Here is a 55,861-nt window from a genome sequence, read left to right as displayed (position 1 = left end):
GTGGCGCTGCAGCAGGCCTACGGCTCGCGCGGATTCAGTGTCGTCGGCGTGCCGTGCAACCAGTTCATGGGGCAGGAACCGGGCACCGCCGAGGAGATCCAGCAGTTCTGCTCGACCACCTACGGCGTGGATTTCCCGCTGCTGGCCAAGGTCGACGTCAACGGTGACGACCGCCATCCGCTGTATCGCGAACTCGTGCAGACCGCCGATGCCGAAGGCGACGCCGGCGATATTCAGTGGAATTTCGAGAAATTCCTCGTCGATCGCGACGGTAAGGTGGTCGGCCGTTTCCGCCCGCGCACCGAACCGCAGGATCCGAATGTGGTCGCCGCCATCGAAGCGGTATTGCCGTAATTTCCGGAATGCCCCGGGAATTGCGCGATCAGTCCCGCAGGACCTGCAGGGCCGATTTTTCCAGTCGATCGGCGATTTCGGCGTACGAGGCGTAACCCACGCCGGCGCGCACCAGGGCGCCGGCGTAAAGCAATTCCAGCGTTTCCACCACATCGGGATCGGCATCGGGGCCCAGGGCGTCCAGCAGGCGCCGCCGGATCTCGGTCCCGATGCGGGTGCGCAGATGGGCGACGTCGGGGTCGGTGCCCAGCAGTGCGCTGGTCACCGCGCCCGCCAGCGCGGGTTCGTCGGCGACCAGCATGGCGATCTGCCGCAACACCGCGACCACCCGGGTGATCCGGTCGATGCCGGCCTCGGGCTCCGGCGGCGCGTCGGCCGCCAGCCGCCGCCAGAAGACCTCGGCGACCAGGTGTTCCTTGGAGGAGAAATAGGTGTAGGCGGTGGCCGTACCCACTCCGGCGGCCGCGGCCACCATGCGCACGGTGAGGCCCGCGAAGCCTTCGCGCGACAGCACCTCCAGCGCGGCCTTGGTCAGCCGGTCGACGGTATCGGCCTGCTTCTCGGTGAGGCGGCGGCGAGTTGCCTCCATATTCACCGGTGTAGGCTCGGTGGAAATGGGATCGGACACGTGTCTGGATGCTACTGTAGTGAAGCTTCGAAAGCAACTCGCATACCCGTAGCCGGAGCGGATACAGTCGCAAATCACACAATATCGCATCCGCTCGCAAAGTATCGAGAGATGATTTCCGAAAGGTGTTCTTCTGATGACTCGTGCCGATTCGATAATTCCCGCGGAATCCGATATTTCCGCGGATACTCGGCGATTGTTCGAGCTGGCCGAGCAGGCGACGGGATTCATGCCGATCGAGGAGGGGCGCGCGCTCTACGAGGCCGCGCGGCGTTACGCGGGCGACGGAATAATCGTGGAAATCGGCACCTACTGCGGCAAGTCGGCGATATATCTCGGCGCGGCGGCCCGAGACACCGGCGCCACCGTCTACACCATCGACCATCATCACGGGTCCGAGGAACACCAGCCCGGCTGGGAGTATCACGACACCTCGCTGGTCGACCCCGAAACCGGCCGCTTCGACACCGTGACCACGTTCCGCCGCACCATGGTGCGCGCGGAATTGACCGATACCGTGATCGGCGTGGTGGGCCCCTCGGCAACCGTGGCGAAGCATTGGCGCAGCCCGATCCGGCTGCTGTTCATCGACGGCGGACATACCGAGGCAGCGGCCCAGCGCGACTACGACGGCTGGGCGCACTGGGTGGCGGCCGGTGGCGTGCTGGCCATCCACGACGTCTTCCCGGATCCGGCCGACGGCGGGCAGGCCCCGTACCACATCTATCGAAAGGCGTTGGACAGCGGCAATTTCCGCGAGGTCGCGGCCATCGGATCGCTGCGGTTGCTCGAGCGTGGCACGGGGTGCGGTGGTAAGGGCTGAAACGGCCGAAGCGGAAGCGATGAGGTCGCGGCCGGCTCAGCTGGGCGAGCGCACGCAGTCGCAGGTGAGGCCGGTCGCGATATCCGCACTGGGCGCCAGGTCGCGGAAGATGCCGTTGCCGCCGGTGGTGCGGGTCAGCGCGTCGGCGGCCAGCACCGCCGCCGCACCGGTCCAGGTGGTGCGCTCCTCCGGCCAGCGCTTACCGTCGGCGAAAACCAGTCCGGTCCAATAGGATCCGTCGTCCTCGCGCAGGTGCTGGATACTCGCCAGCAGGCGCAGCGCGCGATCGGAATCACCGAGGGTGTCCAGTGCCAGTGCCAGTTCACAGGTTTCGGCGCCGGTCACCCACGGCCGGTCGGAGACGCAGCGAATACCGATCTCGCCGACCACGAAATCGCTCCAGCGCGAGGCGATCCGGGCATGTCCGGCCTCTCCGCGCAGCGCCCCGCCCAGCACCGGGTAGTACCAGTCCATCGAATACCGGTCCTTCTCGGCGAAGGATTCCGGATGATGCCGCAGGGCGTGGCCGAGGCGCAGGGCCGCGACCTCCCATTCCGGCTGGGCGAGGCCGATCAGTTCCGCGATCGCCAGCCCGCAGCCGATGCTGTGGAACATACTCGAGCAGCCGGTCAGCAACGCCTCGGGCAGGATGCCCTGTTCGGTCTGCAGCCAATAGATTTCGCCGTTGCGGCCCTGCTGCAACGAGATGACGTAGTCGATCGCGGCGCGCACGGTCGGCCACATCGTGTCCACGAAGCGGCGGTCACCGGTGCAGCGGTAGTAGTGCCAGACGCCGGTGGCGATGTAGGCGCAGAAATTGGTGTCGGTGTCGGCGGTCTCGACGACGTCGCCGCGGAACTGCGACGGCCAGGAGCCGTCCGCGCGCTGGGTGTCCGCCGACCAGGCATAGGCGGCGCGCGCGGCATCGAGCAGCCCCGCCACCGTCAGCGCCATCGCCGACTCGACATGGTCCCAGGGATCGGTGTGCCCGCCCCGGAACCACGGGATGGCGCCGTCGCTGTGCTGTTGTGCGGCAATGGATTCCGCGGTGGCCAGGCATTGCCGGGCGGTGAGGACGCCGGGAATCGAGGGCAGCTCAGCGGCGCGCACCGGACACCGCCGGCTTGGTGAAGTACAGGGCGACGCTCTTGCCGATCACCGGGTCCAGGGCCGATTCGGCGACACGGGTCAGCCACGGCCGTTTCATCATGTCCCACACCAGCATCCGGTGATACAGCTGCACCGGCCGGGCGTCGGGCTTGTCCACCCCGACCAGGCATTTCAGCCACCAGTAGGGAGCGTGCAGCGCGTGTGCGTGTTCGCTGTGGATGAAGCGCATCCCGCGCGCGGTGACCTTGCCGCGCAGTTCGTCGGCGCGGTAGATGCGCACATGCCCACCCTCGTTGGCGTGGTATTCGTCCGAGAGCAGCCAGCAGATCCGCTCGGGCAGCCAGCGTGGCACCGTGATCGCCAGGGCCCCACCGGGTTTGAGGATGCGTACCAGTTCGGCGATGGCGCCGTCGTCGGCCGGAATGTGCTCGAGGATCTCCGAGGCGATGACGACGTCGAATTCGCCGTCCTCGAACGGCATGGCCAGCGCGTCGCCCTGGACCGTCTCGGCCTGCGCGTAGTCGGGAGCCTCGTCGGCCTCGGCCAGCGCACCGAACATGACCTTCACATCGGCGAGGTCGTCGGCGTTCTGATCGAAGGCGACGATATCGGCGCCGCGCCGATACGCCTCGAAGGAATGGCGACCCTGCCCACATCCCACATCGATGACTCGCAGGCCCGGACCGATCCCCAAGCGGTCGAAATCGACGGTCAGCATACGGTCGCCTCCTGTGTATCGGCGGTCAGATCGGTGCCCTGGCGGCGGGCGATGGCGCGTTCGTACACCGAAACGGTTTGGGCTGCCACGGCTTCCCAGCTGAAGACGGTGAGTGCGCGGTGGCGCCCGGCGGCGCCGAGGTCGTCGATGCGACGCGGATTGTCGAGCAGTTTCCCGAGGACGCCGGTCAGTTCGTCCACATTGCCCGGCTCGACCAGTTCGGCACAGTCGGCCGCCACCTCCGGCAGCGCGCCGGCCCGGCTGGCGACCAGGGCGGTGCCACTGGCCAGCGCCTCCACGGCGGGCAGCGAAAAGCCCTCGTACATGGACGGAATGCAGGAGATCTGCGCCGAGGCCAGCAGTTCGGCCAATGCCTCGTCGGACAGGCCGCTCGAGACCGTGACGATATCGGAGATGCCCAGTTCGGCGATCAGCTTCTCGGTGGGGCCGTTCGATTCCAGCTTGGCCACCAACTGCAATTCGACGTCGTGGGTGAGCCGCAGCCGGGCGAGCGCCTGCAGCAGGTGGGAGATGCCCTTGAGCGGTTTGTCGGCACTCGCCACGGCCACGATCCGGCCCGGCACGCGGCGCTCACGCGGCCGGAACAGTTCGGTGTCGACGCCGAGCGGGACCACCCGCAACTGGGAGGCGTCGACGCCGAAGTCGTCGGCGATATCCGCTGCCGAGGTCGAGGAGACGGTGATCAGATCCGGAATCAGCCGCGCGACGCGCTGCTGCATGCCGAGGAATCCGTACCAGCGGTGGACGAACGCCTTGCGCCGCCACGGCGCGGCCGCCAGATCGACGGCCCGGTCGCGGGTGATCGGGTGGTGGATGGTGGCCACCAGCGGCACCCGCCGGGCGATGTCGAGCAGTCCCGAACCCAGGCACTGGTTGTCGTGCACGACATCGAAATCCGCTGCGCGCGAACGCAACAGCCGCGCCGCGCGCAGGCTGAACGTGCGCGGCTCGGGGAATCCGGCGGTCCACATCGTGCCCAGTTCCAGCAGGTCGATACGGTCGCGGATCTCCCCGGGCCGCGGCGTGCGGAACGGATCGGAATCGCGGTACAGATCCAGGCTGGGCACCTCGGTCAGCTTCACCCGGGGATCGAGCAGTTCCGGGTACGGCTGACCGGAGAAGACCTCGACCTCATGGCCGAGTTCGGCCAGGCCGTGGCTCAACTTCCGGACATACACCCCCTGCCCGCCACAGTGGGTCTTGCTGCGGTAGGACAGCAGGGCGATACGCACGTCTTCGGCTCACTTCCTGTTCGGGCGCCAGGTCGCGTGGTGGTTCAGGCGCTCGCGCGCCGGGGTGTTCAGGCGCTCGCGCGCCGTGGTGTTCAGGCGCTCGCGCGCAGCGGCGCGAGCTTGCCGGCCAGGCGGTCGAGATAGGCCAGCACCTCGGCTTCGGACTTGTCCGGCAGTCCGTACAGTACGTCGGTCACCCCGGCGGCGCTCCATTCGGTGAGCCGCTGCGTGTCGGGTTTGCCGTCGAGTGCGACCACCCGCGGGGTGTCCTCGCGACCGGCTTCCTGCCACACCTTGGTCAGCAGTCGCAGGCGTTCCAGCAGCGTGTGGGTCTCGTACGGGGTGGTGATCCAGCCGTCGGCCGACCGCGCGATCCAGCGGAAACCCTGTTCGGTGCCCGCGGTGCCGATCAGCACCGGCACCTTGGGCTGCACCGGCTTCGGCCACGCCCAGCTGGGACCGAACTTCACGAAGTCGCCGTCGTAGCTCGCCTCCTCCTCGGTCCACAGCGCTCGCATCGCCTCGAGGTATTCGCGCAGCACCGTGCGGCGCTTGTTGCCCGGCACGCCGTGGTCGGCGAGTTCGTCGGTGTTCCAGCCGAATCCGGCGCCGACACTGACCCGGCCGCCGGACAGATGGTCCAGGGTGGCGATCGTCTTGGCCAGCGTGATGGGGTCGTGTTCGGTGGGAAGTGCCACGGCCGTGGACAATTCGATGCGTTCGGTGACCGCCGCCGCGGTGGCGAGCGCGACCCACGGGTCCAGGGTGCGCATGTACCGGTCGTCGGGCAGGCTCTCGTCGCCGGTCAGCGGATGCGCCGCCTCCCGTTTGATCGGGATGTGGGTGTGCTCCGGCACGAAGAACGACTCGAAGCCGCGCTCCTCGGCGGCCTTTGCCGCGACCGCCGGCCGGATGCCGCGGTCGCTGGTGAACAGGACGATGCCGAAACGCATGGTGTTCCTTTCGGTTCGGTCGGGCATCAGCTCGATGCCGGACCGTCGTTGGCGGCGGCGCGGCCCGCGCGGCGACCGTAGAAGCTGCCGTCGCCGAGGGAGGTGCCGCTGGCATAGCCACCCGCGCAGACGCCGGAAGTGCAGCGGCCCGCTGCGTACAGGCCGGGGATCGGCTCGCCCGTGACGTGGATGACCCGGGAGTCCAGATCGGTGCGCAGACCGCCGAGGGTGAATCCGGCGGTAAAGTTGCGCATATCGAACCCGGCCACCGGCGTGCCGATCGGCTTCACCCACTCCGGCTTCTTGCCGAGCAGCGGATCCGCGCCGGATTCGGCGTGCCGGTTGTAGACCTCGACGGTGGCCTGCAGCGAACCCGCGGGCAGGCCCATATCGCTTTCGAGTTCCTCGACCGTCTCCGCCGCCCAGGTGGGGGGCTGGCGGAAGAAGGGGGTGCTGGACTCGGTCTTCAGCGCCTCCTCGAGCGCGGCCTCGTCGATGATCAGGTAGGCCTGGTTGTCCTGCTGGATCAGCGTGGCCTGGCCGATCCGGCCCGGATAGGTGTCCTCGGCGATGTAGCGCTGCCCCCGGCCGTTGACCAGGATGCCGCGCACCATCATCTGCGGATCACCGAAGAAGGCGACCTCGGTGGCGTCCATATGCGCCAATTCGGCGCCGAGCGCCTGGGCGACCCGGATGCCGATGCCGTCGTGTTCCTCGATCGCGGCGGCGGGGCGGCCGATCAGTCGCGGCGCGTAGCCCTCGATCATCCGCTGCTCGTAGGCGAAGCTGCCGGTGGCCAGCACCACGCCGCGCCGGGCGCGAACTGTGATCTCCTTGCCGTAGCGCTTGGCCACCACGCCCACGACGCGATTGTCGTCCGCGACCACGAGCCGCTGGATCCGGATGTCGTATTCGGCTCGCACACCGAGGGATTCGGCGGTGTCGGTGAGCGGCTTCATCAGCATGTAGCCGCCGCCCTGCTCGCCGATGCGCTTGTTCTGCATCTGCGGCAGATGCCCGCGTGGGGCCGGGGTGGCGATGTCCTTGAACGGCGCGGCGTTCTCGCCGCCGGAATACATCAGGCCCTCGTCGTGCGGGGGTTCCCAGCCCGGCTCGCCCCAGAATTCCTCCTTGAACGGAACTCCCTGGGCGACAAGCCAGTTGAAGTGTTCGACGCTGCCCTGGCAGTAGTCGTGGATCTTGGCCTCGTCCACGCCGGGCCCGAGGGCGGCCAGCATGAACTTCTCCATGTTCTCCGGGGTGTCGTCGAAACCGAGCGCCTTCTGCAGCGGAGTGCCGCCACCCAGATAGATGAATCCACCCGACAGGGAGGCCGCACCGCCCCAGCCGCCGGTGCGCTCGAGCACCAGCACGTCGGCGCCGGCCCGGGCGGCCTCGATCGCCGCGGCGACGCCGGCGATGCCGTACCCCGCGATGACCACATCGGCCTCGTAGTCCCAGTCGGTGATATCGGCGGCGGGCTGTGGTCGCACACCCAGGGTGTCGGACATGGTGGGTTCGTTCCTCACTTCTCGGCGGACTTCTTTTCGGCAGCCTTCTTCTCGGCGGCCACGACTTTGCCGACGACGCTGTCGAGTTTGGTCCCGGCGGCCCAGCCGGTGTAGTGGCACAGGAAGATCGCGATTTCGCGCAGCTGTTCCTCGGTCAGTTCGCCGTTGCGCAGGGCCGCGCTGACCTGGATCTCGGTGACGTCGAGGTGTCCCTGCGCGGTCAGCGCGCCGAGCAGCAGCAGGCGACGATCACGCACGGACAGTTCCGGTCGGCTCCAGATATCGGCGAACAGATGATCCGCCGTCACGGCGAAATGTGCGCCGGGCCCGTCGGACATCTCCCAGCCGTAGACCTCGCCCATCTTGGCGACCCCGCGCGCGCGGCGCTGCTCGGGCGTGAGGCCGTCGGTTTCAGCGCTCATTGCTCTCCTCCGAAGTGTCGGTGCGCGCGGCCCGGGAAACATCGCCGGGCCCGACGCCGAGCCCGTCGCCGAGTCCGCTCAAAGCCATTCGGGCGAAGGGCAATTCGACGCCGAGCCGCTCGCCCAGGGCCAGGGCCAGCGACAGATCCTTCTCGCCGAGGTCGCGGGTGTGGGTGAAGATCGAATGCCAGAAGTCGTCCGCGGCGATCGGCGCGGTGGTGTCGCGCAGCATGATGGCGCCCGCGCCGCCGGTGATGGCATCGGAATGCCGGACCACCTTGCCGAGGTCGACGATGTTCAGCCCGGCCGCCTCGGCCAGTCGCTGGGCTTCCGCGGTGGCCGTGAACGAGACGAAATGCAGCAGATTGCGGGCCAGTTTCATCCGGGTACCGGCGCCGACCTCGCCCGCGTGCACCACCAGTTCGGCCCAGTAGCCGAACGGTTCGCGCACCTTCTCGAACGCGGCGTCGCTGCCGCCCACCATGACCGCGAGCGATCCCTTCTTCGCCCCCGCACCACCACCGCTGACCGGGGCGTCGACGAAGTCCACCTCGTGTTCGGCGCAGACGCCGCCGAGTTCGACCGCGGTCCGGTCGCTGATGGTCGAATGCACGGCGATCACCGTGCCGGGGCGCGCGGTGCTCAGCAGTCCGTCCGGACCGGTCACCACGGATCGGACCTGCGCGTCGTTGAGAACGACCACCGAGATCACCTCGGCGCGCTCGGCGACCTCGGCCGCCGTCTTCGCCGGCTCGGCGCCGCCGTCGACGAACGGCTGCACGGCCTCCGCCCGGGTGTCGCAGACGATGAGGCCGCCGGCGCGGTTCAGCAGCCGCTCGGCCATCGGCGCACCCATATTGCCGAGGCCGATGAAACCCGCGGCGCCGGTGCTGTCGTTCGTGGACCCGCTCATGGGTACCTTTCGGAGCTGTCTGGACACGTGTACGGAACTATAGGTTCGACTCTGATCTTGGCGCAAGAACTTGTTTCAATTCCGCGACTGTGCCGAGGGTACGGAATCGGCGCCGACCACGGCGTGGGCGGTCCACGGCACCCTGGTCGAACGTCCGCTTCTCGGTGGCAAAAGTGGTCGATCCATTGTCGGCCCCCGCTTGCGGTGGTACCGTCCAGACACATGTCCAGCGATGTGTCTTTCGCGCCTGTCCGCGAGGGATATCCCGGCCTGAACTCGTTCTCGAAAACGGGCTGACGGACCACGACGTTCGCGGTCGCCGCAGCCCGGTGACCGCCCGGATCAGGCCACGCCGGAGATCGGCGCCGGCCCTCGACACAGAATGTGAAGGAAGCTGCGATGTCCGGTTTTTCCCGGGACGAACTCGACGAGATGGTCCGCCGCTGGGTGGTCGAGAACGAACGCTGCGAGGCGGCGGGCGACTGGCGGCCGCTGGCCGACATGTACACCGAGGACGCCACCTACGGCTGGAACTACGGCCCGACCCAGGAATTCATGGCGGTGGGCCGCGAGGAGATCCGCGAACTCGCGCTGGGTCAGGAGATGGACGGGCTCGAGGGCTGGACCTACCCGTACCAGGAATTCGTCGTCGACGAGCGCAGCGGCAACGTGATCGGACTGTGGAAGCAGGTCAACGAGAACACCCGCCCCGACGGCCGCCACTACAGCCCGGAGGGCATCGGCGGCAGCTGGTTCCGCTACGGCGGCGACTTCCAATGGTCCTGGCAGCGTGACTTTTTCGACTTCGGCAACGTCTCCGCGCTGTTCGTGGAGATGATCACCGCGAACGCGCTCTCGGAGGGTATGCAGAAGCGGATCGCACGCTCGGGCGCCGGGCCGCTGCCGGGCTGGTACAAGATCGGCGAGTCGCCGGTCCCGCTGTGGTGAGCTCCATGAGCGCGAGTCGCTTCGCCGCGCTGAGCCGCGAGCAGCTGGCGGCCCTGGTGCCCGAACTGCTGCTGTGCGGGCATCTCATCGATCGCTCGGGGATGGCGCATTCGATCGGCGCCTTCGGGCGCGACGGGATGGCCGAGGTGGCGATCGAGGAATGGCAGCTGGCCAGCCCGATCTACACCCGCCGGATGCGCGCGGCGCTCGACATCCCCGGCGACGGCGTTGTCACGATATTCAAAGGGCTGCAACTGGATATCGGCGCGCCGCCGCAGTTCATGGACTTCCGGTTCCGCGTCGACGACGACCACAACGGTGAGTTCTGGCTCGACCACTGCGGTGCGCTCGCCGACGTCGAGCCGATGGGTGAGGCCTACGTGGTGGCCATGTGCCACACCATCGAGGACCCCACCTTCGACGCGACCGCGCTGGCCACCAATCCGCACGCGCAGGTGCGCCCGATCCACCGGCCGCCCCGGCAGCCGGCCGATCGAGTTCCGGTGTGCGCGTGGACGGTTCGCATCGATCCCGCCAACGAACCGCCCGCGGTTCCGCGCAATGCGGCACGCATGGCCGAATTCGCCGCTGCCGACATCGAATTGGCGCCGATCGAAGCAGGAGGGCCGGGCCGGTCGGACTACCGCGGGCCGCTGCTCAGCGATATCGACTTCGCGAGTTTCTCGCATTCGGCGCTGGTCCGGATGGCGGACGAGGTGTGCCTGCAGCAGCATCTGCTGAACCTCGGATTCCTGATCGCGGTCGGCGAGCGCGCGGACGCGGAGACCACCGCCGCGATCGCGCGCAAACAGTTCACCGGCATCGCCGGGCTCACCTCCGAACGGCTGCGGGCGCTCCTCGGTCTCGGCACCGGCTTCGACGATCTGGCTCAGGTCCTGCGGCTGCATCCGGCGTGGAATCCCCTGCCCTACGTCGATATGCAGGTCGACGCCTATCACGATTCGGCGATCCTGCGCATCGCGCGCGACAGCCCGGGGGTACGCGACGGCGGTTGGCCGGCTGCGGTCGACGCCGAACATCTGGAGCCGCTGGCGGCCATGGTGCGCGGGGTGAACCCGCGGTTCGACGTGCATGCCCGCGAGGGTGACGAGCGTGAACTCGTCGTCGAGATCACCGCCGCGTCGACACCTTTCCGCGAGTCGCCGGAGGTGGCGATCACTCGGTTCAGCACCGGGGCGGACTTCCACTTCAGCCCCCGGCAGTCGCTGCCGCTGACGGTCGTCTGACCGCCCCAGTCCCGAACCGCCGCAATCGACGAGAGATCTCAGATATGCCGAACAATTTCGCCGACCTGTTCGAGCACGCCGTGGACGCCATGCCGGATCGGGTGGCGCTGATTCAGGGCGAGCGACAGGTCACCTATCAGGACCTGGAACTCCGCGCCAACCAGCTCGCCCACCACCTGGCCGCGGTCGGGCTGGGGGAGGGCAGCCACATCGGCTTCCAGATGCACAACAGCATCGAGACGATGGAAACCCTGATCGCCGCCTTCAAGATCCGGGCGGTCCCGATCAACATCAACTACCGCTACGGCGCGGACGAACTGCGCTACGTCTACGACAACGCCGATCTCGAGGCGGTGGTGCACCACCGCTGCTACGCGCAGGTCGTCGATCAGGTGCGTCCGCAGGTGACCACGCTGCGCCACGCCTTCGTCGTCGACGACGATCAGGGCGGCGACGGCCTCCCCAGTGAATCCACCGCCTACGCCGAAGCCTTCGAAAGCAGCTCCAGCGCACGAGATTTCGGTGAGCGCAGCGCCGACGACCTGTTCATGATGTACACCGGCGGCACCACCGGCATGCCCAAGGGCGTGATGTGGCGCCAGGAGGACATGTGGCGGGTGCTCGGCGGCGGCATCGACTTCTACACCAATGTGCCGGTGGCCGACGAGTTCGAACAGTCCCGGGTCGGTTCGCAGAACGACCCGCTGCGCTGGCTGATCCTGCCGCCGCTGATCCATGCCGCGGCGCTGATGCCGACGTTCACGGCGTTGTGGTCGGGCAACACCGTCGTCTACGAACCGCGCTTCGACGCCGACCGGGTCTGGCAGGTGGTCGCGGGGCAGCGGGCGAATATCGTCGTCATCACCGGCGACGCCATGGCGCGGCCGCTGCTCAACTCCTATCGGCAGTCGCCGGTGGACGCCTCCTCGATGGTCGCCCTGGCCTCCGGTGCGGCGCTGCTGTCACAGCCGGTCAAGAACGAGATGCTGGAGCTGTTTCCACATGCGGTGATCACCGATTCGATCGGATCCTCGGAAACCGGATTCGGCGGTATCGGAGTGGCGCAGAAGGACGACGACCCGTCCCGCGGGCCGCGCGTGCAGACCGGGCGCGGTGCGGTCGTGGTGAACGAGGAGGGCCGGGAGGTGGCCCCTGGCGAAGAGGGCTGGATGGCCAAGAAGGGGTCGGTCCCGCTCGGCTATTACAAGGACCAGACCAAATCCGACAAGTTGTTCAAGACCGTCGACGGCGTCCGCATGGTCATCACCGACGACCGCGCGCGGGTGGAGGCCGACGGCACCATCACCCTGATCGGCCGCGGCAACATGGTGATCAACACCGGCGGCGAAAAGGTCTTCGTCGAGGAGGTGGAGGCCGTCGTCAAGGCCCACGAGGGCGTCTACGACGTGGTGGTCATCGGAGTTCCGCACGAGCGCTGGGGCCATCAGGTCGCGGCGGTGGTCTCGATCGCCGGCGCCGATCCGCTGGATTTCGCCGACCTCGAGGCGCATGTCCGCAAACACCTCGCCGGATACAAACTGCCCCGCAGCATCTGGGTGGTCGACGCGGTCGGGCGCACGCCCAGCGGCAAACCGGACTACCGGTGGGCGAAAGCCCACGCCGAATCCCACCCGCCGGCCTACACCGTCGGCTCCTGAAACCTGTCGCGCCCCTGCGCCGGACGTCGCTGACGCGGCGTTCGGCGCAGCCGTGTCCGGGCGATCTCGGTGAATGGGATTTCCGGGCCGAGAGGGCCTGCCGAATCAGACTGGAACGTGTTCTACTTGGAGGATGACAGCGGTGCATTCCGTACTCGGTGAAAAAGTCAGGATGCCGGTCGAGATTCGCGACGCGGACGCCTGTGCGGCGACATTTCTCGTCGACGCGGCAGCGGCCCGCGAGCTCGTGGCGCCGACCGGACTCGAGCCACTCACGGTCGCCGGACGCGGGGTGTGCTCGCTGGTCTTCGTGCGCTATGTGGACGGCGACCTCGGTCCCTATCACGAATTCGGCCTCACCCTCATGGTGCGCGGCCGGGACAAGGACCTCGGTGTCTACATCCCGTGGCTGCCGGTGAACCAGACCTTCACCTGCGCCGCCGGCCGCGAGATCTGGGGTTTCCCCAAGGAGATCGCCGATATCCGGATCACGCCGGTGCGTCGCGGCAAGCGCTGCGAGGTGCGCATCGACGATCGCCTGGTGGTGGCGATGGAGGTCGGTGGCGGTGTGCCGTCACCGGGCGGCATGGGCGGCGCGTCGATCGCGGCCTACACCCATATGGACGGCATCCTGCGCCGCACCCCGTGGGTGATGAACCCGTCGCAGGTGCGAATGGGGCTGGGCGGCACCAGGATCGAGCTCGGTGATCATCCCGTCGCCGAACAGATGCGCGCCCTGGGGTTGCCCAAGCGCGCACTCTTCAGCAGCCGGATCGGACTGCTGCGCATGACTTTCGAAGACGCGGTGGAGGTTCGATGAGCAAGACGGCAGTGGTGACCGGTGCGGCCAGCGGCATGGGGCGCATGGCGGCCCAGCGGCTGGCGGCCGGAGGCTATCGGGTGGCCGCACTCGACATCAACGAGACCGGCCTGGCCGAAACCGCGCGACGCTCGCCGAATATGAGCACCTACACCTGCGATGTCGCCGACGAGCAGGCGGTGCGGGCGGTGGTCGACAAGGTTCGCTCCGACCTCGGCCCGATCGAGCACGTGGTGCACGCGGCCGCGCTCTGCCGGGTGGGATCGGCGCTGACGCACGATGTTTCGGATATGCGCCGGGTGATGGACATCAACTACGGCGGGACGATCAATATCTGCCAGGCCATCGTGCCGGAGATGAAGCAGGCCGGTCGCGGAACCCTGGTGCTGTTCGCCTCGGTGGCGGGCTGGCTGCCCTCGCCCGGCCTGGCCGCCTACTCGGCCTCCAAATTCGCCGTCGTCTGCTACCACGAGGCGCTGGCCCAGGAGTTGAACGGGACCGGGGTGCGGGTGATCTCGATCTGCCCGCCGATCGTGGAAACCCCTCTGCTGGACGGCATTCGGGCCGCCAACGAGGCAGTGGTCGCAGGCCAGAAGGGCATCACCCCCGACCGGGTGCTCGATGCCGCGGAGCGCGCGGTAGCCGACCCCAAGGCGCCGCTGTTCATCTTCCCCGGCCCCGCCAAGCCGCTGTGGCTGGCACGACGTTTCGCCCCGAACTTCCTGCGCAAGCAGGTCACTCGGATGGTGAAGCCCGAACTGTGACGGTGCTGAACTGATCGTGCAAACCTCGGCGCGACAACGAGTTTTCTCGCAATCTCGTCGAGGTTTGCACGATGTGTTCAGCCGCCACGCACCCGGTGGTCAACCGGATGCGGGGTCAGCGGCCCTTGAACTCCGGCTTGCGGCGCTCGGCGAAGGCGCGCGGGCCTTCCTTGGCGTCGTCACTGCGGAAGACGGTGAGGCCGAGCTGCGAGTCGATCTTGAAGGCCTCGTTCTCGTGCATGCCCTCGGTGTCGCGCATGGTCTTCAGGATCGCCTGCACCGCCAGCGGGCCATTGGCATTGATCTTCTCGGCGAGTTCGAGCGCCTTGTCCAGCGCGGTCCCGTCCGGCACCACATGGCCGATCAGGCCGTACTCCTTGGCCTCCGCGGCGGTGATGTGCCGGCCGGTGAGCAGGATGTCGGCGGCGACGGTGTAGGGGATCTGCCGGGGCAGACGCACCGCCGAGCCGCCCATCGGGAACAGGCTCCAGCGTGCTTCGGACACACCGAATTTCGCGCTCTCGCCGGCCACCCGGATGTCGGTGCCCTGCAGGATCTCGGTTCCGCCGGCGATGGCCGCGCCCTCGACGGCGGCGATCAGCGGCTTGGTCAGGCGGCGGCCCTTGAGCAGGCCCGGAATGTTGGTCGGGTCGAACGCGCCGCCGGCGCTCATGTTCTTGGCCGGATCCTGTTTGGTCATCGCCTTGAGGTCGGCGCCCGCGCAGAACGCGCCGCCCGCGCCGGTGAGGATGCAGGAGCGGATCTCCGGGTCGTTGTCGACGGTGTCCCAGGCCTGCACCATCAGATCGAGCATCTCGGCCGACAGCGCATTGCGAACGGCCGGGCGGTTCATGGTGACGATCAGGGTGGCGCCGCGTCGCTCCAGCAGCGCATGGGGTTCCGTGTTGCTACCTGTTTCAGTTGCTGCCGTCGTCATCGCCGACCCACTTTCCTCATGGTATTACTCGCGTTTTGCGGACGAAGTTACCCCGCAACGTTGTACAGAACAATAACGTGTTCTAGTTTGGATCATGGTGACCGCCGTCACGGGCGGCAAGTTATGGAGATCGCTGATGGAGACAACCACGCACAGCGGCGCTGAGGCGACGTCGCACAGCAGCGCAGCGAGCACGCTGCCGCCGCGGATCACGACGACGCTGATCGACCGCCTCACCGGGCTGATCACCGCGGGCACCGCGGGGGAGAAGCGCGAACCCTACGACATGATCGAGGTGTACACCGGCGCGGTCGTCGGTGAGCTGCCGCAGTCCTCGCCCGAGGACGTCGCCGCGGCGGCCGACAAGGCGCGGGCGGCGCAGCGGGAATGGGCGAACTGGCCGGTCAAGCGCCGGTTGCAGGTCTTCGAGAAGGCCCATGAGCTGATTCTCTCCGAACTCGACACCATCGCGGACCTGATTCAGATCGGCTGCGGCAAGACCCGCCGGATGGCCATCGAGGAATCGTGCGATCCGGTGATGGTGATCAGCCACTACCTCAAACACGCCGAGCGGATCCTGAAACCGATCCGGCGCGGCGGCGCGATGCCCATCATCTCCACCTCCACCGAACAGCATCGGCCCAAGGGCGTCGTCGCGGTGATCGCGCCGTGGAACTTCCCCTTCGCGATCTCGATCTCCGATTCGATCCCGGCCCTCATCGCCGGCAACGGCGTGGTGATCAAGCCGGACAACAAGACCGCGCTGTGCACGCTCTACGGCGTCGAACTGCTGCGCAAGGCGGGGCTGCCGCGCGATCTGATCCAGGTCGTCTGCGGTACCGGACCCGACGTCGGCCCCACCCTGATCGACCACAGCGATTTCGTGATGTTCACCGGCTCCACCGCCACCGGCCGCACCATCGGCGAGCGCGCGGGCCGCAACCTGATCAGCTGCAGCCTCGAACTCGGCGGCAAGAATCCGATGATCGTGCTGGAGGACGCCAACCTCGACGAGGTCATCCCGGGTGCGATCTTCGCGGTGTACGGCAACTCCGGCCAGGCGTGTATGCATATCGAGCGCATCTACGTGCACGATCGCATCCACGACGAGTTCGTGCGTCGATTCGTCGCGGCGGCGGAGGAATTGGGATCGAAGGCGGGTGCCTCCTACACCGCCGACCCGGAATTCGGCTCGCTGGTCTCGGTCGATCACATGCGGCGGGTGGCCGCCCACGTCGACGACGCCGTCGCGAAGGGCGCGACCGTGCTGACCGGCGGCAAGGCCCGCCCCGATATCGGCCCGGCGTTCTACGAGCCGACGGTACTGACCGGTGTGACTCCCGAGATGGAGCACGCGACCGTCGAAACCTTCGGCCCGGTCGTCACCGTCTACCGCTACACCGACGAGAACGAGGCGGTCCGGCAGGCCAATGCCACCACCTACGGCCTCAACGCCAGCATCTGGAGTACGGATCTCGCTCGCGCCGAGAAGCTCGCCGACCGGCTCGAGGCGGGCAATGTCAACGTCAACGACGGGTTCGTCGCGACCTATTCGGCGAAGATGACGCCCTCGGGTGGCGTGAAGCAGTCCGGTGTCGGCACCCGGCACGGCGATGCGGGGCTGCTCAAGTACACCGATACGGTCAATGTCGGCGTGCAGAAGAAGCAGGTGCTCTCGGCGCGGGCGGGTATGCCGTTCGAGAAGCAGCTCAAGAGCACACTTCTGACCCTGCGTCTGAGCCGGCGGCTGCGCATTCGCTGACCGGCGCACCGGTACTCGAAGGGCCCGTTCGCCCCCCACGTCGAACGGGCCCTTCTCCTCCCCGCACCTCGTTGTGCCGGGCGTCTCGCGCCGATCGCGCGCTCCGGTCTACTTCACGCCGATCGGCTTGCCGAAGAACGAGGCGAAGGTCTCACCGAAGGTCGAGGCCAGCATCTGGAAACCGTTGGGGTCCAGCAACAACCATCCGGCATCGGCGGTGTGGCACCCGGGCTGGGCCAGCACGCCGTCGAGACGGTCGCGCAACCACAGCATCGCGGCACCGCCGCCGGAGATCTCGGTGGCCACGTGTTCGGCGAGGTGTTCCCGGGTGTATTGCACTGTGGCGGAGGGGTTTCGGCAGTAGGTGTCGACGAGGGTGTTCACCTGGCCCACCGGGATGATCTCGTCCGGATTGCCCTGCCAGATGTACATCGGCATATCCGGCACCGCTGTGCCCATCCGGGTCTCGTCGAGCACGGCGGCCACCGCGGGCTGCTGCATCGGATCGCCCGGAACACGCAGCATCCCTTTCAGATTCAGGAACGGCAGCAACGCGCTGACATATTGCACGCACAGTCCGCTCTGCAGCGTGGTCAGGCCCTTGCCCAGCGGGTCCATATGCTCGTCGACGAAGCGGGCGAATTCCGGATACTCGCGCGTCAGGCCCATCACCGCGGCCAGCACCAGGCCCGAGGTCGCCTGCCCGTTGGCCACGTTGAGCGTCGTGCCGAGATCTGCGGGCACACCGCCCTCGGCCGCGCCGACGATATTCAGATCCGGGGCGTAGCTGCTTTTCAGTTCGGCGGCGTGGCCGGTCGCGATCGCGCCACCGGAGTAGCCGTAGAGGCCGATCCTGGCCTGCGGGCTCAACCGCATCGGCTCGAAGTCGCGGGCCGCGCGAATGCCGTCGAGGGTGATCCTGCCGGCGAGCGGTCCCGCCGCGTAGGCGTTGTTCGGTCCCTCGTGATCGGGAATCACCACCGCCCAGCCCTGCTGCAACGCCCCCTGGGCGATGACGAATTCGGCCGGGGCGACGATCTGGCCCAGGAACGGACCGGCCGAGAAGTGCTGGATCGCGTAGGAGGGTGCGCAGTAACCGGCCAGGGAGTCCTCGGCGATCTGCATGGAGACCAGCTTGTCCGGCGCCGAACCGCGTGGTTTCAGAACTGTCGCCACCGCCGGAATCGGTTGGTCGCGGCTGTCGTTCGACCGGTAGGAGATCTGCCACGCGTCGACGTTGACCGGGATCAGCCCCAGATTGGCCACCCGCACCTGCCGCGCGGCGATGATCTCGCCGGGTTGTTTCGCCGCGACGATCTCCACTGCGGGGTGGTAGAAGCCCGGGTCCAGCTCGGGCGGTAGGGGGATAGGGGCCGCGGGTGCGACCGGCGCGGGTTCGGCGGTGGCGCCGGGCGGATGGGCCACCACCGCGGCCAGGACGGTCAACGCCGTCGCCGCGGCGAGTAGGCAGGTCGTCCGGCGGATGCGGCGCGTCCAGGGTTCGGTCACACTCGGCTCCTTCGCTAATGCGAGACTGCTCCGTCTCACATGTGCAGCGAACTATGACACAGGTGTGATCGCCGTCGCAAGAATTTCGGTCGTCGGCCGCCGGTCGGGCGCGGCTCGACGAGGTGCGGTTCGCCGGTCAGGCCGATTCTTCGGTCGGCGCGGGCGTCCAGCGCTCGTCCACCTTCGCCAGCCGCCAGTAGGCGATCGCGACAATCCAGGCGAGAACGAACAATCCGACGATCGCGAATCCCGCGTTGTTGAGGTCGATCCCGGCGATCCACTCCGCCACCGGACCGCCGAAGCCGGTGTCGTCGTGCAGCACCTTGATCAGCTCGATCGAGCCGATGAACAGTGCCACCGCGATCGACAGACCGGTGATGGCCAGGTTGTAGAAGATCTTGCGCACCGGATCGGAGAACGCCCAGTCGTAGGCGACGTTCATGAACAGGCCGTCGATCGTGTCCATCACGCTCATCCCGGCCGCGAACAGCAGCGGCAGCACCACGATCGCGTACCAGGGCAGTCCGGCCGCCGCGCCGGAACCGGCGAGCGCGAGCAGGGCCACCTCGGTCGCGGTGTCGAAACCCAGGCCGAACAGCACACCGACCGGATAGACGTGCACCGGCCGTCCCACCATCCGCATCACCGGCGCCAGCAGGCGTGCCAGGAATCCGCGCGAATCGAGCGCCGCCTCCAGCTCCGCGCGATCGTAGTGCCCGCTGTCGCGCAGCCGGCGGAACACGCGCCAGATACCGAGCAGTGCAACCACATTGAGCAAACCGATCAGATACAGGAACGAGCCGGAGGCCACGGTGGAGACGGTGCCGAGTGTCTTGCGGGTCGGCGAGTCCTCGTCGACCAGCGTGCCGACCACGTGCGCACCGGCCACCACCAGCGCGGCGAGGACGAACACGATCGTGGAATGCCCCATCGCGAACCAGAATCCGACCGACTTGGGGCGTTTGCCGTCGCTCATCAGCTTGCGCGTGGTGTTGTCGATGGCGGCGATGTGGTCGGCGTCGAAGGCATGGCGCAGCCCGAAGGTGTAGGCGGTGATGCCCAGCCCGATACCGAACACCTCGGTGCCGATGCGATAACCGTGCGGAGCGATCGCGCCGAACAACAGGCCGAATCCGATCAGATGCATCAGCGCGACCACACCGAGCAGCACCCCGGCCTCCAGCCAGTCGCGCCGGGACCAGTCCCGCAGGACATCGCGAAGTAGACGGCGACGAGAGGACATGGGCCCCAACCCTTCTGGGGAACCCGCGTCCCCGTCCGTGCGCAGCGACGAAAGGGGTCTGGCTGACAGCATCGGCTGAACACAGTGGCGCGACCGCACCGGATTGGCACCGGTTTCCCGTTCCCATCGCGAGAACTCTGCGGACTATACCAACGAACGGCGCCCGTGCGGCCACGGTCATCACAGGTCGCGACTATGGTGCGAGCGGATTTCCGAGCGATGAAATGTCGGGTATGCGCCCATAGGCCCAGGAAATAGGGGAGACTCGGCGTAACACAGTTTGTAGTGCGACGGCTGTGTGCCGGGTACCAGTTCCACAGGGTCAGCGTTTCAGCAATGCCGTTTCAGCAATGCCAGGGGAGCCTTCATGTCGCAGTCTTCTGCCGCGTACCCGAGTGTGGTGCCGGTCGGGGTGGATACCGCTCGTGCCAGCATCGCGCGCGTCTACGATGCCGCCCTGAACGGCAAGGACAACTTCGAAGTCGACCGTGACGTGCTCGCGCAGGTGCGTGCCGTGGCCCCGCAGGTGAACGAGCTGGCCTGGGCCAACCGTGACTTCCTGATCAGAGCGTGCCGGTTCCTGGCCGCGCAGGCCGGGATCGACCAGTATCTCGACCTGGGTTCGGGACTGCCGACGGCGGAGAACACCCATCAGGTGGTGCAGCGGATCCGGCCCGAGGCCCGGGTGGTCTACGTCGACAACGATCCGATGGTGCTGGCGTACGCACGGGCACTGCTCGAGGCGAATGCGCAGACCAGCATCGTCGCCTGCGACATCTTCCGCCCGCACGAGGTCCTCACCGACCCGACCGTGCGCGACGACCTCGACTTCTCCCGGCCGCTGGCGCTCTTCCAGATCGGGACCCTGCAGCACTATCTCGATGACGACGCCCCGGCCCTGATGCAGACCTATATCGACGCGCTGCCCTCCGGTTCGTATGTGGCGATCGCGCATTTCTACGATCCGGAGGACTCCGGCCCGAGTGAACTGGCCCGCAAGATGGAGGACAGGTTCGTCCACAGTCCGATGGGCAGCGGGCGATTCCGCACCCGCGACGAGATTCAGGCCCTGTTCGGCGGGCTGGAGATGGTCGAACCGGGGCTCGTGCTGTGCGACGACTGGTGGCCGGACGGCCCGCGACTCACACCGTTGTCGGACGTGCGCCGGTGCATTCTGGGGGGAGTCGGTCGCAAGCCCTGAGTCAGTACGCTCCCGCGGGTGCGCCCGGGGCGATGCCGTGATGCAGTTCGGCGACGTCCGGATGGGCCCGGATGCGTGATTTCCAGGCGTTGCGGCCGTAGGTGTCGAAAATCGGATTGTCCGGATCGGCGGTGATTCCGCGTGCGGCCGCGGCCAATTCGGGCGGCAGCGGTAGCAGCGGTATGCGGGCGTCCAGCGCCGGATTCAGGAAATACGGGACGGAGATGCGGTCGGTGCCCGGTTCCGGGGCCAGTACGCGGTGCCGGGTGGCACGCAGATAGCCGCCGCTGGCCACCTCGAGCAATTCGCCGATATTCACGATGAAGGCGCCCGGAAGCGGCGGCGCGTCCACCCACTCCCCGGACGACAGTTCCACCTGCAGACCGTGCGAATCCGGTTCCACCAGCAGGAGCGTGAGCACGCCGGAATCCTTGTGCGCGCCCACGCCCTGCGGATTGTCGGGGTTACCGGGATAGCGGACCACCTTGATCAGGGTGGCCGGGCGGTCCGCGAACGCGGGATCGAAGAAGTTCTCCGCGGCACCCAGTGCCGCGGCCCAGTGCCGCAGCAGGGCACGCCCGACCCGAGCCAGAGATTCGTCCCAATCACGCAGTGCCGGACGAAGTTCCGGGAGCGCGGTCGGCCAGAGGTTGGGGCCCTGCAGTCGCCAGTACCCCTCCGCACCGGCGATCGCCTCGGCCTCCGGCCCGATATCGATCTGCTCGCGCCAGTCGACCCGGCCGTTGGTCAGTTCGCCGCCGAGTCGCGAATAGCCGCGGAACTGCGGGCTGCGCAACTGACTGATCTCCTGCTTGGCCGCCTCCGGCAGCGCGAAGAAGCGCCGGGCCAAGGCGAGCAGTTCGGTGCCGCGCTCGGGTGCGACGCCGTGACCGACCAGATAGAAGAACCCGAATTCGTGTGTGGCCGCGCGTAATTCGCTGCGGAACCGCAGTGGATCGGAATCCGCGGTCGTCAGATCGAGTACCGGGAGTACGCGGTCGGTCATCGCACATCCTTATCCTCGGTCGCGGGCATTGATCCCCAGATCTACCGCATTCGCGCAGGTGTCCGAAAGGGTTCTACTCGGCCGGAATGCAATCGCTCCAACCGAATCGTCGTGATTCAAAGGGGAGGCTTCGCAATTCACACCCCCTAGGCTCGGCCGGGCCGACGCGCACCACCGTGCCGTCGTGCGCAGTGTCGAGAGGAATTACCTGATGTCCGGACGTATCCGCACCGCATTATCCGTATTCGCAGCCGGTACGGCTGCCGCTGTGCTGCTCACCGCCTGCGGCAGCGGAGGATCCGCCCACACCGAGAACGGGGTGACCTCGCTGCGGTATCTGGGCTGGACCGATCAGGTCACGCTTCCGGAGGTCGCGGAGAACCTCGGATTCTTCGACGGCAAGATCAAACTCGACTACGTCGGCAACACCATCAGCGGACCGCAGGAAATCCAGACCGCCGCGACCGGGCAGGTCGACTTCGGCGGGGCCTTCGCCGGTGCGGTCGCCAAGCTGGCCGGCGCCGGGGCGCCCATCACCGCCGTGGTCAACTACTACGGGTCGGACGAAAAGTCATTCCAGGGCTATTACACGCTCGACAACAGCCCGATTCGTTCGGCCGCCGATCTGGTGGGCAAGAAGGTCGGCGTGAATACGCTCGGTGGCCAGAACGAGGCCGATATCCACGATGCGTTGAAAAAGGCCGGACTGAGCGTCGACCAGATCAAATCGGTGCAATTGGTGGCGCTGCCGCCGCCGAATATCGAACAGGCGCTGCGGCAGGGACAGATCGACGCCGCGGCATTGAACGGCCAGTTCCAGCAGCGCGCGGTGGCCAACGGCGGGGTGCGTCCGATCTTCACCGAACTCGACGAATACGGCGGTCCGATCAACGGCGGCCCCTACGTCTTCCGCAACGACTTCATCGCGAAGAACCCCGACGTGGTCCGCGCCTTCACCACCGGCGTCGCGAAGGCGATCGAGTGGGAGCGCAGCACGCCGCGCGAGCAGGTGATCGCGAAATTCACCGAGATCATCAACGCCCGCCACCGCGCCGGTGAGGACACCTCGACACTGAAATACTGGCTGTCCGTAGGTGTTCCGGCCCGCTACGGCAAGCTGTCGGACGAGGACTTCACCCGCTGGCAGAGCTGGCTCGAGGACACCGGGGCCATCGATCACAAGCTCGATCCGAGCAAGTTCTACACGAACAAGTTCAACTCGCTGCTGCAGTCCTCGGACGCGTCCGGGAAGTAGCGCGCACGCACGTCGTGCCCCGGCGGGTCGGTAGCGGCGAGCCGACCCGCCGGTACGGCATCATCGGTGCCCATGAGCGACTCCGTGACCACCGGCGGCGGGCGCGGACCGGCGCACCGCCGCATCCCGATGACCGGCCGCGATCCCGACGAATCCGGACGCGTGTCCTCACCGCTGGAGCTGCTGTTCGATCTGACCTTCGTGGTCGCGGTCGGCACCTCGGCGTCGTATTTCGCCGAGATGGTGGCCGACGGGCATGTGGGCAAAGCGGTGCCCGCCTTCGTGCTGGCGATGTTCGCGATCGTCAACGCCTGGATCAATTTCAGCTGGTTCGCCTCCGCGTTCGACACCGACGACTGGCTGTACCGCGTGCTCACCATGGTGGTGATGATCGGCGTCGTGGTCTTCGCCCTCGGGCTGCCCGCGATGTTCCATTCGGTCGACGTGGGCGATCACCTCGACGTGCGGGTGATGGTCGTCGGTTACATCGTGATGCGCATCGCGATGGGGCTGCAGTGGTGGCGCGCCGGACGGGAGTCGCCCTCCTTCCGGCACGTCGGTTACGGGAGCATCCGCTGGACGATCATCGCCCAAATCGGTTGGGTGATCATCGCATTCGTCCACATGCCGCTGCTCGTGGCGGGAGTGGGATGCGTACTGCTCGGCGTGCTGGAACTGCTCGTACCGGTGCTGACCCAGGGCCGCGCGAGCGGCACCCCGTGGCATCCGCACCACGTCGCCGAACGCTACGGCCTGTTCGCCATCATCGTGCTCGGTGAAGGCGTGGTCGGTACGGTCGCCTCCTCGGGCGGGCTGCTCGGCGGCAGCGACGGTGCCAACTGGAGCGCCGACGCCATCGCGATCGTGGTCGCCGGCGTGGGCCTGACCTTCGGCATGTGGTGGGTGTACTTCACCACCCCGTTCGGCGAGATCCTCGTACACCGCCGCAACCGCGGCTACCTGTTCGGATACGGCCACATCCCGCTCTACATGGGTATCGCCGGCGCCGGCGCGGGCCTGCACGTCGCCGGCCTGTCGCTCGAGCACCACTCCCGTATCGGTCCGGTCGCGGTGGTCCTGGCGCTGGCGCTGCCGGTCGGCGTCTACCTGCTGATGGTCTACCTGCTGCACACGCTGCTGCTGTCGGCGCCGGACCCGTTCCACATCCTGCTGCTGACCCTCACGGCCGTGGTCCTGGCCGTCGCGGTGATCCTGGCCGCGCTCGGCGTCTCGATCTCCGTCTGCCTGCTGGTGGTGATGATCTCGCCGTTCATCACCGTGGTCGGCTACGAGACCGTCGGCTACCGGCACCAGCGCGAGATGCTGGCGAATCTGGCGTGAGGAGTGTACGGCCCGCGCCGCCGCCTCGGGCCTGTCGCCGCTCTACCGCGGTCCGGACGACCAATACGGCGTCTGCGGCTGCTGGGCCGAATTCCGCTGGGCCGAATTCTGCTGCGGCGGGCTCCACAGCGGGACGTCCTGCTGCTGCGTAGGCGTCCACAGCGGGACATCCTGGTGCTGCGGGGGCGTCCACATCGGCAGATCCTGATTCTGCGGCGCGACCGACGCAGCACCACCCTGTCTCCGCCCGGACGTCTTGACCAGACTGACGACCAGAAGAACCGCTCCCGCAATGAGGATGAGGATCCCCAGAATCGCCACCAAGCCGATGAGTGCCGCCACGAACAAAGTTGTAGCACAGGGAATTCCGATGGTCCCGGAAATGGGAAGGGAGCGCGCCCCAGAGGATCGGGCCGCAAATGGTGAACTCTCCCGAACCCGCTCCCGACGCAGGATCGGGCTGTGGATGGTGAAGCCTCGGCGAACCCGCTCCCGACGCGCATCCGGCAAAGCAAAAGGCCCTGACCAGTGGATTGGTCAGGGCCTCTGCCGTGTCTCCACACACGAGTCGGGGTGACAGGATTTGAACCTGCGACCTCTTCGTCCCGAACGAAGCGCGCTACCAAGCTGCGCCACACCCCGTGAGTTGAGCCTGTCGTAGCTTACAGCAGGGGGGAGCGGATCATTAAATCCGCTGGTCAGCGGGCAGGCAGGGGGCGGATGGTGGAGAGGATGCGCTTGGCGGTTTCCTTGTCCACGGACTTGTCGACGCCGGTGTCGGCGGCGACGGTCATGACGAAGTTCCCGTTCTCGCTGGGGAAGGCGAAGGTGTAGACCGCGAAGGTCGTGGCGCAGCCGGGGGCCGGTGGCGGCGCGCTGCCGGTGGTCTCCACGAACGCGCCGTGCAGCTGCCCGTCCAGCGAAACCATCGGCTGGGCGGGGGCCGGGGCGGCGACGGTGGCGTTCGACCAGCCGAACTTGGCCATCCGGGCTCCGATATCGGCGGCGGCCGCGGCCGGGTCCGCCTGGGGAGACATGGTGAGGAAGGCGTTGGTCCGGGTGTAGTTCGGGCAGTAGTTCTTGCCGTCCTGCGCCAGGCCGGCGATTTCCAGCGGATTCGATCCCGAACCCCAGGCGGCGGTACCGACCGGATCGACCTTCCACTCCGCGGGGGCGTCGTAGGCCGCACCGCGATCGAGGATCTGAACGACCTGGTAGCCCGGAAGCATCGGCGGCGGCGCCGCGCCGGGCTGTGGCTTCGGCGCGGTCTGCTGCGGCGCGGTCTGTTGTGGCCGGGACGGCGGTGGGGGAGGCTGGTTTTCGCTACTGAGCGCACTGACCATGGACGGCTTGCCGGACCCCGCGGCGGCCGGCGAGTCGGAATGCCGGCTCGCGACCACCGCCACGGTCACGCCGATCGCCACGACGACCAGCACCCCTATTCCGCTGAGTAGCAGAGTTTTTCGCCGCCGGGGCTTCTGCCCGGCCGGTACCTGCAACAGCGCGGTGTGCGGATGCTGGGCTGTCGGCGGGCCCCAGGACGCCTGCTGCGGTGCGGGATGTGATCCGACCCCCAATTGCCAATCCGGTTCGGGGCGACCGTTACCGGACGGTGCCGAGAACTGTTGCTGGGAGGACGTATTCGCGCCCGGCATCGGGTTGCCCGACCACTGCGGCATCCCGGGTTGCGCCCCGAAGGCGGTGGTGGGCGCATCGGTTCCCCCGGGCCCCGACGGTGCGCCGGAATTCCACTGCCCGCCGAAGGGATTCGGGCCGTGCGGCCCGCCGGGCCCGCCCGGGGCGCCGAAACCGTGCGGCGACGGAGCGAAGCCCGGCGGGGTGCCCTGTGATGTCGGAGGAGCGTCGGGATAGTGGGGCACCGACCCGTCGGAGCCGATACGAGGCGCCTGGAAAGCGGTAGGGGCACCGGAATTCGGCTGACCGTTCCCGGGACCCGGCACCGCATTCGCGCCGCGAGAGGCGTCTCCGCTCGCACCGCCCTGTGGCGACCACGGATGGGCCGCAGCGGATTGTCCTCCGGCAGCGTCGTTCCCGTCGAACAGCGATCCGGGCGACCGGCCCGCGTCCGGGGCCGCGGGCTTCGCAGGCTCGGCCGGCGAGCCGAACCGTGTGGGTGCGGCCGCGCCACCGGGAGGGGTAGGGATCGACCCAGGCGGGGCCCACGGAGATCCTTGCGACACAGGGAAATTCGCGCCCGGCACCCGCCGGATCGCCAGTGTCGGCGGGGTCTCGTTCGAGTCGGGAGTGGGTTCTCGTCGCGCGGTCGGGTCGTCGTTCCGCTCGAACCCACTGTTCACCGTGTACCCCTGCCTGATGTCGTGCCTCGGCACGCCACCCTAGCGCGCCACGGCCTCCGATTCCGAGACGCCATGGCCACTGTCGGCGATGGGGCCTTTCGGCGGGGCGGCCACCAGCGTCAGCAAGGTCGCCTCGGGGCGGCAGCAGAAGCGGTACGGCGCCCACGGCGAGGTGCCCAGACCCGCGGACACGTGCAGCCGCGTGTGCGCACCCCAGCGCGAGGGACCCTTGACCCGGGACCGATCGATACCGCAGTTGGTGACCAGCGCGCCGAATCCCGGCAGGCACAGCTGCCCGCCGTGGGTGTGGCCGGCCAGCACGAGGTCGTACCCGTCACCGGCGAACCGATCGAGCACCCGCGGTTCGGGCGAATGGGTGAGTCCGATGCTCAGATCGGCCAGGGGGTTCGGCGAGCCGGCGACCGTGTCGTAGCGATCGCGAGCCAGGTGCGGGTCGTCGACGCCGGCCGTGGAGATCTTGATTCCGGCGACCTCGAGATCGCGCCGCACATGCGTCAGATCCAGCCAGCCGCGTTCGGTGAACGCCGCGCGCAGATCCTGCCAGGGCAGCGGATCGCCGTGCACGCGCTTGTGGTTCTTGTCGAAGTACTTGAGCGGATTCTTCGGCACGGGCGCGAAGTAGTCGTTACTGCCGAACACGAAGATGCCCGGACGGGAGAGCAACGTCGTCAGCGACTGCACCACCGCGGGCACCGCCTTCGGATGCGCGAGATTGTCACCGGTGTTGACGATCAGGTCCGGTTCCAGGGCGGCGAGTTCGCGAACCCAGGCCTGTTTGAGTTTCTGGCCGGGCGTCATGTGCAGGTCGCTGATGTGCAGCACACGCAGGCTCGACGAGCCCGGCTGCAGCACCGGCATCGTGGCCTCACGAAGGACGAAGGCATTGCGTTCGATCAGCGAGGCATAGCCGATTCCGGCCACTGCGGTACCGGCGGCCGCGGCGGCGACCTTAGCTCCGGAGCCCAGCGCTGCTCGTCGAAGTGCGGGGGACGAGAATACGGGCATCAGCCCAGAATAGGCGACCACTGTGACGAATACCGAGTGTGATTCCGCACAGGCATCCGGTTTGTCGGGGGCTGTCGTGCCCGTCCACCCGGCTCGACACGCGGAAATGCGGTGGGAGGGTCCGCGCGCAACGGCTAGCGTGTGGCGCATGTCGGAACTCAAATCGAAGTTGCGCGCCGATCTGACCGCGGCGATGAAGGCCAAGGACACGTTGCGCCTCAGCACGCTGCGCATGCTGCTGGCAGCCGTGCAGAACGCCGAGGTCGCCGGAACCGAGGCGAAGGAGCTCTCCGATGCCGAGGTGATCGCGGTCCTCGGCAAGGAGGCGAAGAAGCGCAATGAGGCGGCCGTCGTCTACGAACAGAACGGTCGCGGCGAGCTGGCCGCCAACGAGCGCGCCGAGCAGGAGATCATCGACGAATACCTGCCGACCCCGCTCACCGAAGCCGAGGTCGCCGACATCGCCGATTCCGCCATCGCCGATGTGGCCGAGCAACTGGGTGAGCGCCCGGGCATGAAGCAGATGGGCCAGGTCATGAAGGTCGCGACGGCGCTGGCCGCCGGCCGGGCGGACGGATCGCGGATCTCGGCCGCCGTCAAAGCCCGCTTGTAGGGCGGCTACCGGCACAAAGCAGGAGGCCGGCGAATGTGTCGCACATTCGCCGGCCTCTCGCGTATCCCTACCGGGGGATCGGAATGGGAATCGGTGGCAGCCGCGGTATCTGCGGCAGACCCGGGAGCGCCGGCGGTGCCGGCGGCGGTCCGGGCTTCGGGATCTCCCGCTGTGTGCCGTCGCTGACGAGCACCGTGATCACCGATCCGGGAATGGCCGAGCCGTTCGGCGTGGTGGCGGTGACCGTCCCCTTGGCGGCCGATCCGGGTGTGGTGACCGTCGAGACCTGGAAGCCCGCGCCGATGAGCACCGAGCGGGCCTCGGACTCCGACATACCGTTCACATCCGGAATCTGCGCGTTGTTCGAGCCGCGCACGTATTTGTCGTCCAGCGGCGGCAGCGCGGGCGGCGGGAATTTGTCGAGTACCGGCTTGATACCGCCGAACCAGCTGCGGGCCGGCTCGTTACCGCCGTAGAGATTGCCGTCGCCGCAGGTGCGCAGCGGGAACGAGCAGATCTCGCCGGGCGTCGGGGAGTCGCCGTAGATGTAGGCGGCGCCGGCCATCGAATTGGTGAAGCCGAGGAATGCCGAGGACCGGTGGGTCTCGGTGGTCCCCGTCTTGGCCGAGACGGGGGCGTTCCAGCCCACCACGTGGGCGGAACCGGCCGCGGTACCACCCACGGCGTCCTGGCTCAGCGCGTTGGCCAGCGTATTCGCCAAGCCCGGCTCGACGACCTGTTCACAGGGCTGCTGGGTGAGCGGCACCTGCTTACCGTCGCGGTCGGTGACCTCGGCGATCGGCGAGGGCGGGCACCACTTGCCGCCGGAGGCCAGCGTCGCGGCGACATTGGACAGTTCCAGCGGATTGATCGCGACCGGGCCCAGGGTGAACGAGCCGAGGTTCTGCTGTTTGATCATGTCCGCCAGGCTCTGATTACCGTGGCCGGAGGTGCCCGCGTCGGCGTAGGAGCGCATCCCGAGCCGGACGGCCATATCGACCGTCGGTGTGACGCCGACATCCTGAATGAGCTTGACGAACGCGGTATTCGGCGACTGCGCCAGCGCCTCGGTCACCGATTCCGGTGATTTGTAATTACCGGCGTTCTTCACGCAATAGGTGGCGGGTGGACAGCCCGCGGCGCCACCGTTACCCATACCCTTCGCGGCGAAGAACGAGGGCACGTCCAACTGTGCGCTGGTGCCCAGGCCCTTCTCCATCGCGGCGGCTGTGGTGAAGATCTTGAAAATCGATCCGGCGCCGTCACCGACCATCGAATACGGCTGTGGTTGGACCGTTTGATGTGCGCCCTGATCCAGACCGTAGGTGCGGCTAGAGGTCATCGCCAGGATGTGGTGGGAGTCCTGGCCGGGAGCGATGATGCTCATGACCTCGGCGATATTCTCCAGATTCGGATCGGTGTTCGCCGTGACGGCGGCCTTGACCGAATTCTGCACCGCCGGATCCAAGGTGGTGCGGATCAGATATCCGCCTTTGTCCATCTGATCCTTGCTGATACCGGCATTGGCCAGATACTGCAGTGCGTAATCACAGAAATAACCGCGGTCACCTGCGGCGATGCATCCGCGCGGCAGGCCCTTGGGCTCCGGCAGCACACCGAGCGGCTGTTCCTTGGCGGCCCGGAATTCGTCGGCCCGGCTCGGAATGTTCTGGATCAGGGTGTCCAGCACGGTATTACGCCGCTCCAGCACACCCTTGGGGTTGGTGTACGGGTTGAGTTTGGAGCTGGACTGGACCATACCGGCCAGCATCGCGGCCTGCGCGACCTTCAAATCCTTGGCGTCGACCCCGAAATAGGTCTGCGCGGCGTCCTGAATGCCGTAGGAGCCGTTGCCGAACGGCACCAGATTCAGATAGCGGGTGAGGATCTCGTCCTTGGTGAGTTCTTTCTCCAAGGTCAGCGCCATGCGGATTTCGCGCAGTTTACGGGCCGGCGTGGTTTCGATGGCGGCACGGCGTTCGGCGTCGGTTTTCGCGACCACCAGCAGTTGGAAGTTCTTCACGTACTGCTGGTCGATGGTCGAGGCGCCCTGCTGGACTTCACCGCTCGAGGTGTTGGTCAGGAATGCGCGCAGCGTGCCCTGCCAGTCGACGCCGCCGTGTTCGGCGAAGCGTTTGTCCTCGATGGAGACGATCGCCAACTTCATATCGTTGGAGATCTTGTCGCTGGGGACCTCGAAACGTCTCTGCTCGTACAGCCACGCGATGGGGGCCCCGGTCGCATCGACCATCGTCGACACCGCCGGTGCGGTGCCCTCCACCAATTCCGCGGAAACGTTGTCCACGGCATCGGCTGCGCGGTTCGACAGGTACCCGAAGCCGCCTGCGAGCGGGAACAGCAAGCCGGCGACGAGTACGGCCGCCAGGACGCAGGCGCCGGCGAGCCTCGCGAGCGATTGTGAGATCGGCACGCGCCCCAGCCTAATTGGCCCGCCGTCACACGCGCGGTGCGCGGTCGGCGGCGCGCCATGACACCTGGTCGCGCGGCCTCCGCAGGGACGGGCGTACCAGAAATTACGGGCACGGTCTTGCGCTCGGCCCATACCTTTACCTAGATTGAGAACCCAGTGTGATAGAGCTAACACTCAAAGTGGAATGTGGTGCGGAGCGCAGCGGGGTTGGGTTGCTGTGGGCTGCACGCGATTCCGGAGCGCCGTTGACCCGGTGTTCGGACTGCAAAGGGGCACACCAAATGCACATGACTACCCCCATCGCTCGATTGGACGTAGAGCAGGCCGAAGCGAGAATCGCCTGGGTGTCCCAGGCCCGATGCAAGGAAGTGGATCCCGACCAGTTGTTCGTGCGTGGTGCCGCCCAGCGCAAGGCGGCCACCATCTGTCGGCACTGCCCGGTGCTCATGGAGTGCGGTGCCGACGCCCTCGACAATCGAGTCGAATTCGGTGTGTGGGGTGGGATGACGGAGCGGCAGCGGCGTGCGCTGCTCAAACAGCATCCCGAGGTGACCTCCTGGGCGGACTTCTTCCGCGCCCAGCGTCAGCAGAAGGTCGCGATGTAGTCGAGTAACCGTTCGGTCCGAGCCCGCGCGTGCGGACTCGGACCGTTTTTCGCCCGGTGACGTGCGGAATCGGGGCCGCACGTCATCACCATTGGAGAATTCAGGCCGCGCCGGATCCGGCGAGCTGTTCGCCGACCGCACGCAACGCGTCCAGATCGGACACTTCGAACGGCAGCGCGGTCACCGTCACGATCGGCACCCGCGGATGGGCGCCGGTGAAGCGGTGCAGCAGATGTTGTTCGCGTTTGGCCGTGACCGCGCGATGGGCGTGGATGCGCAGGATATCGGCCGTCAGCGTCGCGGGATCGGTGGCGGCGTCCGCGGCGGCCACGGCCTCCTTCGAGGTGCCGTCGGAGGCGCTGCCCGGGCCGGGGCTCAGCCGGTCCGCGGCGGCGGTCGCCTGAGCCGACGAGAGGGTGCACAGCACCGGATGGGTGCGATTGAGAACCAGCCCGGCCAGCGGCATTCCGTCGGTGGAGAGCCGATCCACGAAGAACGACGCCTCGCGCAGCGCGTCCGGCTCGGCGGCGGCCACCACCACGAAATGGGTTCCGGGCCGCGAGAGCATGGCGTAGGTGCGTTCGGCGCGGTCCTGGAAGCCACCGAACATCGATTCCAGCGACTGCAAAAACAATGAAGCGTCCTTGAGCATCTGCCCGCCCACGACCGTGGACACGCCGCGCACGGCGAGGCTCATCGCGCCGGTCACGAAGCGGCCCACACCGCGGCCGGGCGCCATGATGACGCGGATCATCCGGCCGTTGAGGAAATTGCCGAGCCGCTTGGGCGCGTCGAGGAAGTCCAGGGCGTTGCGCGAGGGCGGGGTGTCGACGACGACCAGATCCCACTCGCGCTTGGCGACCAGCTGGCCCAGCTTCTCCATCGCCATGTACTCCTGCGTTCCGCCGAAGGAGGACGCGACGGTCTGATAGAAGGGGTTGGCGAAGATCTGCTCGGCCTTGTCCGGACTGGTGTGCTCGAGCACCATGTCGTCGAAGGTGCGGCGCATGTTGAGCATCATCGCGTACAGCTCACCCTTGGCCGTCTCGGGCAGTTGGACGCGCTGGGGAGCGTTGCCGAGGTCGCTGACGCCCAGGGACTGGGCCAGCCGCCGCGCCGGGTCGATGGTCAGCACCACGACCTTGCGGCCCTGTTCGGCCGCGCGCAGGGCGATCGCCGCGGCGGTGGTGGTCTTGCCGACCCCGCCGGAGCCGCAGCACACCACCACCCGGGCGGTCGGGTCGGCGATGACGGCCTCGACATCCAGCAGCGGAGTCGCGGGCGGGATCAGATGGCTCATCAGCGGACTCCCTGCGCGCTCAGGTGTTCGGCCAGTTCGTACAGTCCGCCCAGGTCCATACCATCGGGCAGCGCCGGCAGATACAAACGGCTGATATCGACCTTCGCCAGTTCGGCGGAGCTGTCGTCCTGGGCCTGCAGGGTCGCCGAATGTTCCACGGCCTCCTGGATCAGGCCCTGAAAGTCGTTGTCGTCCACCGTGATTCCGGCCTCGGCCAGCCCCGCGCGAACGGCGTCCAGATCGAGGTCGCCGGTCGCGACGCGGGCGCGCACCGGGGCGGGGAGAAAGCCCTCGGTGGCGCGATTGACGATGACCGTGCCGATCCGGAAATCCGATTCGGTCAACTCGGCGATCGCATCCGCGGTCTCCTGCACCGGCAGCGCCTCGAGCAGGGTCACCAGGTGGACGACGGTCTGCTCGGAATGCAGCAGCGCCGCCACGCCCTCGGCCTGCCCGGCGATCGGCCCGCCCTTGGCGACCTCGGCCATGGCCTTGGTGACGTCGAGGAATCCGGCGATGCGACCGGTCGGCGGGGCGTCGACCACGATCTCGTCGTAGACGCGCTTACCGGATTTGTCGGTGCGGACCGCGCATTCCTTGATCTTGCCGGTCAGTATCACGTCGCGCAGACCCGGAGCGATGGTCGTGACGAATTCGATGGCGCCCATCCGGCGCATCGCCCGGCCCGCGAAGCCGAGGTTGTAGAACATGTCGAGATATTCGAGGAAGGCGTGTTCGATATCGAGGGCCAGCGCCATCACCTCACCGCCACCGTCGGCGGTGGCGATCTTGGTTTCGGTGGGCGGCAGCGGCGGCAGATCGAACAATTGGGCAATCGACTGGCGGCCCTCCACCTCGACCAGCAGCACCCGGCGCCCGCCGGCGGCCAATGCGAGCGCCAAAGCGCCTGCGACCGTAGATTTTCCGGTCCCGCCCTTGCCGGACACGTAATGCAGCCGCGCTTTGTCGGCTCGGTCCGGCCACCCTAATTTCAGTCCCGGCTCTTGCGAAACGGGTACTGCTGTCGGTACTCCCACGCTCGCGAGCCTATAACCCGTTACGAAACAGCGACCAGAGGATCGCCCTACTGTCTGGTAGGCCACAGCGCACTTCCGTGCGAGCCGGAAATGTGCTGATCGGTCCGCGACGAGTCGCTCGGCCGCACAATTCACCGTCGGTGCACCCAGTACGCTTCTGCGACATGAGCGATGTGACGGTCTGGGAATACGCGACGGTGCCGCTGTTGACGCATGCGACCAAACAGATTCTGGATCAGTGGGGCGCCGACGGCTGGGAACTGGTCACGGTGCTGCCGGGGCCGACCGGTGAACAGCACGTGGCCTACCTGAAGCGGCCCAAGCAGTGACGGCCGGCACCGACTGGCGGGCCAACCTGGAACGGCTCGGTCTCGCCCTGCCGCCGGTCGCGGCTCCGGCGGGCGCCTACATTCCGGCCGTGCGCAGCGGTTCGCTGGTCTATACCGCCGGCCAGCTGCCGTTCGTCGACGGCGCGCTGTCGGCGACCGGCAAGGTCGGCGCCGACGTGAGCGTCGAGGACGCCGCGCGTGCGGCCGGGCTGTGCGCGTTGAACGCCCTGGCCGCGGTCCACGATCTGGTCGGTCTGGACGCGGTCGTGCGGATCGTGAAGGTGGTGGGATTCGTCGCCTCGGCACCGGGTTTCACCGACCAGCCGCTGGTCGTCAACGGCGCGTCCGAGCTGCTGGGCGAGGTCTTCGGCGCGGCGGGAGTCCACGCCCGATCCGCGGTCGGCGTTTTCGAGTTGCCCAAGAACACTCCGGTTGAGGTGGAGCTGATCGCCGAAGTGCGGTAGGCAAGGGAGATGACCCTCACTCATCCCGCGTACGGGCAACTGCGGCCGGTCACCGGGACCGCTTCGGTGCTGTTGGCCGACAATCCGAACCAGATGACCCTGGAGGGTACGAACACCTGGATTCTGCGGGCGCCGGATCGATCCGACTGTGTGGTGATCGATCCGGGGCCCAAGGACAAGGCGCACAGCGAGGCGATCGCCCGCGCCACCGACGGCAATATCGCGCTGACGCTGATCACCCATCATCATCACGACCACACCGGAGGCATCGATCGGCTGGTGAAGCTGACCGGAACGCCGGTACGGGCGATGGATCCGAAATATCTGGCCGGCTCCTCGGCGCCGCTCACCGACGGCGAGGTCGTCGAGGCGGCCGGCCTGAGTCTGACGGTGCTGGGAACCCCGGGGCACACCCAGGATTCGGTCAGCTTGCTGCTCGACGACGCGCTGATCACCGGCGATACCGTGCTCGGCAGCGGTACGACGGTGCTGGAATCGCGGGACGGCGCGCTCGGCGACTATCTCGACTCGCTCGCGCTGCTCGCCCGGCACGCCCCCGGCCGTGCGCTCCTCCCGGCGCACGGCCCCGATCACCCGCAGGCCGAGCCGGTGATCGGTTACTACATCGAGCATCGGCATCAGCGCCTGGACCAGGTGCGGGCGGCCTTGCGCGAACTGGGTGAGAACGCGACACCGCTGCAGATCGTGGCGAAGGTCTACGCCGACGTGGACAAACGGCTGTGGCCGGCCGCGCGCAGCTCGGTCAAGGCCCAGCTCGCCTATCTGCGCGGCCGCAACTGAGCCGGATGCGCCGGAGCGCGGTGGGAATCCCTACCGCGCCCGGCGAGCCAGCCGCTCCGAATCGGAGATCAGCACGCTCTTGCCCTCGAGCCGCAGCCACCCGCGGTGGGCGAAATCGGCCAGGGCCTTGTTCACCGTCTCGCGTGAGGCGCCGACCAGCTGGGCGATCTCTTCCTGGGTGAGGTCGTGGGTGACCCGCAGGGCACCGGCCTCCTGAGTGCCGAACCGCTGCGCGAGCTGCAGCAGCGCCTTGGCGACTCGACCCGGGACATCGGTGAAGATCAGGTCGGCCAGGTTGTTGTTGGTACGCCGGAGGCGACGGGCGAGCACCCGCAGCAACTGTTCGGCGATCTCCGGCCGCTGGTCGATCCACGCCTTGAGCGCATCGCGATCCATGGTCACCGCACGCACCTCGGTCACCGTGGTGGCCGTGGAGGTACGCGGACCCGGGTCGAAGATCGACAGCTCGCCGAACATGTCCGACGGGCCCATGATGGTCAGCAGGTTCTCGCGCCCGTCCGGGGAACGGCGGCCGATCTTCACCTTGCCGGACGTGATGATGTACAGCCGATCGCCGGGTTCGCCCTCATTGAAGATGACATGGCCGCGTGGAAAATCCACAGGCTGAAGCTGTTTGGCGAGAGCAGCCACCGCGGTGGGCTCGACGCCTTGGAAGATGCCTGCTCTGGCGAGGGCCTCGTCCACGAATGTGCTCCTTATGGGAATTGACGGTGCTTACTGCGGCGTCAGCGGGTCCCTACGTGGTACGCAGGCTGCCGCCTGGCTCGGCGTCGCTCGCCACAGTGCTGGACCGAAGCGTTCGGCCGACAGTGCAGTCTACTTGCCATCCACGCAGCGTAGTGACAGACACCACGTAACGTGCGGTTTGTGAACGGGCGCGGCGTCGCGGAAAGTTCCCGGGCTCGGGTATTCGCGGGTCGGGGCGGCGGTATCGCCGGACGGCGGAATCGGGTCAGCTGGCCTGGGCGACGTCCAATTCGTCGCGATTACGGCGGCGGCCACCGGAGCCGGCGTGTGCGGGCACGCCCAACTTGGCCAGCTCGTTGACCTCGGCATTGCTGGCCCTGTCCAGATATTGCTGGACCTCTTCACCCGGTTCGAGCAGCTTGCGCAGCCGGTTTTCGACACGTTCCATGAACAGTGCGAAAAGCATCAACACCACCGGGAAGAGCACCACAGCGAGTCCTTGCATACGGGTGAGTAAACACGGAGAAGGTCTCAGATGGAACACGGGGATTGTTCGCGATCGCGCTCACGTCGGTGCGGTTCCGTATGGTGGACGAGTGCGTGAACCCAGATCCACCGCCGTGAACGGGCACGAGTCGGCCGCGACGGCCACCGATGCGGCGTCGGTCACATCGACCGAATCGAGTTCTGCGGCTCGAAAAAAATCTCCGCGGAAATCTGCGCGTGCGAACTCGAAACCGGTCGCCCGATTCGCCGACGAAACCCGGCTGGGTCTGGTACGCCGCACCCGGCGGATGAATCGCACGCTGGCGCTGGCATTTCCCGATGCGCACTGCGAACTTGATTTCACCACCCCGCTCGAATTGGCCGTTGCCACAATCCTTTCCGCGCAATGCACCGACGTCCGGGTGAATCTGACGACGCCGGCATTGTTCGCCCGCTACCGTGACGCCGAGGCCTATGCCGCGGCCGACCGCACGGAACTCGAGGAATACATCCGGCCCACCGGCTTCTACCGCAACAAGACGAGTTCGCTGATCGGGCTGGGACAGGCGCTGGTGGAACAGCACGACGGCGTGCTGCCGCACACGATGTCCGAATTGGTGAAATTGCCGGGAATCGGCCGCAAGACCGCCAATGTCATCCTCGGCAATGCCTTCGATGTGCCGGGAATCACTGTCGACACCCATTTCTCGCGGCTGGTGCAGCGGTGGAAATGGACCACCGAGGACGATCCGGTCAAGATCGAACACGCCGTCGGCGAACTGATCGAGCGCAAGGAATGGACGATGCTCTCGCATCGGGTGATCTTCCACGGCCGTCGTGTCTGCCATTCCCGTAAACCGGCGTGCGGCGCCTGCCTGCTGGCCAAGGATTGCCCCTCGTTCGGAATCGGCCCGACCGACCCCGTGACGGCCGCCGCGCTGGTGAAGGGACCTGAGGCCGAGCATCTGCTCGAATTGGTGGGCCGGTGAAATCGGTTCCCACGGCGTGGCGATGGGCGTTCGTCATTCTCATAGCGGTGGTGGCACTCGCGGTCGCGGTCTGGCCGCGCGGTGACGATCACGGCCCGTCCGTCACCACCACCGCGGTCCAGGGTGGGCCGGCTTCGGCGTCCGACGGGCAGCGTGCCGCGGCCGCACTGGCCGATTGCCCGCGGCCGGGTGATCCGACGGGGCGGCCGCCGACGCCTGTCGCCGGTCCGTTGGCCGGGATCACTGTCGAATGTCTGGCCGACGGGCGTCCGGTCGACCTCGGCGAGGCGTTGGCCGGCCGTCCGGCGCTGGTGAATCTGTGGGCCTACTGGTGTGAGCCGTGCGCGCGGGAACTGCCCGCGCTGCAGCAATTCTCGGCCCGCGCCGGTAGCGCGCTGACCGTGCTGACCGTGCACAGCGATCCCGACGAGGGCAAGGCGATGGCCCGGTTGCGCGACCTCGACGTGCATCTGCCGGGTGCACAGGACGGCGCCGGAAAGGTGCGGACGGCGGTGCGGGCGCCGGCCGTCCTGCCGGTCTCGGTCCTGGTCCGCGCGGACGGTTCGATCGCGAAGGTGGTGGTCCGGCCGTTCGATACCGCCGACGACGTTGCCGCCACCGTCGCGCAGGAACTGGGGGTGCGGGTGTGAACGGGCAGGACGCGAGGACCGGCGAGGGATTGATCCGGTACGACCGGTACGGACCGGACGCGGAAGCAGTACGCACAACCGTGGAGGACCTCGTCCGTGCCCGATAGCTCCGAGATGAACGACAATTCGACAACTGAGGACCGGCCGCACCTGCTCGCCGCCGACATCCCGGACTGGTTGCGCGGAGTCGCCGAACACGAACCGGCCGATCCGACGGGCGTGAATCAAGTGCTCAAACGCACCGCGGGCAAGGTGGCCGCGGCCGCCCTGCGCCCCCGCGAGGCTGCTGTCCTCGTCTTGTTCGGCGGCTCCCCGGAGTCCGATCCGGCTGCGCGCGGCGGTCTCCCGGCCGACGCCGACGTGTTGTTGACCCAGCGCGCCGCCACCCTGCGGCAACACCGCGGGCAGGTCGCCTTTCCCGGCGGTGGGGTGGAACCGGGTGACGACGGTCCGGTCGGCACCGCACTGCGCGAGGCGCGCGAGGAGACCGGCCTGGACCCCGTGGGCGTGGAACCGTTCGCCGTCCTGCCCAAGATCTTCGTCCCGCCGTCCCGGTTCGACGTCACGCCCGTGGTCGCGTATTGGCGCACGCCCGGTGAGGTGGGGGTGGTCAGCGAAACGGAAGCCGCTCGCGTGGTGCGGGTTCCGCTGGCGGATCTGATCGACCCGGCCAACCGGTTCGTCGTTCGCCATCCTCTGGGGTACATGGGACCGGCCTTCGCGGTCGATGGCATGCTCGTCTGGGGTTTCACCGCCGGCGTGCTCGCCGGTCTGCTTGCGGTATCGGGATGGGAGCGGGACTGGGATCACCACGACGTGCGTGATCTGCAGGCTTCGCTCGCGGCAGTGGGGATGACGTTATGAGTAGTTCCGGGTGGCTCGACCTCGCGGTCGTCATCATCGCGCTGCTGGCCGCCACCTCGGGGTGGAGACAGGGCGCGGTGGCCTCGGCGCTCGGATTTCTCGGCGTGGTGCTCGGCGCTGTGGCCGGCATCCTGATCGCGCCGCACATCCTGCAGCACATCAGCGAGGGCCGTAAGCGCGTGCTGGTGGGCGTCGTGCTCATCGTCGTGCTGGTGATCGTCGGCGAGGTGGCGGGCATGGTCCTGGGCCGCGCGGCGCGCAGCGGTATGCGGCATCCGTTCACTCGCAGTATCGACAGCGTGGTGGGTGCGGCGCTGCAGTGTGTGGCCGTGCTGGTCACGGCCTGGCTGCTGGCGTTGCCGCTGGCATCGTCGTCCCAGCCGGGTATCGCGGCCGCGGTCAACGGCTCCCGGGTGCTCGCCGACGTGAACCAGGTCGCACCGAACTGGCTGCGCCGGGTGCCGAACGAGTTCTCCAAACTGCTCAACACCTCGGGCCTGCCGGAGGTGATCGGCCCGTTCGGCCGCGCGCCGATCGCCGCGGTCGAGCCGCCGGATCCGAGCGTTCTCGACACGCCCGTCGCGCTGAATCTTCAGCACAGCGTGTTGCGGGTGAACGGTGTCGCGCCGAGTTGCCAACGCGCGCTGGAGGGTTCCGGATTCGTCGTGGCGCCCGAGCGCATCATGACCAACGCGCACGTGGTCGCGGGCACCTCCACCGTGCAGGTCGACACCGCGCGCGGTCGCCTGGACGCGACGGTCGTGCTGTTCGATCCGTCCAAGGACGTCGCCATCCTGGCCGTACCCGGACTCAACGCGCCGGTGATCCCGCTCGCGCCGTCGCCCGGAAAATCCGGGCAGAGCTCGATCGTCCTCGGCTACCCCGGCGGTGGCCCCTACACCGCCAGCGCGGCCCGGGTCCGCGAGACGCTCGAACTGACCGGTCCCGACATCTACAAGAGCAACACCGTCGAACGCCAGGTCTACACCGTGCGCGGCCGGGTGCGCGCTGGCAATTCCGGTGGCCCGCTGGTCGACACCGACGGTGAGGTGCTGGGTGTGGTCTTCGGCGCGGCGGTCACCGACGACGACACCGGCTATGTGCTCACCTTGAAGGAGGTCGAATCCGATCTGGAGGCCGCGTCGAATTCGACCGCGCCCGTCGGCACCGGGGACTGCGTCCTGAGCTGACGCGCTGACGGTCCACTTCCAGGGCGAAGCCGCGGCGCCGGCGCCACGGACGCGTCGGAGGTCCGCGTGTTCAGGGGCTGCCGTGCGCTAGCGGTACTGCGCGGACCGGGGCCGCCGTGCGCTAGCGGTACGCGTGGACGGGGGCCCGCCATGCGCTAGACGTACTGCGCGGTTGCCGGATCCCCCAGTAGTTTCGACAGTTCCGTGGTGACGGCGTCCGGATTCTCCTGGTGAGCGAAGTGTCCGGCTTGCGGGATCGTGACCACCCGGCGATCGGGTGAGAGTTTGCCGGCACCGCGCACGGTGGCTTCGAGCATGTAGTGGTCGGCGTCGCCGCGCAGGATCAGCGTCGGCACGCGGACGGGTTCTCGCATCGCCGCCAGGAAGCGGCGGCCGTCGGGACGCCACTGACTGCGGAAGGCCCAGCGCTGATATTCCAGGGCGCAGTGGGCCGCGCCGGGTATCCGGATCGCCGAGCGCATGCGCTGGGCGGTGTCGACGAACTCCGTAGTGCCCGCCCACCGCGGCGCGACCCGCTCGCGCACGAGACGTTCGATTTCGAATCCGTCCTGCCGCGTCAGCCGGCGCTCGCCGTAACGCGGCAGCTGATACCGCAGGAAATTCGGCAGATAGGCCGCACGCTGGCGACGATCGCGCAGCACCGCCCGTTTCAACGCCACCGGATGCGGTGACGCGATCAGCGCGATGGAGCGCACCACCCGCGGATGCAGCACCGCGGTCGCCCAGCACACCAGTCCGCCCTCGGCATGGCCGACCAGGGTGGCGTCGGTATGCCCGAGCGCCCGCACCAAGCCGGCGATATCACCGGCCAGCGTCCAGCCGTCGTAGCCGCGCGGGGGTTTGTCGGAATCGCCGTACCCGCGCAGATCGACCGCCACCGCGCGATAGCCGGCCTGGGTGAGGCCGGTCAGCTGATGCCGCCACGACCACCAGAAATCGCCGAAGCCGTGCAGCAGGACGACCAGCGGCCGCGCGGGATCGCCCACCGCATCCTCGGCGCCGCCCTCGGCGATATGGAATCGGATGCCGTTGGCGTGCACGTCGCGATGCGTCCACGGGCCGTCGAAGCGGACGCTGGACGGATCGGGAAGCGGATTCGACGACACGCCGAAAGCGTAATCGCCGGACTATGCCGTCGGCTTGTCGGCCGGGCTGTCGGCGTGTGAGCCGAAGCCGTGCGGCAGCACCGTCCGGGTTTCCTTGAGCGATTCGATCGTCTTCTCCGGCGCGCGCAGTTTGCGGACCTTCCGGTAGCCGAGCAGCGCCAGCACCGCCACCACGACGATCATCAGCACGAAGACGATCAGGAACGCCGCCCAGCGGTACAGCCACACATCCAGCAGCTCGGCGAGGAAGAAGAAAAAGAAGAACGACGAGAACAGCAGCACCGTCAGCGCGCCGATGAAGAAGACGCTGCCCTGCAGGCCCTTCTTGATCTCGCCGGTCACCTCGGCCTTGGCCAGCTCCACCTCGGCGCGGACCAGGGTCGACATCTGCTCGGCGGCGTCGCGCACCAGATCCCCGACGCTGGCATTCGCGGTGGTGTCGACCTCGGACAGCGGAATCGAGGTGATGGTCCGGTTTCGGCCCGCGTCGTTACCGCCGTTTGTGAAGCTCAATTGCTCGACCCTTCTCCATGTCCCGGTGCTGTCCGGCCTTCACTCGTATTCGGTGGCCGCACTCGCGTCTCGCCGCGCCTGATGCGCCCGCCCACGCCGCAACAGTAGCGCCGAACCGAGCAGAGAGGCCGCCAAGGACGTCATCAACACGGCGGCTTTCGCCAGTTCGGTCGCGGCCCGGTCGGGCAACGCGAGTTCTGCCACCAAGAGGCTAACGGTGAAACCGATCCCGCCCAGTACCGACAGGGCCGACATATCCCGATTGCCGAGACCGGCGGGCCGCCTGGCGATTCCGAACCGGATCGCCAGCCAGCTCGATCCGAAGATGCCCACGGTCTTGCCGACCAGCAGTCCGGCGATGATCGCCAGCGACAGCCGCGAGGTGAACATCTCGCCGAAAACCTTGGTGGACAACGGAACTCCGGAGGCGAACAGCGCGAACAGCGGGACGCACACGCCCGCGGAGATCGGCTGGAACAGATGCTCGAGCCGGGCCGCCGGGGCCTCGTCCTCCTCCGGATCCGGACGTACCCGGGTCAGCAGCCCGCAGATCACCCCCGCCAGCGTGGGATGAATCCCGGCCTCGTGCAGGGCGTACCACGACAACAGCGCCAGCGGTACATACACCAGCGGGGTGCGGATGCGCATCCGCTGCGCCAGCGCCCACCCGGCGAAACAGGCGGCCGCGCCGGCGAACCAGCCCAAGGCGATCGTGGTGGTGAACAGCACCGCGATCATCACGATCGCCATCAGATCGTCGACGACGGCCAGGCTGAGCAGAAACACCCTCGCCCCGGCCGGAATTCGCGAACCGGTCATGGCCAGCACCGCCAGTGCGAAGGCGATATCGGTCGCCACCGGAATCGCCCAGCCGCGATCCATCCCCGGCACGCCCCAGCCGATGGTGAAGGCGATCACCGCCGGGGTGATCACGCCGCCCACCGCGGCCACCACCGGGAGCGTGGCCCGTTTGCGATCGGCCAGCTCACCGACGACGAGTTCGCGTTTGAGCTCCAGTCCCGCGACGAAGAAGAACAGCGCGAGCAGACCGTCCTCGGTCCAATCGCCCAGAGTGAGGTTCAGATGCAGTGGCGGGATCGCGAGGGGCGTGTCGACCATCGCGAAATAGCTGTCGCGCCATGGAGAATTGGCCCACAGCAGCGCCACGCCCGCCGCGACGAGCAGCAATGCGCCGCCGACGGTTTCGGTGCGGAGATAACGAGCGAGCTCGGAGCGCAGCGCGACGATCACGGAGATCCTTTCGGGAGCGGACGGCGACTGCGGCGGGCACTCCCGCAACGGGCTCACCAACCACACGCCGACCAGACTTCCCGGCACTCCTCGACAAAATTTTACCGGTTCAGGCGTGGCCGTTTACCGCCGCCTCGGCGTTCCACCGGCGCGAACGGGCGAGCCCACGCCCGGTGCGGCACCGGACGTGGGCTCGAAAAGCGCGGTCGATCAGGCGTTGGAGGCGCGGATGGCTTCGAACACGTTGGGGTCGACCAGGGTGGAGGTGTCGCCGAGTTCGCGGCCCTCGGCCACATCGCGCAGCAGGCGGCGCATGATCTTGCCGGAGCGGGTCTTGGGCAGTTCGGGCACGATGTGGATCTCGCGGGGGCGGGCGATCGGGCTGATCTCGCGGGAGACCTCGGCCTTGAGCTCATCCACCAGCTGCTGTCCGGAATTGTTCGAGCCGCCGGTGAGGATGACGAAGGCGACGATGCCCTGTCCGGTGGTGGCGTCGCTGGCGCCGACGACCGCGGCCTCGGCGACGCTGTGGTGTCCGACGAGGGCGGATTCGACTTCGGCGGTGGAGATGCGGTGGCCGGAGACGTTCATGACGTCATCGACGCGGCCGAGGACCCACAGAGCGCCGTCGGCGTCGATCTTGGCGCCGTCGCCGGCGAAGTACCAGCCCTGGGCGGCGAAGCGTTCCCAGTAGGTGGCCTTGTAGCGTTCGTCGTCGCCCCAGATGCCGCGCAGCATCGACGGCCAGGGCTGATCCAGGACCAGATATCCGTTGGCTTCCGTTGATCCGCGTTCGACCGAATTGCCTTCCTCGTCCACGACTTTCGCGGTGATGCCGGGTAGCGGGGCCATGGCGGCGCCGGGTTTGGCGGCGGTGACGCCGGGCAACGGGGAGATCATGATGGCGCCGGTTTCGGTCTGCCACCAGGTGTCGACGATGGGTGCGGTGCCCGCGCCGATGACTTCGCGGTACCAGCGCCAGGCCTCGGGGTTGATCGGTTCGCCGACCGAGCCGAGCACACGCAGCGAGGACAGATCGTGGGCATCGGGGATCTCGCGGCCCCACTTCATGAAGGTGCGGATCAGCGTGGGTGCGGTGTAATAGATTGTGACACCGTACTTCTCGATGATCTGCCAGTGCCGGTGCTCGTCGGGGAAGTTGGGGGTGCCCTCGTAGACGACCTGGGTGGCGCGGTTGGCCAGCGGGCCGTACACGATGTAGGAGTGCCCGGTGACCCAGCCGATGTCGGCGGTGCACCAGTACACGTCGGCGCCGGGTTTGTGGTCGAAGACGTAGTGGTGGGTGTAGGCGACCTGGGTCAGATAACCGCCCGAGGTGTGCAGGATGCCCTTGGGTTTTCCGGTGGTGCCGGAGGTGTAGAGGATGTAGAGCGGGTGCTCGGCATCGAACGGCTGGGCCTCGTGCTCGGGACTGGCCTGGGCGACGGTTTCGTGCCACCACAGGTCGCGGCCCTCGGTCCACGGGATCTCGATATCGGTGCGGCGCACCACCAGGACGTGTTCGACGCTGTGCGGGACGTCGCCGTGGGCGTAGAGCGCCTCGTCGACGGCTTCCTTCAGCGGTGCGGCCTTGCCGCGGCGCCACTGGCCGTCGGTGGTGATCACCAGGCGGGCCTCGGCGTCGTCGACGCGCTGGCGCAGCGCGCTGGGGGAGAAGCCGGCGAAGACCACCGAATGGGTCAGGCCCAGCCGGGCGCAGGCCAGCATGGAGACGATGGCCTCGGGGACCATCGGCATGTAGATCGCGACCCGGTCGCCGGCGACCAGGCCGAGTTCGGTGAAGTAGTTGGCGGCCTGGGAGACCTCGGCCTGCAGCTGGGCGTAGGTGATCGAACGGGAATCGCCGGGCTCACCCTCCCAGTGGATGGCGACCTGGTCGCCGTAGCCGTCGGCGACGTGGCGGTCCACGCAGTTGTAGGCGACGTTGAGCTTGCCGCCGGTGAACCAGCGCGCGAACGGAGCGTCGTCCCAGTCCAGCACCCGATCCCAGGGCTGATGCCAGTGCAGCCGCTGCGCCTGCTCGGCCCAGAATCCGTCGCGATCCGCCGTTGCCCGCTCGTAGATGGACGCATCGGCATTGGCTGCCGCGGCGAATTCGGCGGTAGGCGGGTACACGTCTCGGTGCTCAGCGGTGGTGTCGGTCATCTCGCCTCCATCGGGCCTGTCCATCGGATACGCGTCGGCCGCAGCGTGACCGCGGCCACGATGTGACCCTAACGGACAGTGACCTGCGCCGCGTACCGGTCCCGAACGGTGGGCCGGGGACGCGGACCCCGGTCGGCCGCGTGATGCGCTCGGCTAGCGTGTGGGTCGTGACCGACGTGCTGCAACCCCTGGTCGACCTGCCCGGTGTCCGCGATGCGGCCGACCGCGCACGCGATGCGCTCGCCGAAGTCCACCGGCACAAGGCGAACCGGCGGGGCTGGCCGACGACGGCGGCCGAGGCGGCGGTCCGCGCGGCGCGTTCCTCGGCGGCGATCGACGGCGGGGCCACCGAACTGCCCGCCGACGGCCGGGTCGCCGACCCGATTCTCGCGGGGGCGCTGCGGGTCGGGCAGGCACTCGACGGTGACGCGCTGCGCAATCTGGTCGGTGTGTGGGAGCGGGCGCCGCTGCAGGCGCTGGCTCGTCTGCATCTGCTCGCCGCGGCCGATCTGGTCGACGACGAAATCGGTCTCGGCCGTCCGCGCCCCGAACCGGGGGTCGCCGAACGACTCGATCTGCTGGCTCAGACCGTGCTGACCTCGAATGCGCCGGCCCCCGTGCTGGCCGCGGTGGTGCACGGCGAGTTGATGTCGTTGCGCCCCTTCGGTTCCGCCGACGGCGTCGTGGCGCGGGCGGCGTCACGGCTGGTGGCCGTCGCGAGCGGCCTGGATCCGCACAGCCTCGGCGTGCCCGAGGTCTTCTGGTTGCGGCGCCGTCAGGCCTACGTCGACGCCGCGGCGGGCTTCGCCGAAGGGACGGCCGAGGGTGTGGGCGGTTGGGTGGTGTTCTGCTGCGGCGCGCTGGAGGACGGTGCCCGCGAGGCGCGATCGATCGCCGATGCGGCGGGATGAGCGTGGGGATGATCGGGGCGGGACGCGCGCTGATCACAGCGAGAGTGAAACGGGTCCGCACATCGAAGCGGGCGGCGTAGCCGTCGTCGGCCTCACCGCCCGCTAGCACGGACTACCCGGTTACCAAGCGTGCTTGTCGGGTTGTGTTCTGCGGCCTCGGCGATCATCCGAACCCCGCCGGTTCATCCCCGCAACCTGTGCGAGGCCATTGCCGACGTGAATTCGAATTTCGCAGGCCCACAACGCTTCTGCCCTTGTCGCGGCGCGCTCCGCGTGGGTGCCTGGCGTCCGTGCTGGGAAGTGCGGATGGGAGATCGAACCTTCTCTTCCGTTTCGATCTTGGCCTTCCGCCCCTCCGTGCGTCCATTGTTACTCTGTGAGACCCCTCACATCAAGGGTCGAGAGGACATTACTCATAATCGGCGTGTGGCCCCTCGAATCGTGGTTACATCGATGGGTTGCGCGTCGTTGACCAGCCTCGATGTGCCCGGGGCGCCGTCCTCAGCGGCGCCGTCGCAGCAGCCGGTAACTGAGGGCGCCGGCCAGTACCGCACTCACCCCGACCACCGCTGTGGCGGCCACGGTCGTGGTCGACGGCGCGGGAATGCGCGACCACAGTGACACCGGATTCGAGAAGGTCAGGATCGGCCATTCCCGTGCCATCGCCTCGCGTCGCAGATTCCGGTCGGGATTGACCGCGGTGGGATGTCCGACCGCCGACAGCATCGGCAGATCGGTGATCGAATCGGAGTAGGCGTAGCAGCGCGAGAGGTCGTAGCGTTCGGTCGCGGCCAGCTTCTCGATCGCCTCGACCTTGCCCTCGCCGTAGCAGTAGAACTCGACTTCGCCTGTGTACTTACCGTTTTCGACCACCATGCGCGTGGCCGCGGTATGGGTGGCACCCAGCGCCGCGGCGATCGGGGCGACGATCTCCTCGCCCGACGCCGAGACGATCACGACGTCGTGGCCGCGGATCTTGTGGTCGGCGATCAGATCCGAGGCCTCGGCGTAGATCAGCGGATCCACCAGTTCGTGCAGTGTTTCGGCGACGATCGAGCGCACCTGCGACACATCCCAGCCGGCGGTCATCTTCGTCAGGTGTTCGCGCATCCGCTCCATCTGGTCGTGGTCGGCGCCGGAGAGCAGGAACAGGAAATGCGCGTAACTGGATTCCAGTACGGTGCGCCGATCGATCAGTCCCTCGGCGAAGAACGGCCGGCTGAAGACGAACGCACTCGACTTCGCGATGACCGTCTTGTCCAGATCGAAGAAGGCGGCGATCCGGGGTGCGGGCGGCGCCTCCCTCGTCTCGTGCGCGCGGTTCGCTGCTGCGTCGTTGCGGTGTCGCGGGTGCCCGGTATCCCCGGCGGCCCCATCGTTCGTAGCTGTTTGGTCGCCCTCGGCCGTCACGGCTCCAGAATAAGGAGCTTTCCCGCAGACGCGGCGTTCAGCCCGGCCACACGCCCCGCTCGACGCCCTGGGAGCCGCCCCGCACCGGCCGAAACTTCGTCATGCGATGGACTTGCATTGCGGCCGGTTTCTGGGTGTAGTATTGCTGGCACCTGGACATGGTCCAGGCGCGTTCAGCCCGACCCCCCGGGGCTGAACCCCGACGGCCCCAGCCTCCTCCCCCCCCGGCTGGGGCCGTCCTCTATTTCCGGACTGTTCAGCTGTTACTCGGCGTGCAGAGTTTGTCCACAGCCCGCGAGTTGTCCACATTCGGTGTTCGGGGCCTGGCTCGCCCGGTCGATCCGGGTGACGCTGGCGGACATGAATTCCGTTGCAGCAGTTCCCCCTCCGGCGCTGGTGCTGGTCGGTGACCGCCGGTTGCGCGACGAGGTGCGCCGCATCGCGGCCGCCGCCGACCGCGGCCTGGACGAACGGTCGATGCCCGTCGGCAGGCATGCCTGGGCCGCGGCCGCGCTGGTGATCATCGACCTCGCGGCGGCGCGTACCTGCGCCGACGCCGGATATCCGCGCCGCTCGGGCGTGGTGCTGGTCGGCGGCGGTGAACCGGATCTCGACCATTGGCAGGCCGCCGCGGCGGTCGGCGCCGAGCAGGTCATCGCGCTGCCGGGCAACACCGAGACACTGATCGAGGCCTTCGCCGCCTATGCCTGGCGCGATCCCGGCGACGGACTCGTCTTGGCGGTCGTCGGCGCAGGAGGCGGTGCCGGGGCCTCGGTCTTCGCCGCGACACTCGCCTTGACGGCCGCGGCCCGGCGGTTCCGGCCGCGGATCCTGCTCGTCGACGGCGACCCGCTCGGCGGCGGCATCGATCTGCTGCTGGGTATCGAGTCGGTGCCGGGCCTGCGCTGGCCCGACCTCTCCGTCGAGGACGGCCGAGTGGCCGCGCAAGCCCTGCACGACGCATTACCCGCCGCGGCACCGGGACTCGGTGTTCTGGCGTGCAGCAGACCGGCCGGTTCCGGACCGGACCACATCGGCACCGGTGCGGCCCGCGCCGTCGTCGAGGCCGGCCGCGGCGCCGGTGATCTGGTGGTGTGCGATATCTCCGGCAGCCGGGGTCCGCATACCGATCATCTCCTCGATGCCGCCGATCTCGTCCTCTTCGTGGTGCCGGCCCGGTTGCGCGCGGTGGCCGCCGCAGGGGCCGTCGTGGCGGATGTCCGTCATCGAAATCCCAACCAGGCCTTGGTCGTTCGAGGACCAGCGCCCGGCGGGCTGCGCGGACGAGACATCGCGGAGGCATTGGGGCTGCCGCTGCTGGCCGCCATGCGCGCTCAACCCGGCCTCGCCGGCACTCTGGAACGCGGCGGCCTGACGCTCGGTCGCGGCCCGCTGTTCGCCGGGGCGGAGTCGGTGCTGTCCGCACTGCCGGACGGTGCCCGATGAGCGGCGTGGTCAGCACCGAACTCCTCGACCGGGTACGGGAGCGACTGGCCGCCCAGCCCGGTGAACACGATCCGGCACGCCTGGCCGCCGCCATCCGTGCCGAAGCCGGCCGAGTCCTCGGCGATACGGACCTGCTGCGCGCACTGCGGCTGCTGCAGACGGAGATGACCGGCGCCGGTGCGCTGGAACCGCTGCTGCACGACGCCCGGGTCTCCGATGTGCTGGTGACCGCACCCGATGCGGTGTGGATCGACCGCGGGAGCGGTCTGGAACGCACCTCGATCCGCTTCCCGGACGAAGCGGCGGTGCGGCGGCTCGCTCAGCGCCTGGCTCTCGCCGCCGGTCGCAGGCTCGACGACGCGCAGCCATGGGTGGACGGGCGGCTACCGGAATACGAGCGAGCACCCGGCGAGAGCTTCGGCGTCCGGTTGCACGCGGTCCTCGCGCCCATCGCGCAGGGCGGAACGTGTATCTCGCTGCGCGTCCTGCGTCCGGTCGGCCACAGCCTGCGCGGGCTGACCGCCTCCGGCACGCTGACGCCGGAGTCGGAACTGCTGCTGGAGAAGATCATTCGCGCTCGGCTCGCATTCCTCGTGGTCGGCGGTACCGGCGCCGGGAAGACCACGCTGCTGTCGGCTCTGCTGGCCCACGTCGACCCCACCGAACGGATCGTGTGCGTCGAGGATGCCGCCGAACTGTCGCCGCCGCATCCGCATGTCGTCCGGCTGGTCGCGCGCATCGCCAATGTGGAGGGCGCGGGTGCCATCACGGTTCGGGACCTGGTCCGGCAGGCGCTGCGTATGCGGCCGGATCGGATCGTCATCGGGGAGGTACGCGGGGCCGAGGTGGTGGACCTGCTCACCGCCCTGAACACCGGACACGACGGGGGTGCCGGAACGGTCCACGCGAACTCGCCTCGTGAGGTGCCCGCTCGGCTGGAAGCCCTTGCGGCACTGGGTGGAATGGGGCGTGCGGGACTGCACAGTCAGCTCGCGGCGGCGGTCCAGGTCGTGCTCGCCATGCGGCGCCGCGCCAACGGCGGGCGAGTCCTGCGGGAAATCGGACTGGTGACCCGCGACGGGGAGGCCGGTGTGCGCATCGAGACGGCGTGGTCGGCGGATGCCGTTGCGGCGCCGGCGAATACCGCGCTGCATCGGTTGCTGGACGAACGGTTGCGGCAATGACGGTGAGTCTGCTGTGCGGCGCGGGAGCCCTGCTGCTCCTGCCGACACCGACCCGGCGGCACCGGCTGCGTGCTCTGTACGGACGGCCGAATGGGAATCGAAATATTCGGCGTGGCTGGATCATTCGCGGTGTGACGGCTTCGGCGGTGGTGGCGGCGGTCGTCTTCGGCCCCGGGGTCGCGGGTGCGGCCGCGGTGCTCGCCACCACGTTGACCGTGCGCGCGAAGAATCGCCGCGCGGAACGCCGCCACGACGGCGAATGCCGGAAACTGCTGGAAGGGCTGGAAGTGGTGATCGGTGAACTGCGCACGGGAGCACATCCCAGCGCTGCCGCCGCGGTCGCGGCCGCGGAGATCGGCGGAGCCGCCGGAGCGGCCTTCGCGGTGAGTGCCGCCCGGGCCCGGCTCGGTGGTTCGGCCGCGGACGGTTTGCGCGGCCGCCCCTGCGCCGTCTCAACCGAACTCGGTCGTGTCGCGGACGCGTGGGAGGTGGCCGAGCGGCACGGTCTGGCATTGGCCGAACTGCTGAGCGCGGCCCGCGACGACCTCGCCGGGCGGATGCGATTCGGCGACCGCGCCACCGCCGCGCTGGCGGGTGCACGTGCCAGCGCCGCGGTGCTGGCCGGGCTTCCGCTCCTGGGCATCGCACTCGGACAGTTGATGGGCGCGCACCCGCTGCAGGTGCTGATGAGCCGAGGGGTCGGAACCATCGTCTTTCCGCTGGGCGCCGGACTGATCGGCGTGGGATCGCTGTGGGCGGATGCCATCACGCGGCGGGTATCGGTATGAGCGGCCTTCCGATGGCACTGCTCTGTTCCGGTGCCGCGCTGCTGGCACTTCCGGGCCGGATCACATCGGTCGCCCGCCTCCGCGCTGCCCGCGGCGCCTCACCCGCGCCGCGGCAGGACCTGCGCCCGGCCGCCGGTGACCCGCTGGCCGTGGCCTCGGCCCTCGATCTGCTCGCCTCCTGTCTGCGGGCGGGCCTGCCGACCGCCACGGCGGCGCGCGCGGTGGCCCCGATCGCCCCGGAACCCTTCGCCTCGGCACTGCGCCGGGCGGCGGATCTGCTGGCGCTGGGCGCGGACCCGGTCACGGCATGGGAGCGCGCGGCCCGGGAAGCGCCCGGGGCGGAGATGTCCGCGCTCGCCCGGCTGGTGCGTCGTTCGGCCCGCTCCGGTACGGCCCTGACCGGCGCGGTCTCCGAACTCGCCGAGAAGTGCCGCGCGGCGGTCGAGGATGCGGCCGCCGCGCGTGCGGAACGCGCGGGCGTACTGATCAGCGGTCCGCTCGGGCTGTGCTTCCTGCCGGCCTTCGTCTGTCTCGGCATCGTTCCGGTGGTCGCCGGACTGGCCGGACGAGTACTCGGCGGTGGGTTGTGGTGACCACACGAGAGACTCGGTGCGGATCCGCCGCGCCGACCGTAGAGAAAGGGGAGACCGATGCTGACGGCAACGCAATCGGTTGTGCGAGAACTACGTTCGCGGCTGATCCAGGTAGCGGTAGCCGACGACGGCATGAGTACGGCCGAATACGCCATCGGGACGATCGCCGCGGCGGCGTTCGGGGCGGTGCTCTACACCGTGGTGACCGGGGACTCCATCGTCAACGCGCTGACCAAGATCATCGACAGGGCACTGAACACCACCGTATGAGGTCGTCCCGCACGAGCGAGCGGGGTGCGGTCACGGTCGAGGCGGCGATCGCGCTGGCGGCGGTGGTCGTGGTCGTCGTGCTCTGCCTGGGAGCGTTGCTGGCGGCGTCGATGCAGATTCGCTGTATCGACGCCGCTCGCGAAGCGGCTCGTCTCACGGCGCGCGGCGCGGAAGCGGAAGCCCTGCCGGCGGCACAGCGGGTGGCACCGCCCGGCGCCGATATCGAGGTGCGTGCCGAGGGCGACCGGATCGTCGCCGTCGTTCGGGCGCGGGCGCCGCTGCTCCCGATGCTGCGGTTACGGGCCGAGGCGGTCGCCGTGCGTGAACCGGGAGAGTCGCAATGACAGCGGACGGACCGGCGCAGGCCGCGAGGGCGCCGGCCGCGTGCCGCTGCCGCGGGTGCGACGGAGGCGCCACCGTCACCGCATGTCTGGCGCTCACCGCAGTGCTGGTGGTGACGATCGTCATCGTGCAGTTCGCGGCGGTGGTCTGCGCACGCCACCTGGCGCAGAGTGCCGCCGATTCGGCGGCACTGGCCGCGGCGGGCGCGCTGCATTCCGGCGCCGAGGCGGCCTGTGCACAAGCGGATTCGGTCGTGCGGCGAATGCGGATGCGGCTACGTACGTGTTCGATCCGGGATTGGGATGTGACGGTAACCGTCGACGGTTCGGTGGCGCTCGCTCTTTTGGGCAAGCGATCAGTTGTGGCGGTCGCGCGGGCCGGTCCGGTGAGGGCGGGAAAACGCTCATGAATACCGGACGGTTGGTGTGAGAAAGAATGGGTGACCGGAGCCACAGTATGTAGCGGTAAGTGTCGTGGATTTCCCATTCGCCCGGCATTCAATTCCGCAGGCGCAATTGTGCAAGCATTCGGCGCTGCGGGATTCCGATAAATGCACACATGTGAATGCCCACATGGCCGTTATTCGCAAGGGCAATGAGCCGGTTAACATGATCGACTTCCTCTTTATTCGAGCCGAGGGCAGCCGGCACCGAATCGGAGACGCGGCCCGCCGACATGGGGAGCGCCCACGTCTACCAACGGTGTCCGCATCGTCACGAAACGGATTCGAGCAGGTCATGGCCTGAAATGTTGGCCGCGGCGGTCAGTTCGGCGCCTAGTCGGGCAGATCGGAGAGCACGGCTGTCAGCAGGGCGGCCGCGCCTTCCTTGTCCAACGGCGAATTCCCGTTGCCGCATTTCGGGGACTGGACGCACGAGGGGCAGCCCTGTGGGCACGAACAGGAAGCGATGGCCGCCCGGGTCGCCGCCAACCAAGTCCGCAACCGGGCGAACCCGCGCTCGGCGAAGCCTGCCCCGCCGCGATGGCCGTCGTAGACGAAGACGGTGGGCAGCCCGGTATCGGGGTGCTCGGCGATGGACACGCCGCCCACATCCCAGCGGTCGCAGCTCGCGACCAGCGGCAACATCCCGATCGCGGCATGTTCCGCGGCGTGCAGGGCGCCGGCCACGCGGCGTGGCTCGATCCCCGCCGCGGCCAGCAGTCGCGGCGTGACGGTGTAGAAGACGGCCTGGGTCGGCAGCGTCTGCTCGGGCATATCGAGTTCGATGAGGTCGAGGACCTCTCCGCTGGGAAGCGTGCGCAGATAACCGACCACCTGGCGCGTTACCCGGACCCTGGCCAGGGCGGTGGTAACGCGGCCGTGCACCTGTTCGTGCGTGCGCTCGTCGATCGCGACCGAGGTGACCATCCGGGCGTTGGTGGTCCAACCGGGCTGCTCGGCGTGGACGAACGCGACTCCGGCCTCGAGGTCCAGTTCGTCGACCACGTAGGTCTCGCCCTGATGCAGATGCACGGCACCGGCGTGCAGCGTCGCGGGCGCCCGCCCGGAATCCGCGCTGCCCAGCAGCCTGCCGCTGGTCGCGTCGACGATCGCGATCTGGGAGCCGATTCCGCCCCGGACATCGACGTCGTCGTGCGGAGCGCTCGAAGTCGGATACCAGCGGGCCGGTCCACCGCCGTTCTCCCGGCGCTTGATCAGCCCCTGCGCGGCGAGGTCGGCGGCCACGTCCCCGACGCCGAGGACGTCGATCTCGGCATCGGTCAGGGGATGTTCGCAGGCCGCGCACAGCAGATGCGGCCCGGCGACGTAGGGATTGTGCGGATCGGTGATCGTCGCCTCGACCGGCTTGTCCAGCAGGGCGTGCGGGTGATGGACGAGGTAGGTGTCGAGCGGATCGTCGCGGGCTACCAGCAGCACCAGCGAGCCCTGGGTGCGACGTCCGGCCCGGCCCGCCTGCTGCCAGAACGAGGCGACTGTTCCCGGAAAACCGGCCATCACGACGGCATCCAGCCCGGCGATGTCGACGCCGAGTTCGAGTGCGGTCGTGGTGGCCGCGCCCAGCAGCGAGCCGTCCGCCAGGCCGTTCTCCAGTTCGCGCCGGTCCTCGGCCAGGTATCCGGCTCGATAGGCCGCCACGCGCCCGGCCAGCGACGGATCCACCTCGGCCAGCATGCGTTGCACGTCGATGGCGACGACCTCGGCGGCCCGGCGGGAGCGAACGAAGGTCAATGTCCGCGCACCCTCGACGACCAGGTCGGTCATGATCCGGGCGGCCTCGGTGGTGGCCGCCCGCCGCACCGGGGCACCGTTCTCACCGCTGAGGTCGCCGAGCAGCGGCGGCTCCCACAGGGCGACCGTCCGCGCGCCCTGCGGCGAGCCGTCGTCGGTCACCGCGGTCACCGGCGCACCGATCAGCCGTTCGGCGGCCGCGGCCGGATCCGCGCTGGTCGCCGAGCACAGGACGAAGGTCGGGTTCGCGCCGTAATGTGCGGCCAGCCGCCGCAGCCGGCGCAGCACCATCGCGACCTGGGAGCCGAATACACCTCGATAGGCATGGCATTCGTCGACCACCACATAACGCAGCCGCCGCAGCATCCGCGCCCAGCGCTGGTGCGCCCGCAGGATGCCGATGTGCAGCATGTCGGGATTGGTGAACAACCACCGCGCATTCGCCCGCACCCACTGCCGGACCTCGGGCGGAGTATCGCCGTCGTAGGTCGCCGGATGGATATCGCGCAGGCTGCCGGCATGGGTCAGCTGCGCCGCCGCGCGGAATTGATCGGCCCCGAGCGCTTTGGTCGGCGATATATACAGAGCGGTCGCTCGCGAATCCCGCTGCAGGTCGGTCAACACCGGCAGCTGATAACCCAGGGATTTGCCCGACGCGGTCCCGGTGCAGACGACGACGTTTGTTCCTTCCGCGGCCAGTTCCGCGGTTCGAATCTGATGTGTCCACGGTGCGTCGACACCCGATTCCCGCAGCGCGCCGACCACGTCCGGGGCAGCCCAGGAAGGCCAGCCGGTGCTGCGCGCCGCACGGGCCGGAAGTTCGGTCACATGGGTGATACGACTCTCCGCATCGGGCACTCCGAAAAGGACACGATTCAGCAACGATGTCCCGTAACCGATCGCCTCGCTGGGCGCGGCGCCCGATCCCGGGCCGTTCGGATTCATCGGACCGAGACCGTGCGACGCGAAGAAAGTGTGAACCGTGTGTGCCGCGCTCGCCCGAGCTGCCAATTCACTACCGAGTAGCGACCTGCGTCACAGTCTGTTTGCCTGACGCTCGCTCGGTTATCGCTAAGCAAACCTACTTCAAGTTTGGATTTGGGCATTGTGCCCCTCACCTGCACATTCGCAAGATCATCTTTTTTGCAAATTGTCGGTAACTCGGCTGTCGAATTGCGCGCGGACATGGTTCACTAGTTCTCGGTCGCAAGCTTCTGTGTTCGAGGGAACGGATCAAAGGTCCAAACCATCAGCAGGATCGATGTTGCGAACGGTGTGCTTGAAGCTTCCTGCAGGGGGAACAGAGTACAGCGGTCGGAACGGACCCGGTGGACCAACCTAACTTGTCCGCCGTTCCGGTATGGAAAGAGAAGGAACAGAATGGCACAGGGAACTGTGAAGTGGTTCAACGCGGAGAAGGGGTTCGGCTTCATCGCGCCCGAGGACGGCTCCGCTGACGTCTTCGTCCACTACTCCGAGATT

The 55,861-nt window shown here is 68.1% G+C and carries 55 protein-coding genes, 1 tRNA gene and 1 riboswitch (1 of these 57 cut by a window edge); of the genes, 29 read left to right on the top strand and 27 right to left on the bottom strand.

Annotation, left to right across the window (positions count from 1 at the left end; translation table 11 throughout):
* A protein-coding gene (locus IRT45_RS18165) for a glutathione peroxidase (protein WP_375540119.1) crosses the window boundary here: on the top strand, nucleotides 1–354 show its 3' portion. The gene continues 138 nt to the left of window position 1, outside the view; 354 of the gene's 492 nt are visible here — the last part of the coding sequence; its start codon lies beyond the left edge, outside the window; the stop codon is at nucleotides 352–354.
* Between the two features lie 28 nt (nucleotides 355–382).
* Here the strand turns inward: IRT45_RS18165 and IRT45_RS18160 are convergent, their stop codons facing one another.
* Nucleotides 383–949: a TetR family transcriptional regulator gene (locus IRT45_RS18160; protein ID WP_194807079.1), complete on the bottom strand. Its 567-nt coding sequence runs from the start codon at nucleotides 947–949 to the stop codon at nucleotides 383–385.
* Between the two features lie 169 nt (nucleotides 950–1,118).
* Here IRT45_RS18160 and IRT45_RS18155 point away from each other — a divergent pair, with 169 nt between their 5' ends.
* Nucleotides 1,119–1,805 (top strand): class I SAM-dependent methyltransferase, encoded by a 687-nt coding sequence (locus IRT45_RS18155; protein WP_194807041.1) that lies wholly within the window; start codon nucleotides 1,119–1,121, stop codon nucleotides 1,803–1,805.
* A gap of 36 nt (nucleotides 1,806–1,841) precedes the next feature.
* Here IRT45_RS18155 and IRT45_RS18150 read toward each other — a convergent pair whose 3' ends face one another.
* From IRT45_RS18150 to IRT45_RS18120, 7 genes are all read right to left on the bottom strand, one after another.
* On the bottom strand, nucleotides 1,842–2,915 hold the full coding sequence (locus IRT45_RS18150) for a prenyltransferase (protein WP_194807040.1): 1,074 nt from the start codon (nucleotides 2,913–2,915) through the stop codon (nucleotides 1,842–1,844).
* Complete coding sequence (locus IRT45_RS18145) at nucleotides 2,902–3,633, bottom strand: class I SAM-dependent methyltransferase (RefSeq protein WP_194807039.1); 732 nt, start codon at nucleotides 3,631–3,633, stop codon at nucleotides 2,902–2,904. The genes IRT45_RS18150 and IRT45_RS18145 overlap by 14 nt, the downstream gene beginning before the upstream one ends.
* Entirely contained in the window at nucleotides 3,627–4,886 is a 1,260-nt protein-coding gene (locus tag IRT45_RS18140; RefSeq protein ID WP_194807038.1) for a glycosyltransferase family 4 protein, read from the bottom strand. The genes IRT45_RS18145 and IRT45_RS18140 overlap by 7 nt, the downstream gene beginning before the upstream one ends.
* 92 nt (nucleotides 4,887–4,978) lie before the next feature.
* A complete protein-coding gene (locus tag IRT45_RS18135; protein ID WP_194807037.1) occupies nucleotides 4,979–5,839 on the bottom strand; it encodes an LLM class F420-dependent oxidoreductase in 861 nt (286 codons plus the stop codon).
* A gap of 26 nt (nucleotides 5,840–5,865) precedes the next feature.
* Complete coding sequence (locus IRT45_RS18130; protein ID WP_194807036.1) at nucleotides 5,866–7,350, bottom strand: FAD-dependent oxidoreductase; 1,485 nt, start codon at nucleotides 7,348–7,350, stop codon at nucleotides 5,866–5,868.
* Between the two features lie 14 nt (nucleotides 7,351–7,364).
* Nucleotides 7,365–7,772 carry a carboxymuconolactone decarboxylase family protein gene (locus IRT45_RS18125; protein WP_194807035.1) on the bottom strand — a complete coding sequence of 136 codons (408 nt, stop codon included), beginning with the start codon at nucleotides 7,770–7,772 and terminating at the stop codon, nucleotides 7,365–7,367.
* Nucleotides 7,762–8,685 carry an NAD(P)-dependent oxidoreductase gene (locus IRT45_RS18120; RefSeq protein ID WP_194807034.1) on the bottom strand — a complete coding sequence of 308 codons (924 nt, stop codon included), beginning with the start codon at nucleotides 8,683–8,685 and terminating at the stop codon, nucleotides 7,762–7,764. Before IRT45_RS18120 ends, IRT45_RS18125 begins: the two co-directional genes overlap by 11 nt.
* A gap of 399 nt (nucleotides 8,686–9,084) precedes the next feature.
* On the opposite strand from IRT45_RS18120, the gene IRT45_RS18115 reads away from it, so the two are divergent.
* The 5 genes from IRT45_RS18115 (at nucleotide 9,085) to IRT45_RS18095 (ending at nucleotide 14,122) form a co-directional block, all read left to right on the top strand.
* Nucleotides 9,085–9,633 (top strand): nuclear transport factor 2 family protein, encoded by a 549-nt coding sequence (locus IRT45_RS18115; protein WP_194807033.1) that lies wholly within the window; start codon nucleotides 9,085–9,087, stop codon nucleotides 9,631–9,633.
* A 5-nt stretch (nucleotides 9,634–9,638) separates the two neighbouring features.
* Complete coding sequence (locus tag IRT45_RS18110; RefSeq protein ID WP_194807032.1) at nucleotides 9,639–10,880, top strand: hypothetical protein; 1,242 nt, start codon at nucleotides 9,639–9,641, stop codon at nucleotides 10,878–10,880.
* Nucleotides 10,881–10,924: 44 nt separating this feature from the next.
* Nucleotides 10,925–12,538: an acyl-CoA synthetase gene (locus IRT45_RS18105; RefSeq protein ID WP_194807031.1), complete on the top strand. Its 1,614-nt coding sequence runs from the start codon at nucleotides 10,925–10,927 to the stop codon at nucleotides 12,536–12,538.
* Between the two features lie 133 nt (nucleotides 12,539–12,671).
* A complete protein-coding gene (locus IRT45_RS18100) occupies nucleotides 12,672–13,358 on the top strand; it encodes an acetoacetate decarboxylase family protein (RefSeq protein WP_194807030.1) in 687 nt (228 codons plus the stop codon).
* A complete protein-coding gene (locus IRT45_RS18095; RefSeq protein WP_194807029.1) occupies nucleotides 13,355–14,122 on the top strand; it encodes an SDR family oxidoreductase in 768 nt (255 codons plus the stop codon). The genes IRT45_RS18100 and IRT45_RS18095 overlap by 4 nt, the downstream gene beginning before the upstream one ends.
* Nucleotides 14,123–14,237: 115 nt before the next feature.
* Here the strand turns inward: IRT45_RS18095 and IRT45_RS18090 are convergent, their stop codons facing one another.
* Nucleotides 14,238–15,059: a crotonase/enoyl-CoA hydratase family protein gene (locus IRT45_RS18090; RefSeq protein WP_194807028.1), complete on the bottom strand. Its 822-nt coding sequence runs from the start codon at nucleotides 15,057–15,059 to the stop codon at nucleotides 14,238–14,240.
* 136 nt (nucleotides 15,060–15,195) lie between these two features.
* Here IRT45_RS18090 and IRT45_RS18085 point away from each other — a divergent pair, with 136 nt between their 5' ends.
* Nucleotides 15,196–16,821 (top strand): succinic semialdehyde dehydrogenase, encoded by a 1,626-nt coding sequence (locus IRT45_RS18085; protein WP_194807027.1) that lies wholly within the window; start codon nucleotides 15,196–15,198, stop codon nucleotides 16,819–16,821.
* A gap of 108 nt (nucleotides 16,822–16,929) precedes the next feature.
* Here IRT45_RS18085 and IRT45_RS18080 read toward each other — a convergent pair whose 3' ends face one another.
* Both IRT45_RS18080 and IRT45_RS18075 read right to left on the bottom strand, forming a co-directional pair.
* Complete coding sequence (locus IRT45_RS18080) at nucleotides 16,930–18,330, bottom strand: lipase family protein (RefSeq protein WP_375540118.1); 1,401 nt, start codon at nucleotides 18,328–18,330, stop codon at nucleotides 16,930–16,932.
* Nucleotides 18,331–18,466: 136 nt separating this feature from the next.
* Nucleotides 18,467–19,573: a HoxN/HupN/NixA family nickel/cobalt transporter gene (locus IRT45_RS18075; RefSeq protein WP_194807026.1), complete on the bottom strand. Its 1,107-nt coding sequence runs from the start codon at nucleotides 19,571–19,573 to the stop codon at nucleotides 18,467–18,469.
* Between the two features lie 33 nt (nucleotides 19,574–19,606).
* Nucleotides 19,607–19,730: riboswitch (cobalamin riboswitch) on the bottom strand.
* A gap of 210 nt (nucleotides 19,731–19,940) precedes the next feature.
* Here IRT45_RS18075 and IRT45_RS18070 point away from each other — a divergent pair.
* Nucleotides 19,941–20,774 carry an SAM-dependent methyltransferase gene (locus IRT45_RS18070; protein ID WP_194807025.1) on the top strand — a complete coding sequence of 278 codons (834 nt, stop codon included), beginning with the start codon at nucleotides 19,941–19,943 and terminating at the stop codon, nucleotides 20,772–20,774.
* A gap of 1 nt (nucleotide 20,775) precedes the next feature.
* On the opposite strand, the gene IRT45_RS18065 is transcribed toward IRT45_RS18070, so the two are convergent.
* The gene (locus tag IRT45_RS18065) at nucleotides 20,776–21,780 is read right to left on the bottom strand and encodes an isopenicillin N synthase family oxygenase (protein ID WP_194807024.1); all 1,005 of its coding nucleotides are present in this window, start codon (nucleotides 21,778–21,780) and stop codon (nucleotides 20,776–20,778) included.
* 211 nt (nucleotides 21,781–21,991) lie between these two features.
* Between IRT45_RS18065 and IRT45_RS18060 the strand changes: the two genes are divergently transcribed.
* A complete protein-coding gene (locus tag IRT45_RS18060) occupies nucleotides 21,992–23,035 on the top strand; it encodes an ABC transporter substrate-binding protein (protein WP_194807023.1) in 1,044 nt (347 codons plus the stop codon).
* Between the two features lie 72 nt (nucleotides 23,036–23,107).
* Nucleotides 23,108–24,376 carry a low temperature requirement protein A gene (locus tag IRT45_RS18055; RefSeq protein WP_194807022.1) on the top strand — a complete coding sequence of 423 codons (1,269 nt, stop codon included), beginning with the start codon at nucleotides 23,108–23,110 and terminating at the stop codon, nucleotides 24,374–24,376.
* Nucleotides 24,377–24,418: 42 nt separating this feature from the next.
* Here the strand turns inward: IRT45_RS18055 and IRT45_RS18050 are convergent, their stop codons facing one another.
* The 4 genes from IRT45_RS18050 to IRT45_RS18035 form a co-directional block, all read right to left on the bottom strand.
* Nucleotides 24,419–24,718 carry a hypothetical protein gene (locus IRT45_RS18050; protein ID WP_194807021.1) on the bottom strand — a complete coding sequence of 100 codons (300 nt, stop codon included), beginning with the start codon at nucleotides 24,716–24,718 and terminating at the stop codon, nucleotides 24,419–24,421.
* Between the two features lie 226 nt (nucleotides 24,719–24,944).
* Nucleotides 24,945–25,018 (bottom strand) — tRNA-Pro (locus tag IRT45_RS18045).
* A 56-nt stretch (nucleotides 25,019–25,074) separates the two neighbouring features.
* Nucleotides 25,075–26,256: a hypothetical protein gene (locus IRT45_RS18040; RefSeq protein WP_194807020.1), complete on the bottom strand. Its 1,182-nt coding sequence runs from the start codon at nucleotides 26,254–26,256 to the stop codon at nucleotides 25,075–25,077.
* A gap of 477 nt (nucleotides 26,257–26,733) precedes the next feature.
* Entirely contained in the window at nucleotides 26,734–27,720 is a 987-nt protein-coding gene (locus tag IRT45_RS18035; protein WP_194807019.1) for a metallophosphoesterase, read from the bottom strand.
* Between the two features lie 148 nt (nucleotides 27,721–27,868).
* Between IRT45_RS18035 and IRT45_RS18030 the strand changes: the two genes are divergently transcribed.
* Nucleotides 27,869–28,333 (top strand): GatB/YqeY domain-containing protein, encoded by a 465-nt coding sequence (locus IRT45_RS18030; protein ID WP_194807018.1) that lies wholly within the window; start codon nucleotides 27,869–27,871, stop codon nucleotides 28,331–28,333.
* Between the two features lie 67 nt (nucleotides 28,334–28,400).
* Here IRT45_RS18030 and IRT45_RS18025 read toward each other — a convergent pair whose 3' ends face one another.
* Nucleotides 28,401–30,764: a transglycosylase domain-containing protein gene (locus IRT45_RS18025; RefSeq protein ID WP_309241034.1), complete on the bottom strand. Its 2,364-nt coding sequence runs from the start codon at nucleotides 30,762–30,764 to the stop codon at nucleotides 28,401–28,403.
* A gap of 281 nt (nucleotides 30,765–31,045) precedes the next feature.
* On the opposite strand from IRT45_RS18025, the gene IRT45_RS18020 reads away from it, so the two are divergent.
* Nucleotides 31,046–31,369: a WhiB family transcriptional regulator gene (locus IRT45_RS18020; protein ID WP_030516437.1), complete on the top strand. Its 324-nt coding sequence runs from the start codon at nucleotides 31,046–31,048 to the stop codon at nucleotides 31,367–31,369.
* Between the two features lie 100 nt (nucleotides 31,370–31,469).
* Here IRT45_RS18020 and IRT45_RS18015 read toward each other — a convergent pair whose 3' ends face one another.
* Complete coding sequence (locus IRT45_RS18015; protein ID WP_194807016.1) at nucleotides 31,470–32,669, bottom strand: ArsA family ATPase; 1,200 nt, start codon at nucleotides 32,667–32,669, stop codon at nucleotides 31,470–31,472.
* Nucleotides 32,669–33,706 carry an ArsA-related P-loop ATPase gene (locus IRT45_RS18010; RefSeq protein ID WP_051024132.1) on the bottom strand — a complete coding sequence of 346 codons (1,038 nt, stop codon included), beginning with the start codon at nucleotides 33,704–33,706 and terminating at the stop codon, nucleotides 32,669–32,671. Before IRT45_RS18010 ends, IRT45_RS18015 begins: the two co-directional genes overlap by 1 nt.
* 164 nt (nucleotides 33,707–33,870) lie before the next feature.
* On the opposite strand from IRT45_RS18010, the gene IRT45_RS18005 reads away from it, so the two are divergent.
* Genes IRT45_RS18005 through IRT45_RS17995 form a run of 3 tightly spaced genes read left to right on the top strand, consistent with a single transcriptional unit; the run spans nucleotide 33,871 to nucleotide 35,300 of the window.
* Complete coding sequence (locus IRT45_RS18005; protein ID WP_085997207.1) at nucleotides 33,871–34,035, top strand: DUF4177 domain-containing protein; 165 nt, start codon at nucleotides 33,871–33,873, stop codon at nucleotides 34,033–34,035.
* On the top strand, nucleotides 34,032–34,499 hold the full coding sequence (locus IRT45_RS18000; protein ID WP_194807015.1) for a RidA family protein: 468 nt from the start codon (nucleotides 34,032–34,034) through the stop codon (nucleotides 34,497–34,499). The genes IRT45_RS18005 and IRT45_RS18000 overlap by 4 nt, the downstream gene beginning before the upstream one ends.
* 9 nt (nucleotides 34,500–34,508) lie before the next feature.
* A complete protein-coding gene (locus IRT45_RS17995; RefSeq protein WP_194807014.1) occupies nucleotides 34,509–35,300 on the top strand; it encodes an MBL fold metallo-hydrolase in 792 nt (263 codons plus the stop codon).
* Nucleotides 35,301–35,330: 30 nt separating this feature from the next.
* Here IRT45_RS17995 and IRT45_RS17990 read toward each other — a convergent pair whose 3' ends face one another.
* Entirely contained in the window at nucleotides 35,331–36,005 is a 675-nt protein-coding gene (locus tag IRT45_RS17990) for a Crp/Fnr family transcriptional regulator (protein ID WP_019044571.1), read from the bottom strand.
* A 268-nt stretch (nucleotides 36,006–36,273) separates the two neighbouring features.
* Nucleotides 36,274–36,513 carry a hypothetical protein gene (locus IRT45_RS17985; protein ID WP_030516432.1) on the bottom strand — a complete coding sequence of 80 codons (240 nt, stop codon included), beginning with the start codon at nucleotides 36,511–36,513 and terminating at the stop codon, nucleotides 36,274–36,276.
* Nucleotides 36,514–36,802: 289 nt separating this feature from the next.
* Here IRT45_RS17985 and nth point away from each other — a divergent pair, with 289 nt between their 5' ends.
* The 4 genes from nth to IRT45_RS17965 all read left to right on the top strand — a co-directional run bounded on the left by nth (nucleotide 36,803) and on the right by IRT45_RS17965 (nucleotide 40,187).
* Nucleotides 36,803–37,483: an endonuclease III gene (gene nth, locus IRT45_RS17980; RefSeq protein ID WP_084460534.1), complete on the top strand. Its 681-nt coding sequence runs from the start codon at nucleotides 36,803–36,805 to the stop codon at nucleotides 37,481–37,483.
* Complete coding sequence (locus IRT45_RS17975) at nucleotides 37,480–38,133, top strand: TlpA disulfide reductase family protein (RefSeq protein WP_194807013.1); 654 nt, start codon at nucleotides 37,480–37,482, stop codon at nucleotides 38,131–38,133. The genes nth and IRT45_RS17975 overlap by 4 nt, the downstream gene beginning before the upstream one ends.
* Nucleotides 38,134–38,247: 114 nt before the next feature.
* On the top strand, nucleotides 38,248–38,997 hold the full coding sequence (locus tag IRT45_RS17970; RefSeq protein ID WP_194807077.1) for a CoA pyrophosphatase: 750 nt from the start codon (nucleotides 38,248–38,250) through the stop codon (nucleotides 38,995–38,997).
* On the top strand, nucleotides 38,994–40,187 hold the full coding sequence (locus IRT45_RS17965; protein ID WP_194807012.1) for a MarP family serine protease: 1,194 nt from the start codon (nucleotides 38,994–38,996) through the stop codon (nucleotides 40,185–40,187). Before IRT45_RS17970 ends, IRT45_RS17965 begins: the two co-directional genes overlap by 4 nt.
* A gap of 155 nt (nucleotides 40,188–40,342) precedes the next feature.
* Here the strand turns inward: IRT45_RS17965 and IRT45_RS17960 are convergent, their stop codons facing one another.
* The 4 genes from IRT45_RS17960 to acs all read right to left on the bottom strand — a co-directional run bounded on the left by IRT45_RS17960 (nucleotide 40,343) and on the right by acs (nucleotide 45,244).
* Nucleotides 40,343–41,314, bottom strand: a complete 972-nt coding sequence (locus tag IRT45_RS17960; RefSeq protein ID WP_194807011.1) for an alpha/beta fold hydrolase — start codon at nucleotides 41,312–41,314, stop codon at nucleotides 40,343–40,345.
* Between the two features lie 21 nt (nucleotides 41,315–41,335).
* Nucleotides 41,336–41,827: a phage holin family protein gene (locus IRT45_RS17955; RefSeq protein ID WP_194807010.1), complete on the bottom strand. Its 492-nt coding sequence runs from the start codon at nucleotides 41,825–41,827 to the stop codon at nucleotides 41,336–41,338.
* A gap of 39 nt (nucleotides 41,828–41,866) precedes the next feature.
* A complete protein-coding gene (gene nhaA / locus IRT45_RS17950) occupies nucleotides 41,867–43,078 on the bottom strand; it encodes a Na+/H+ antiporter NhaA (protein WP_194807009.1) in 1,212 nt (403 codons plus the stop codon).
* Between the two features lie 210 nt (nucleotides 43,079–43,288).
* Nucleotides 43,289–45,244 carry an acetate--CoA ligase gene (gene acs / locus IRT45_RS17945; protein ID WP_194807008.1) on the bottom strand — a complete coding sequence of 652 codons (1,956 nt, stop codon included), beginning with the start codon at nucleotides 45,242–45,244 and terminating at the stop codon, nucleotides 43,289–43,291.
* 167 nt (nucleotides 45,245–45,411) lie between these two features.
* On the opposite strand from acs, the gene IRT45_RS17940 reads away from it, so the two are divergent.
* Nucleotides 45,412–46,155, top strand: a complete 744-nt coding sequence (locus tag IRT45_RS17940) for an oxidoreductase (protein ID WP_194807007.1) — start codon at nucleotides 45,412–45,414, stop codon at nucleotides 46,153–46,155.
* Nucleotides 46,156–46,656: 501 nt separating this feature from the next.
* Here the strand turns inward: IRT45_RS17940 and IRT45_RS17935 are convergent.
* On the bottom strand, nucleotides 46,657–47,436 hold the full coding sequence (locus IRT45_RS17935; protein WP_194807076.1) for an HAD family phosphatase: 780 nt from the start codon (nucleotides 47,434–47,436) through the stop codon (nucleotides 46,657–46,659).
* Between the two features lie 489 nt (nucleotides 47,437–47,925).
* Here IRT45_RS17935 and ssd point away from each other — a divergent pair, with 489 nt between their 5' ends.
* The 7 genes from ssd (at nucleotide 47,926) to IRT45_RS17900 (ending at nucleotide 52,597) form a co-directional block, all read left to right on the top strand.
* On the top strand, nucleotides 47,926–49,011 hold the full coding sequence (gene ssd, locus IRT45_RS17930) for a septum site-determining protein Ssd (RefSeq protein ID WP_194807006.1): 1,086 nt from the start codon (nucleotides 47,926–47,928) through the stop codon (nucleotides 49,009–49,011).
* A complete protein-coding gene (locus IRT45_RS17925; RefSeq protein WP_194807005.1) occupies nucleotides 49,008–50,195 on the top strand; it encodes a TadA family conjugal transfer-associated ATPase in 1,188 nt (395 codons plus the stop codon). The genes ssd and IRT45_RS17925 overlap by 4 nt, the downstream gene beginning before the upstream one ends.
* Before the next feature lie 131 nt (nucleotides 50,196–50,326).
* Entirely contained in the window at nucleotides 50,327–50,983 is a 657-nt protein-coding gene (locus IRT45_RS17920) for a hypothetical protein (RefSeq protein ID WP_309241033.1), read from the top strand.
* Nucleotides 50,980–51,576: a type II secretion system F family protein gene (locus tag IRT45_RS17915; protein WP_194807003.1), complete on the top strand. Its 597-nt coding sequence runs from the start codon at nucleotides 50,980–50,982 to the stop codon at nucleotides 51,574–51,576. Before IRT45_RS17920 ends, IRT45_RS17915 begins: the two co-directional genes overlap by 4 nt.
* Nucleotides 51,577–51,633: 57 nt before the next feature.
* Nucleotides 51,634–51,846: a DUF4244 domain-containing protein gene (locus tag IRT45_RS17910; protein ID WP_194807002.1), complete on the top strand. Its 213-nt coding sequence runs from the start codon at nucleotides 51,634–51,636 to the stop codon at nucleotides 51,844–51,846.
* A complete protein-coding gene (locus tag IRT45_RS17905; RefSeq protein ID WP_194807001.1) occupies nucleotides 51,843–52,190 on the top strand; it encodes a TadE family type IV pilus minor pilin in 348 nt (115 codons plus the stop codon). The genes IRT45_RS17910 and IRT45_RS17905 overlap by 4 nt, the downstream gene beginning before the upstream one ends.
* On the top strand, nucleotides 52,187–52,597 hold the full coding sequence (locus IRT45_RS17900) for an Rv3654c family TadE-like protein (protein WP_194807000.1): 411 nt from the start codon (nucleotides 52,187–52,189) through the stop codon (nucleotides 52,595–52,597). The genes IRT45_RS17905 and IRT45_RS17900 overlap by 4 nt, the downstream gene beginning before the upstream one ends.
* Before the next feature lie 366 nt (nucleotides 52,598–52,963).
* Here IRT45_RS17900 and IRT45_RS17895 read toward each other — a convergent pair whose 3' ends face one another.
* A complete protein-coding gene (locus IRT45_RS17895; protein ID WP_194806999.1) occupies nucleotides 52,964–55,324 on the bottom strand; it encodes a DEAD/DEAH box helicase in 2,361 nt (786 codons plus the stop codon).
* A 435-nt stretch (nucleotides 55,325–55,759) separates the two neighbouring features.
* Between IRT45_RS17895 and IRT45_RS17890 the strand changes: the two genes are divergently transcribed.
* The coding region (locus tag IRT45_RS17890; protein ID WP_194806998.1) for a cold-shock protein at nucleotides 55,760–55,861 on the top strand (102 nt) is incomplete at its 3' end.

The organism is Nocardia sp. BSTN01 (genome assembly GCF_015354405.1).
Classification (GTDB): Bacteria; Actinomycetota; Actinomycetes; order Mycobacteriales; family Mycobacteriaceae; genus Nocardia.
The sequence above is the reverse complement of the archived record's forward strand: the minus strand, read 5'-3'. Positions and strand labels throughout refer to the sequence as shown.

What these genes read in the sequence shown, in the direction of transcription:
- IRT45_RS18065 (WP_194807024.1), bottom strand. Translation starts at nt 21,780, where the DNA reads ATGACCGACCGCGTACTCCCGGTACTCGATCTGACGACCGCGGATTCC.
- IRT45_RS18035 (WP_194807019.1), bottom strand. Translation starts at nt 27,720, where the DNA reads ATGCCCGTATTCTCGTCCCCCGCACTTCGACGAGCAGCGCTGGGCTCC.
- IRT45_RS17985 (WP_030516432.1), bottom strand. Translation starts at nt 36,513, where the DNA reads ATGCAAGGACTCGCTGTGGTGCTCTTCCCGGTGGTGTTGATGCTTTTC.
- IRT45_RS18100 (WP_194807030.1), top strand. Translation starts at nt 12,672, where the DNA reads ATGACAGCGGTGCATTCCGTACTCGGTGAAAAAGTCAGGATGCCGGTC.
- IRT45_RS18090 (WP_194807028.1), bottom strand. Translation starts at nt 15,059, where the DNA reads ATGACGACGGCAGCAACTGAAACAGGTAGCAACACGGAACCCCATGCG.
- IRT45_RS17910 (WP_194807002.1), top strand. Translation starts at nt 51,634, where the DNA reads ATGCTGACGGCAACGCAATCGGTTGTGCGAGAACTACGTTCGCGGCTG.
- IRT45_RS18020 (WP_030516437.1), top strand. Translation starts at nt 31,046, where the DNA reads ATGCACATGACTACCCCCATCGCTCGATTGGACGTAGAGCAGGCCGAA.
- ssd (WP_194807006.1), top strand. Translation starts at nt 47,926, where the DNA reads ATGAATTCCGTTGCAGCAGTTCCCCCTCCGGCGCTGGTGCTGGTCGGT.
- nth (WP_084460534.1), top strand. Translation starts at nt 36,803, where the DNA reads ATGAATCGCACGCTGGCGCTGGCATTTCCCGATGCGCACTGCGAACTT.
- IRT45_RS18155 (WP_194807041.1), top strand. Translation starts at nt 1,119, where the DNA reads ATGACTCGTGCCGATTCGATAATTCCCGCGGAATCCGATATTTCCGCG.
- IRT45_RS17895 (WP_194806999.1), bottom strand. Translation starts at nt 55,324, where the DNA reads ATGAATCCGAACGGCCCGGGATCGGGCGCCGCGCCCAGCGAGGCGATC.
- IRT45_RS18075 (WP_194807026.1), bottom strand. Translation starts at nt 19,573, where the DNA reads ATGTCCTCTCGTCGCCGTCTACTTCGCGATGTCCTGCGGGACTGGTCC.
- IRT45_RS17915 (WP_194807003.1), top strand. Translation starts at nt 50,980, where the DNA reads ATGAGCGGCCTTCCGATGGCACTGCTCTGTTCCGGTGCCGCGCTGCTG.
- IRT45_RS17995 (WP_194807014.1), top strand. Translation starts at nt 34,509, where the DNA reads ATGACCCTCACTCATCCCGCGTACGGGCAACTGCGGCCGGTCACCGGG.
- IRT45_RS18105 (WP_194807031.1), top strand. Translation starts at nt 10,925, where the DNA reads ATGCCGAACAATTTCGCCGACCTGTTCGAGCACGCCGTGGACGCCATG.
- IRT45_RS18085 (WP_194807027.1), top strand. Translation starts at nt 15,196, where the DNA reads ATGGAGACAACCACGCACAGCGGCGCTGAGGCGACGTCGCACAGCAGC.
- IRT45_RS18095 (WP_194807029.1), top strand. Translation starts at nt 13,355, where the DNA reads ATGAGCAAGACGGCAGTGGTGACCGGTGCGGCCAGCGGCATGGGGCGC.
- acs (WP_194807008.1), bottom strand. Translation starts at nt 45,244, where the DNA reads ATGACCGACACCACCGCTGAGCACCGAGACGTGTACCCGCCTACCGCC.
- IRT45_RS18015 (WP_194807016.1), bottom strand. Translation starts at nt 32,669, where the DNA reads ATGAGCCATCTGATCCCGCCCGCGACTCCGCTGCTGGATGTCGAGGCC.
- IRT45_RS17905 (WP_194807001.1), top strand. Translation starts at nt 51,843, where the DNA reads ATGAGGTCGTCCCGCACGAGCGAGCGGGGTGCGGTCACGGTCGAGGCG.
- IRT45_RS17965 (WP_194807012.1), top strand. Translation starts at nt 38,994, where the DNA reads ATGAGTAGTTCCGGGTGGCTCGACCTCGCGGTCGTCATCATCGCGCTG.
- IRT45_RS17970 (WP_194807077.1), top strand. Translation starts at nt 38,248, where the DNA reads ATGAACGACAATTCGACAACTGAGGACCGGCCGCACCTGCTCGCCGCC.
- IRT45_RS18120 (WP_194807034.1), bottom strand. Translation starts at nt 8,685, where the DNA reads ATGAGCGGGTCCACGAACGACAGCACCGGCGCCGCGGGTTTCATCGGC.
- IRT45_RS18030 (WP_194807018.1), top strand. Translation starts at nt 27,869, where the DNA reads ATGTCGGAACTCAAATCGAAGTTGCGCGCCGATCTGACCGCGGCGATG.
- IRT45_RS18005 (WP_085997207.1), top strand. Translation starts at nt 33,871, where the DNA reads ATGAGCGATGTGACGGTCTGGGAATACGCGACGGTGCCGCTGTTGACG.
- IRT45_RS17900 (WP_194807000.1), top strand. Translation starts at nt 52,187, where the DNA reads ATGACAGCGGACGGACCGGCGCAGGCCGCGAGGGCGCCGGCCGCGTGC.
- IRT45_RS18115 (WP_194807033.1), top strand. Translation starts at nt 9,085, where the DNA reads ATGTCCGGTTTTTCCCGGGACGAACTCGACGAGATGGTCCGCCGCTGG.
- IRT45_RS18125 (WP_194807035.1), bottom strand. Translation starts at nt 7,772, where the DNA reads ATGAGCGCTGAAACCGACGGCCTCACGCCCGAGCAGCGCCGCGCGCGC.
- IRT45_RS18145 (WP_194807039.1), bottom strand. Translation starts at nt 3,633, where the DNA reads ATGCTGACCGTCGATTTCGACCGCTTGGGGATCGGTCCGGGCCTGCGA.
- IRT45_RS18060 (WP_194807023.1), top strand. Translation starts at nt 21,992, where the DNA reads ATGTCCGGACGTATCCGCACCGCATTATCCGTATTCGCAGCCGGTACG.
- IRT45_RS18070 (WP_194807025.1), top strand. Translation starts at nt 19,941, where the DNA reads ATGTCGCAGTCTTCTGCCGCGTACCCGAGTGTGGTGCCGGTCGGGGTG.
- IRT45_RS17925 (WP_194807005.1), top strand. Translation starts at nt 49,008, where the DNA reads ATGAGCGGCGTGGTCAGCACCGAACTCCTCGACCGGGTACGGGAGCGA.
- IRT45_RS18055 (WP_194807022.1), top strand. Translation starts at nt 23,108, where the DNA reads ATGAGCGACTCCGTGACCACCGGCGGCGGGCGCGGACCGGCGCACCGC.
- IRT45_RS18135 (WP_194807037.1), bottom strand. Translation starts at nt 5,839, where the DNA reads ATGCGTTTCGGCATCGTCCTGTTCACCAGCGACCGCGGCATCCGGCCG.
- IRT45_RS18110 (WP_194807032.1), top strand. Translation starts at nt 9,639, where the DNA reads ATGAGCGCGAGTCGCTTCGCCGCGCTGAGCCGCGAGCAGCTGGCGGCC.
- IRT45_RS18130 (WP_194807036.1), bottom strand. Translation starts at nt 7,350, where the DNA reads ATGTCCGACACCCTGGGTGTGCGACCACAGCCCGCCGCCGATATCACC.